The sequence below is a fragment of the Micromonospora parva genome, from assembly GCF_000718515.1.
In the GTDB taxonomy this organism is placed as follows: Bacteria; Actinomycetota; Actinomycetes; order Mycobacteriales; family Micromonosporaceae; genus Micromonospora; species Micromonospora parva.
In genome coordinates, this window is the sequence record NZ_JNZS01000002.1 from 111809 (window position 1) to 167467 (window position 55659).

Below are 55659 nucleotides of genomic sequence, written 5' to 3' on the forward strand. Positions count from 1 at the left end.
CTCCGCGATCAGTACGCCGTCCGCGCCCAACGCCAGGTCCGCCTCGACCCGGTCCTCGACGGCGGCCAACCGCAGCTCGTCCAACCGGGCGGCCTGCGCGGAAGCGCCGATGGCATCGGCCAGCGCAGGGCCTCGCCACAGCTCCAGCGCCTCGCGCAACAGGGCCGCCGCCCGGCTCCAGTCGCCGTCGACGAGCGCGCGGCGTCCCGCCTCGGCGAGCCCTTCGAACCGGTACGCGTCGACGTCGTCGGGATCCACGGCGAGGCGGTAACCGGCCGGGTGGAACTCGACCGGGTCGTGCCCGACGGGCAGGGCCTGGCGCAGCCGCGACACCTGGGACTGCAACGCGTTTGCCGCTCCCCGGGGCGGATGCTCCCCGTACAGGCCGTCGATCAGCCGTTCCGCGGAGACCACCCGGCCCGCGTCGAGCAGGAGCAGCGCCAGCAGGGTGCGCAGCCGCGGACCGCCGACGGGGACCTCGCGCCCGTCGGCAAGCACCACCTGGGTCGGCCCCAGGATGCGGAAACGCATGCCATGGATTGTCGCGCAGTGCCGGCCGGTTCCCACGGCCCGACCAGCCGACCTCACGGATCGGGAGGCTCAGCCCGCGTCGGGATGGCGTCAGCCCTCCTCGCGGGTGCCGTCATTCCGGAGGGGCAGCTCACGTCCGTCGGGTTGGTCGCCGTTGGTCGCCCAGGGCGCCTCCCCGGCGGCAGGAACGGGATGCGCCGCGCCGGGCGCCGAGGCGGCGACCTCGGAGTCGGTCGGGCCCGGCACCGAGGGGGGTGCCGCCGCCGTGGCGTGCACCCCGCCGTGGACCGCCCCGGCCGGTCGGGGGATCGGGCCCGGTCGGGCCGGCGGGGCGCACTGCCGGGTCAGCCAGTCCAGCCCGCGCCGCCGGGCGACAACGGTCAGCCGGTCACCCGCGAAGATCACCTGTCGGGGGTCGAGGTCCTTCCACCAGATCGTCTTGGCACCGCCCGCCGGGGTGCGTGCGATCAACCGGACCTGCCCGTCCCGGTTGACCACGTCCAGCGGCCGGCCGTCCAGTTCGGAGCCGGCGGCGACCGGCACCTCGGCGACCGGCAGCGCGTGCCTGTCGACCGGGATGGTGGTGATCACGGCGCGTTCGGTGAGGGCCCCGATGAAGGCCGGTGCGGCCAGGTAGGAGACCGACCGGGACACCCCGAGGGCGAAGGTCTCCTCCACCCGCTCGGCGAAGTCACCGTCGAAGAACCGCAGCACCACCCGCAGGTCGTTGCGGAGGTCGCGAGCGGCGAGCGCTGCCTCCAGGTTGGCCACGTCGTCGGTGGACGCCACCACCAGCGCCTGACAGTCCGCCACCGAGGCGGCCACCAGCGTCTCCGGCAACGCGGCGTCGCCGACGATGAGCGGCACCTCCAGTTGGCGGGCCAGTGCCGCACCGCGCGGCTCCGGGGCCTTGTCGATCGCCACCACCTCGACGTCGTACTCGCGCAGCTGCGCCATCACGCGGGTGCCGACGTTGCCCAAGCCGATCACCACCACGTGCCCGACCCGCGCCGGTTGCAGCCGGCCGGTGTGCAGGGCCAGCCGGGCGTTGACGATGCCGTCCACCACGACCGCGGTGATCAGCGGGATCAGCGCCAACCCGGCCAGGTTGAGCACCACCTGCATGATCTGCGCGTCCGGTGCCTTGGTGGTGTCCGGGTCGGCGCCGCTGAGGGTGGTGACCAGCGTCAGGTACAGCGCCTCCAACGGGGAGACGTCCTCGGCCCGGGAGATCAGCGCCCCCAGCACCGCCATCAGCGCGAGCACCGCCATCACCGCGACGCCGATCTTGCGGGTGGCGAAGCCGCGAACCGCTCCCATCACCACAGCGACCGGACGACGCCGCCGGCGCGCGCGGACCAGCCGACGGGCGGCGACCTCGGTGCCCGGGGGCTGCCCGGTCGCCTCGGCGAGCACCAGGTCCGCGCCGGCCTGCTCGGCGGGCAGCAACTCCACGCCCTGCGCCTCGGTGAGGTGGGCCAACGCGCAGACCACGTCCTGCGGTCGGACGTCGGCTCGCCGCGCCACCCGCAGCGTCTTGTCCCGATGCTGGAAGGAGCTGGGGTCGACCTCGTTGAGCGCGGCGGCCACGAAGGCCGGCGCGGCCATCTCGGCGTCGGAGAGCACCTCGACCGGCGCCTTCAGCAGTTTGCGTACGCCGTCGGCGAGGGTGCCGTTGAACATCCGCAGCACCTGGCGGACCCGCTGGTCGACGGCCTGCGCGCAGAGCGCCGCGTGCAGGTTGCCGACGTCGTCCTGGTTCAGCAGGGCCAACCCGGCAGCCCCGGCCAGACCCGCGGCCTCGAAGGTGTCCACGTCCAGCCGGTCCGAGCGGACCACCCGGACCCCACGCAGCCCGGCCACGTCCGGCCCGTTGCTGCGGTAGCGCTCCGGCACCACGACGGTGACCCGGGCCCCACCGGCCGGCAGGTCGGATTCGAGCATCGCCCGAGCCACGTAGTAGGCGAGGGCGTCCTTCCCGCAGATCACGTAGTGCGGGCGCGGATCACCGACGGATCGCAGCCGCCAGTTCCACTCGACCGCCCGTCGCGCCCGGTCCCGCCACGGCTCCGCCATGCCCGGATCGTAATCAGCACGGCCATGCTGGGCGACCCTGTCCGGATCATCCCCGGGCCAGGCATGCCCACTCCGACGGCGGGTAGAGCAGCGCCATGCAGACGTTCCTCCCGTACCCGGGCTTTCTGGCCAGCGCCCGCACGCTGGACCAGAAGCGGCTGGGCAAGCAGCGGGTGGAGGCCATCCAGGTGCTGCGCGGGCTCACCCGACCCGGGTACGGCTGGCGCAACCACCCGGCCGTGAAGATGTGGGCCGGGTACGAGGAGGCGCTCGTCCGCTACGGGTTGGACATGTGCGCGGTCTGGACCGAGCCGGGGCGGGCCGACACCTGTGCCACCACGATGACCGTCGACCTCACGGCCGCCTGCGGGCCGGGTGTCATCCGGACCCAGGACGAGCTGGCCGAGGCCGGTGAGCTGCCACCCTGGCTGGGCCGCGACGACCTGCACCTGAGTCACCGTTCGTCGCTGCTGCGCAAGGACCCGGCGCACTACCGCCCACTGTTCGGCGACGACGTGCCAGACGATCTGGAGTACGTCTGGCCCGCCTCCGACCGCCCCCGCCGATGCCTGCCGACCGACTAGGGCTCTGAACAGGCCGTTGGGCCGCAGGTGGGGCAGACTGGGCCCATGGCGCTGTCGCAAGTGGTAGGTCGGCTGATCGGCGTACGGCAGCACCTGGTGGACCCGGGCGGCGGTGGCGCCGACCGGGTGCCGCGACCGACCACGGCGCTGGTGGTGGGTGGCGGCATCGCCGGCATGTCGGCGGCGGTGGTGCTCGCCGAACGGGGTGTGGCGGTCACCGTGCTGGAGGCGGCGCCCACGCTGGGCGGTCGACTGGGTGCCTGGCCGGAGGCGCTCGCCGACGGCAGCCAGCAGAACGAGCACGGCTTCCACGCGTTCTTCCGGCAGTACTACAACTGGCGGTCCATCCTCCGCCGGGTCGACGGTGACCTGGGCTTCCTCAAGGCCATTCCGGGCTACCCGATTCTCAGCGAGCAGTGGCCCACCGAGGAGTTCGGCAAGCTGCCGCCCGCCCCACCGGCGAACCTGCTCGCGTTGCTGTTGCGCAGCCCCAGCCTGCGTCTGGCCGACCTGCGGGTGATGGATCGGGACGCCGCGCTGCCGCTGCTCAGCTACGACCCGGTGCGCACCTACGCCGACCTGGACGACACCACCGCCGACGAGCTGCTGGCGTCGTTGCGACTGCCGGACCGGGCGCGGGCGATGCTGTTCGAGGTCTTCTCGCACTCGTTCTTCAACCACGAGGCGGAGATGTCGGCGGCCGAGATGGTCGCCCAGTTCCACTTCTACCTGCTCGGCAACCCGGAGGGGTTGGCCTTCGACTGCCCTGACGAGGACTACGCCACGGCGATCTGGCAGCCGCTGACCCGGTACGTGGAGAAGCACGGCGGTCGGATCCTCACCGACTGCGCCGCCACCGGGGTGCACCACGACGGCGAGGGCTGGCGGGTGACCACCACCGACGGCGGCAGCCACCCGGCCGGCCACGTGGTGCTCGCCGTCGACCCACCGGCGCTCGCCGCACTGGTCGCGGCCTCGCCGGACCTGGCCGAGCGGGCACCCGAGCTGGCGGCACGGATGCCCGCCTTCGGCACCCCCGGTCCGCCGTACGCGGTGGCCCGGTACTGGTGTGACGGGGACGTCGCCGCCGAGCGCGCGGTGTTCAGCGGGGTGTCCCGGCAGCCCACCCTGGACTCGGTGACGCTCTACCACCGGTTGGAGAACGAGTCGCGCCGCTGGGCGAGGCAGACCGGCGGGTCGGTCATCGAGCTGCACGCGTACGCCTGCGAACCCGGCGTGCCGGCCGAGGAGTTGGCCGAGCGGATGCGCCGCGAGCTGGTCGCGCTCTGGCCGGAGGCCGGCGACCTGCGGGTCCGCGAGCTGCGCGCGCGGGTGGAGGCGCAGGCGCCGGCTTTCACGCCGGGCAGCCACTCCTGGCGGCCGGGGGTACGCACCGACGCGACCGGCGTCTACCTGGCCGGGGACGGCATCGCCACGGACTTCCCGAGCGCGTTGATGGAACGCTCTGCCGCGACCGGGATCATCGCCGCGAACCACATCCTGCGGGCCGAGGGCGCCGCCGCGGAGCCGGTGCGCTCGATCCGGCCGCGTGGGCTGCTGGCCGGCAGGCTGAATCGACAAAACACCACATAAGCCCCGGCACGCTGCCGTACGCTCGAATGATCAACCGTCGATCGGCCGGGCGGGAGGGCAGCGGGAGATGTCACCACTGCACCGCGCCGGCGCGGACCACGGCTCGTCGATCGACGAGATCGGCCGCGACGACACGTACCCGCTGATCCGCGACGAGCGCGCCTGCATCGTCACCGCGCTGCGGCTCGGTTGGTGGATGGCGGACGCCTACCACCACGGGCAGCAGGCGCAGCCCCGCGCCTTCGCGGAGACCCGCCCCGCCGTACCGCCGGCCAAGCTCTCCAACCTCACCGAGATGTCCGCGCACCGGCGGATGCGGATGTACCTCGACGGGGTGGACGTCGCGGTGGCCCAGATCGTCGAACTCACCCGGCACACCGGGCCGGTGCCCGACACCTCGGCCGCCCGGACCCTGCTACCCGACCCGGGCCAGCCGGACCCCGCCGACCCGGTGCCGCTGCTGCTCGCCCTCGACGACCTCAACGTGGAGGTGCTGCGCTGGGCGATGGCCGCCAACCACCGGGTCGGGCTGGCCTACCGGTTGGGCCGATCAGTGGCCGACACCGTCCGGGCCGGTGATGTCACGCAGCTGCTGCGGCAGTTCGGCGGCCGGCACGTCCAGATCAGCCGGTGGCTGGACGAGCTGGCCAGCGTGCTGCCGCCGTACTCGGCCGCGGTGGTGCGCCGGTCGCTGGCCGATTGGGCGAGCGCCGTCGACCGCGCCGGCCACGGCGACCCGACCGAGCCGACGCCGGCCGCGCTGAGCCGGGCCCTACGCGGCCAGGGTGACCTCTGGCGGGACGTGCTGACCGGCGGCCTGCACCCGCGCGACCTGCTCGACGAGGAGGACTACGCGGTGATCGCCAGAAACCTGATCATCCGGGACCGGCGGCTGGTGGCGCAGGCCGCCCGGGGCATCTTCTGGCCGGTGCTCGTACCCCTGCTGTTGGTGCTCTTCGCGGTCGTCGGGGTGAGCGCCGCCGCGGCCGCCGGCTCACCGACCACCCGGGCCACCGTCGCCCTGGTGGGCCTCGGCGCCGGGCTGGCCGCGATCTGGCGCTCGGTCTCCGGGCCCGCCCTGGCCGTCGCCGGTGAGGTCAACCGGCCGCTGCTGGACAGCGAACTCACCACCAGGATGGCCCTGCGGCTGAACCGGCCGCTGACCACCGCCCGGGTCGCTGTGAAAGCGGCACCCCGCACCCGCCGCCAGCGGCGACCCGAAGACACCGGCCGATCGAAATACGTTGCCCGGGTCTCCCGCGTCGACCTACCGTGAGCGCGCACTGTCAACCACCACCGCGGGAGCAGCACATGACGATGTCGCACGTCACCACCGTGCCGTCGACGCTGCCCGGTGACGGTTGCCGAGCGGAAGGTCCCCGGGCGGGCCGGCCCGACTGACGCGTACCCGTACGTGCCGAGCCGCCCCGTCCGACCACTGGACCGGGCGGCTTCTTGCTGTCCGCCACCAACCGGAAAGGAGTCCCGGTGGACGCCGTTCTCGTCATCAACGCCGACCTCGGCCCGCTGCACCGGGTCACCGTCCAACACGCCGTCCGAATGCTCTGCCGTCGGGTGGCCGAGATCCACGAGGCCGAGCCGGACCGGGTGATCGGGGTCTTCCCGATGCCCCGGGTGGTGCGGCTGGTCCGCTACGTGGTCACCCGGTGGAGGTTCAACTCCGGGCCGGCCTGGTCGCGCGCCGGTGTGCTGCGCCGCGACGACCGGTGCTGCGCGTACTGCGGTGGGCCGGCATCCACCGTCGACCACGTCCTGCCCCGCTCACGCGGCGGCCGGAACACCTGGCGGAACACCACGGCCGCCTGCTACGCCTGCAACCAGCGCAAGGGGGACCGGACGCCAGCGGAGGCGGGCATGCCGCTGCGCCGGGAGCCCGTGAACCCGGGCTGGGGGGTGCTGGCCGGGCGGTGATGGACCGGCCGGCGGGAACGGGGGGCCGCGGCCCGGGTACGTCCTGGGCGCGGCACCCGCCGGCCCCCCCATTCAGACGTCGCGTTCCTTGACCGTCGACCTCAGGTGACCACCGGGGCACTGCACCCGGATCTCGCTGCGGTGCTCGGTGGAGGTCAACCCGACAACGATCTGCTTCGCCGGCCCCGGGTCGTACGCCTCGGCCCGGAAGCCAGGCGCGAGCGTCACCGCGAGCACCTCGACCGTCTTCCCCACGCAGCGGACGGTGACCGTCCCGCCGCGTCCGGCGACGGGTACGCCAGCGCCGGGGGTGGGAGTCGGCGCGACCGTGGTCGGGGTCGGGGTCGGGACTCCAGTGGTGGCGGTCGGGCCGGGGGCCACTGTTCCGCCCGGACCGGTCGGGGGGCCGGTCCGGGCGGCGGTGGCGGTGCTCCTGGTCCGCGGTACGGCGGACGGCCCGACGTCGACCGGGTCGGTCGGCTCCTCGGTGCTGGGCATCCCCACCGTGGTGGTGCCCGGGCCGCTGCCGGCCGGCGCGGCGCCCTGTCCGGGCCGACGGTTGCTGGAGTCGCCGAGCGACCCGGCCAGCGCCACCGCGGCGATAACGGCCCCGCCGACGGTCAGGATGGCGCGGCCCCGACGCCACGGAGGACGCCGCACCGGCACCGCCGAGCCGCTGCTCGGCCTGGCGCTGCTCGGCTTGGCGCTGCCCGTCCCGGCGCTGGCCCTCCCGGCGCTGGCCCTCCCGGCGTTGCTCGACGTCGCGGTCGCCGGATCGGCGCTGGTCGGATCGGCGCTGGTCGGATCGGCGCTGGTCGGACTGGCGCTGGTCGCCGTTGGTTCGACGGCGGCCACTGCGGGTGCGGCCGCGCTGGCGGCGGCGAGCAGGATGCGGGCCGCGTCGGCTGCCGACGGCCGGTCGGCGGGGTCGCGAGCCAGGCACCAGCGGTAGAGCCGGTGCACCTCGGGCGGCACGCCGTCGATCGGGGGCAGCGGGTCCGGCTCGACGTGGGTGTGCGCGCGGAGCATCCCGGTCTGCGCGTCGGCGGGCCAGGGCAGTCGGCCGGTGAGCACCCGGTGCAGCAGCAGGCCGAGGGCGTACACGTCGCTGGCCGGCAGCACCTCGCCGGCCAGCAACCGCTCCGGTGCCAGGTACGCCGGTGTGCCCAGCAGCCGCCCCTCGAAGTCGATCTCCGGCGCGCCGGCGGCTGCCGCGATGCCGAAGTCGAGCACCTTCGCCCCGGTCGGCGTGAGCATCACGTTGCTCGGCTTGATGTCGCGGTGCACCAACCCCTGCTCGTGCGCGGCGGCGAGCGCCGAGCCCACCTCGGCGCACACCCGCAACCCGGCGCGCGGCGGCAACGGACCGACCACCAACCGGTGTTCGAGGGTGTGACCGCCGAGCAACTCCATCACCACGAACGGGACCGCGACACCCTCCAGCGTCGACTCGCCGTAGTCGTAGACGCTGGTGACATGCGGATGCGACAGCCGGGCCGCCGCCTTGGCCTCGCCCCGGATCCGCTGTCCGGCGTTGCTGTCCGAGGCGACCAGCACCTTCACCGCCACGTCCCGTTCGAGCACCTCGTCGTACGCCCGGTGCACCGCCGACATGCCGCCACTGCCGAGACGCTCCAGGAGCCGGTAGCGGCCCGCAAGCAACTGATCACGCTGCACGACGGACAGCCTGCCGTACCGGCCCGGCGTGGGGCCACCCGGGATCGAGGTATCGCGATGATTGGACGCGGGCTTCGGCTATCGCCCGCCGAGATCCGGGTGGGCCCGCAGGAACGCCTCCCCCTGGCGGGCAGCCCGAAGGACCAGCACGATCAGGACGGCCCAGATCACCACCAGCAGCCCACCGATCACCACGTGGAACGGCGCGAACCCCAGGAACGCCTGACCGGCACCCGTCATCGCCAACCCGGCGATGACCAGCACGAACCAACGTTGGGCGATGGCCTGACGGGCCGTCTCCACGAGGAGGGCCGGGTCCTCGCCGGGCTCGGGTGTGCCGCGCCGAACCTGCCGCCCCAACCGTCGGCGGCGCGACCAACTGAGCGTCGTCAGCGGTGACTGTCGACGGTTGGCGCGATACCGGCCGGTGCGTACGGCCCACACGATTGCCACGATCTCGACGCCCAGGCCGAGCAGACACAGGGCCGCGCCGAAGGTGCTCGCCCAGCGCGGCGGGTCGCCGTCGAAGATGCCGGTGTCCGCACCGCCCACCGCGCTGCCGATCACCAGCCCGCCGACCACCACGACCAGCAGCACGACGGCGAGAACCGGACCAGTTCGACGTCTTCCCCGTCCGGTGCGCTCCGGTGGCGTCGCCGGTGTGTCCATAGTGGCCCCCCGATCACCGTGTGGAGCGGGGACTACCCATCGACGCGGGAAGCTGAAACGCGGTCAGTCGCCGGTCGGTGGTCGCCAGGCGAAGCGGGGCATACGGCGTTCGGCGACGGCCGCGACACCCTCCCTGGCCTCGCCCGTGGTCGTCACCTTCCGGTGCCACCAGGCGATCCGCGCGGGTTCGGCCCGATCGTCGATGATCTCCTTGGCGGCGGCGATGCTCACCGGTGAACGCTGGGCGATGGTGGCGGTCAGCTCGTCCACCCGCGCGGCGAGTCGGTCGGCCGGCAGCACCTCGTCGACCAGGCCGATCCGCAGCGCCCGCTCGGCGTCGATCAGCTCGGCGGTGAACAGCAGATGCTTGGCGGCGGACGGACCGATCAGCCGGGCCAGCCGGCGCGTCGTCGGCGCCGGATAGACCAGCCCGAGCCGGGCCGGCGGTACGCCGAACCGGGCGTCGTCAGCGGCGATCCGCAGGTCGCAGGCGACCGCCAGCTGTGCCCCACCCCCGACGCAGGCGCCCCGGACGGCCGCGACCGTCGGCTTGGCGAATCGGGCCAGCCGTTCCTCGGCGGCCACCGCGATGCTGGTGTCACCGGCGTCCAACAGTTCGGCCAGATCACCGAGGTCGGCACCGGCGCAGAAGGCGTCACCGGCACCGGTGAGCACCAACGCCCGTACGTCGGGGTCGGGCTCCAGCCGGTCGAGCAGTTCGGGGAGCTGACGCCACATGGCCGCGGTCATCGCGTTGCGCCGAGCCGGGTTGTGGATCACCACTGTCGCGACCGGTCCGGTCACCTCGACTGTCAACTCCGCATCCGACACGCCCACCTCCTCATCCGCGCCACAGTGCGCGACGACGCCAACCGACCCGCGACGCCGACCTGGCCGCGACGCCGCAGGCCCGGTCGCCCCGACGCCGCACGCCCGGTCGCCCGGTCGCCGCGACGCCCGACGCCGCACGCCGAAGCACCCCGACGCCGCACACCAACCCCGGCGACCATAACCGCGCCGACCCGCGACCGATCGGCCAGGCTGGCCCGCCGCACGCGTGGTGCTGGGCAATCTTGGACAGTTTCCGTTGGCGCGTAACGGAAACTGTCCAAGATTGCCGGAAACCGAGCGAGGCACGGGCCGAGGACCACCGTGCGGCTCGGATATCGACGGCGCCCGTTCGGGGGAGGCCCGTGACATGGGAACCGACGCTGCGGGCCGCGCGTCCGACGGGGATGAGAGCCACCTCGACAACCGGCGCCACAGTCGCGCTACTGGTCACCCTGCTGGCCGGGTGCACCAGCACCGACCGGGCCGGCACCGCCGGAAATCCTCCTCCGAACACCCCCGCCCCGACGGCCACCGTCCCGACCGCCGGCACCTCAACGCCCGGCTCCACCCCCACGGCCGCCGGTGCCGCAGCCGCCCAGGTGACGCTGCGGAGTTCGGGCGGCTTCGCGGGCCGCGGCGACGTCGTGACCGTCGAGCCGGACGGTCGGTGGACCGCTGTGGACCGGGCCGGCAGCCGGCGCACCGGTCGGCTCAGCCCCGCCGACCTGGGCAGCCTGACGGCTCTGGCCGCCGACCCCCGGCTCGCCGCCGAGGCGGGGCAACCGACCACCGCTACCAACTGCGCGGACGTGATGCACTACCGCCTCACCGTGGGCAGCACCGAAACCGGGTACGCCGACTGCCCGGCCGAGGGGCCCCCGCCGCCGGCTACGCAGGCCCTGGTCAAGCTGCTGCTGCGGGCCACCGGCACCTAGACCAGGTAGTCCGGGGGCAGGCCGGTGCCCCGCAACTCCGCCGGAAGGTGGGCGACGTCGTTGACGGCGATCAGGTTCGGCGGGCCGGAGGGGCTGTACCGGATCACGGTCAAACCCGCGTTGTGCGAGTTCAAGCCCAGCCACCGCTGCTCCGGCGCGTCGAGGGCGTGCCGTACCAGCCAGCCGATCAGGAAGGTGTGCGTCACGACCAGCTCGCGGACCGGCTCGTCACCGGCTGTCGCCCCGGTGGCCGGACCGGCGAACCGCCGCACGGCCGCCGCCGTCACCTGCGGCCCGTCGACCCGCTGGGCCGCCGAGAACTGGGCCAGGAATGTCGCGTACGCGGGCGGCAGGTCGGTCGGGTCCGTGTCGTGTGGAAGGTGGTCACCGGCCAGCTCCGTCTCGTACACCGGAACATCGGGCAGTGACGTGGCGATCAGCGCGGCGGTCTGCGCGGCCCGGCGCAGCGGCCCGTGGTGGACGGCGGCGAACCGGCGGCCGCGCAGGCGTTCGCCGAGCAGGGTGGCCTGCTGCCGACCGCGCTCGGACAGGCCGGTGTCGGGCTCCTCGGCGGTTGAGCCGTTCAGCTCGGACAGGTCCTGCTCGGCGTGTCTGGTCAGGTACAGCAGTCGCGTCGCCATGGCTGACACCTCAACACACCGGGAGGCACGGTCGCGACCCCGTGCCTCCCGGCCCCGCACACGTCGGCTCAGTCGGTCCGACCGGATGCCGCTCGCGCGAAGGTGACCGACACCCACAGCCAACCGGCCGACACCGCCAAGCCGAACGCCACCATTACTGCCGGTGCCGGCCGGACGATCAGCGTCACCCAGGCCACCGCGAAGAACACCCCGGTCACCAGGCTGTACGCGGCCCGACCGCGCGCCCCGTGCCGTGCGGCCCGACGGGCCGCCAGCACCGTCGCCGCGATCAGCGACCCGAAGGCGACCGCCGCCACCAGGAAGTGCAGACCCCCGTGCCAACTGATCTCACCGGCACCCCGAGGCGTACCGACCGGGAACCCGTCGGCCGGATCGGCGCTGAAGATCGCCGCCCCGACCAGGCCCAGGCCGTACAGCGCGAGCAGTCGGGGCAGCCAGACCGACCGGTCACCGTCGCCGGCACGGCGGCGCAGCGCCCCGGCGGCCAGCACGCAGAGCACTCCGCTGACCAGGAACGTGACGATCTGGATCCAGCCCAGCTCGCCGGTGCTCAGCACGCTGACCGGGTGCCGGCGAAAGTCGAAGCCGTCCCGGGTCGACGCCTGCGCGATCGCCGAGCCGGCGAAGATCGGGCCGGCGAGCACCCCGCCGATCAGCAGTGCGCGGTCCCGACCGACAGCCGCCGGCCGGACCAGTGGAAGAGACGCGGCCTGACTCATCGTCCGCCCCCTACGCCCGCGGGAACATCTGGCCGATGCGGATCTTGTTTCCGAACGGGTCCCGGATGCCGAAGTCGATCCCGTACGGACGCTCGGTCGGCTCGTCGGTGATCTCGACGCCCTTCGCCACCAGATCCTCGTGCGTCTTGCGGGCGTCGTCGGTGGTCATGAAGAGGTACCCGCCGAGGGCACCCTTGGTGAGCAGCTCGCGGACCTGCTCGGCGGTGGCCGGGTCCAGCGCGGGCGGCCCCGGCTTCTCCAGCAGGATCTCCCGCTCCGGGTCGCCGGGCAGGTTGACGGTCAACCACCGCATGAAACCGAGGTCCTGGTCGGTGTTGACCTCCATGCCGAGTTTGTTGACGTAGAAGTCAAGCGCGGCGTCCTGGTCGAGGACGTAGATCTGGGAGCGGCTGATCGCGTTCATCGTCATGCCCATGACGCTAGAGGTTGGGCGTGACCTGCGGCTTATCCAAAACTGCTGGGTCGGGTCCAGGCTTTGGTGAAGCACGACGGCACGTTGGCCGGCGCGACGCGCTGACGCCGGAAATCCGTGGGCGACTCGCCGACGATCTGCCGGAACGTCCGGCTGAACGTGCCGAGGCTGCCGAAGCCGACGGCGTAACAAATATCCGTCACGTCCCGGTCGGTCTCCACCAACAACGCCATCGCCCGCTCCACCCGGCGGCGTTGCAGGTAGCGGTGCGGAGTCTCGCCGAAGGTGGCCCGGAAGGTACGGATGAAGTGCGCCTCGGATACGAGCGCGATCCGGGCCAACGCCGGGATGTCCAGGGGCTCGGCGTACGCCCGGTCCATCGCGTCCCGGGCGCGCAGCATCGCCCGGTTCGACTCCTCCACCGCGCGACTCATCGGCCCCCGCCTCGCTCGCCCGTTGCCGGGCCCAGGCTACCGCCGACCCGGTGAGCCGGCGTTCAAACCCGTCTCCGTTGTGACATCGGCCTATGGCCGGGACGGACCGGCCACGCCAGCATGGAGGGCATGACTCGTGCACTCATCGCCCTGACCAGTCACTCCGAGCTGGGCCGCACCGGCCGTTCGACCGGCTACTACGTCGGCGAGGCCGCCGAGCCGTGGGAAGTGTTCCGGGCCGCCGGCTACGACGTCGACCTGGTGTCCGTGGCCGGCGGCGAGCCGCCGGTAGACGGCCGGGACGAGAACGACAGCACCCAGAACGACTTCCTCGCCACCGCCGGCGTCGCGGACACCCCGAGGGCCGCCGACGTCGACCCGGCGGGGTACGACGTGATCCTCTTCGCCGGCGGTCACGGCACCATGTGGGACTTCCCCGACGACCCCGACCTGGCCCGCATCGCCCGCTCGGTCTACGAGCGCGGCGGCGTGGTGGCGGCCGTCTGCCACGGTCCGGCGGCGCTGGTGAACCTGACCCTCACCGACGGCTCCCGGCTGCTCGCCGGCAAGCGGGTGGCCGGCTTCACCAACAGCGAGGAGGCCTCCGTCGGCCTCACCGACGAGGTGCCTTTCCTTCTCGCCGACAAGCTCACCGAGGCTGGCGCGCAGCACGTACCGGCACCGGACTTCACCGAGCACGCGGTGGTCGACGGCCGCCTGGTGACCGGTCAGAACCCACAGTCCGCCCGCGCCGTGGCCGCGGCCGTGGTGAAGCTGCTCGCCTGAGCGCCGGTCGGATCCGGTAGTCGTCTGGCGGGCCAGTGGCACGCAGCTCGGGCGGCAGCGGGAAGGCCCGCGGCAAGCTCGACGGGAAACTGTCGTGAGTGCCGCTGCTGTCAACTGGTCGACTCGTGGCAGTGCCCATCGGGAAATGCCTGATGGAATTGGAGCCCCCGGCCGGGATCGAACCGGCGACATCTCGCTTACAAGGCGAGTGCTCTGGCCAGCTGAGCTACAGGGGCGCGTGCGTCGAGGTCAGCATAGCGACTGACGTCCGGATATCCCGATCGCGAGGCCTCCCGACCACGGGAATCGTCAACAACCCGACGCACACCGGTTCGCCGTGGCGTCGATTGATGTCTGACCGTGCCCGAGTGACCGGAATGCGTAGCCCGCCTGGTGGGCTCGGCGGCCCCCCGCCTTGGCAGCACGGGTAAACGCGTTTACGGTTCACTCACACGGACGACGACCGGGCGCCCCCGCGACCGGGCCGCCGTCCGTTGACCGGCACGGACACGTGCCGGTTGCTCCTTCACTCGGATCGTCCGGCACGTTCCTGCCGGTGAAAGGAAGCGCTTCACCATGGCTACGGTCACCTATTCCAAGGCGTCCCGGATCTACCCGGGCCAAGAGCGTCCCGCCGTCAACGAGCTGAACCTCGAGATCGGCGACGGGGAGTTCCTCGTCCTGGTCGGTCCCTCCGGTTGCGGTAAGTCCACCAGCCTGCGGATGCTCGCCGGCCTGGAGGACGTGGACGCCGGTTCGATCTACATCGACCAGCGTGACGTCACCCACCTCCCCCCGAAGGCCCGCGACATCGCGATGGTCTTCCAGAACTACGCCCTCTACCCGCACATGACGGTGTACGAGAACATGGCGTTCGCGCTGAAGCTGCGCAAGACCTCCAAGTCGGAGATCGACCGGCGGGTCAAGGAGGCGGCCGGGCTGCTCCAGTTGGAGGAGTACCTCAGCCGTAAGCCGAAGGCGCTCTCCGGTGGTCAGCGCCAGCGCGTCGCGATGGGCCGGGCGATCGTCCGCGAGCCGCAGGTCTTCCTCATGGACGAGCCGCTGTCGAACCTCGACGCCAAGCTCCGGGTGCAGACCCGTACCCAGATCGCGTCCCTGCAGGCCAAGCTGGGCGTCACCACCGTCTACGTCACGCACGACCAGGTCGAGGCCATGACCATGGGTCACCGGGTCGCGGTGCTGCTCGACGGTGTCCTGCAGCAGGTGGACACCCCGCGGGCGCTCTACGACACCCCGGCCAACGTGTTCGTCGCCGGCTTCATGGGCTCTCCCGCCATGAACATCAAGACCGTTCCGCTGAACGAGCGGGGCGCCGAGTTCGCCGAGCTGAACATCCCGCTGACCCGGGAGCAGGTTGAGGCGGCCCGCGCCGAGGGTGGCGACGGCAAGGTCACCGTGGGCTTCCGCCCGGAGGACTGCGAGCTGGTCAGCCCGACCGAGGGCGGCATGCCGGTCGTGGTCGAGCTGGTCGAGGACCTCGGTTCGGACGCCAACGTCTACGGCCACGCCGCGCTGGGTGGCAACTCGGAGCGCTTCGTCGTCCGCACCGACCGGCGCAACATGCCGAACATGGGTGACACCGTGTTCGTCAAGCCGGTCGCCGGTCGCAGCCACGTCTTCCACGCCGCCACCGGCAGCCGGATCTGACGTAACGCCGTACCGGAAGGGGCGGTCCGCTTCGGCGGGCCGCCCCTTTCGTCGTACCGGCGGTGGCGCCTCACCCCCGGGAGCCAGCGCGCAGGTGGCTCTTCGGGGTGACTCGGCACGGCTGGCCGTTCCCCTACCGTCACGGCAACCCCGAACCGGAGGACGTGCCGTGCCGACCGATCTCGCCCGACCCGCTGCCCACCAGCCGACCGCCCGCTGCCGGCCGTACCAGGTGGTTCGCCTGGCCGGCCGGAGCCTCGCCTACTGCGCGACGCTGATCCCGGTCGCCGTCCTCACGTTGGTGACCGCCCCGTTGGGCGGAGCCGACGCCGCCGTCACACGCTGGCGAGCCCTGCGTACCGGACTGCTCGGGATGCCACCGACGGCCGTGCCCGGCCGGCGGCCCGGCACCGTCGCGGTGCTCGGCCACGCGCTGCTCAGCCTGCTGGTGGGTGCCGTTGCCCTGCTGCCACTCGGCGTGCAGCTGCTGATGGTGCTGCGGGGTGTGCTGTACGGCCTGGTGGACCCGGGGCCGTACGACAACTCCTGGGGTGGTCCGACCCGGGCCGGCGCCTGGTTGGCGCACTTCCTGGTCGGCCTGCCGATGGCCGCCGCCGGGCTGGCCGCCCTGATCGGCATCGCCGCCGTGCACCAGCGGCTGACCCGACGCCTGGAGGGCGAGCGCGGCCCGCTCTGGTTGCTCCCGACAGTGCTGCTGATGGCGTTTGCCGGGGCGCTGCTCTTCGTCGCGTGGACCCGGCAGATCTGAGCACGAAGGCCCCTCCCGCGCGCGGCGGAAAGGGGCCTTCGTGGACGTGCGCTACATCTCGACGGAGCGCCGACGGGCGACCTCGGCCAGGGCGACCGCCGCCGCCACGCTGGCGTTGAGCGACTCGACCTCGGAGATCATCGGGATGCTGACGGTCAGGTCGCAGGTCTCCCCGACCAGGCGGGACAGGCCGCGCCCCTCGGAACCGACAACCACCACCAGCGGGCCGACAGCGGCCTCCAGGTTGTAGAGGTCGGTGTCGCCGTCGGCGTCCAGGCCGACAACCATGAAGCCGGCGTCGCGGCACGCCTTCAGCGACCGGGTCAGGTTGGTCACCTGCGCCACGGGAACCCGCGCGGCCGCGCCGGCACTGGTCCGCCAGGCGGTCGCGGTGATCCCGGCGGCACGACGCTCGGGTACGAAGACACCCTGCGCGCCGAACGCGGCAGCCGACCGGATCACGGCGCCCAGGTTGCGCGGGTCGGTGACACCGTCCAGCGCGACCAGCAGCGGAGCCTGCTGCTCAAGGGCGGCGGCGACCATGTCCTCGAACGGCTGGTACGCGAAGGGCGGCACCTGCAGACCGACGCCCTGGTGCAGCACCCCGCCGGTCATCCGGTCCAGCTCGGCGCGGCTGATCTCCAGGTTGGCGATGCCCCGGTCGGCGGCGGTCCGGATGATCTCGTTGACCCGGTCGTCCATGTCGATGCCCTGGGCGGTGTAGAGCGCCGTCGCCGGCACGTTGGCGCGCAGCGCCTCCAGCACCGGGTTACGCCCGACCAGCAGCTCAGGGGTGTCCTTGGACGGGTTGGACTTGCGCCCCGGCGTCACCCGGGGGCCGGACCGCCCGGTGGGCTTGCCGCCCCGCCCGCCGGTGGCACCCCGACCGGCCGGCACCCCCCGACCGCCGCCCCGGCCCCAGGTGGTGTCCTTGCTTCCGGGCTGCCCGATCTTGGGGGCTCGCCCCTCCTCGGCTGCCGCGCGGCGCTCCTTGTCCTGCTTCCAGGCGGTGCGCTGGGGCAGCTTCTCGGTGCCCGAGTAGCCCTTGTGCCACGGTCGCTCGTCAGCGGGCAGGGTGCGACCCCGGCCGGCCAACGAGTCCTTGTTCTTGCCACCAGAGCCCTTGGGGGCGGTCGCCTTCGACGTCAGTCGCCGGCCACGGCGCTGCGAGTTGCCGGCCATCAGTCCTGCTCTCCAATAGTCCAACGGGGGCCCTGGGGGGTGTCCTCGACCACCACGCCGGCCAGCTTGAGCTGGTCACGCACCGCGTCCGCGGCGGCCCAGTCCTTGCGGCCCCGCGCCTGCGCACGCTGCTCCAGGGCCAGCGCGATCAGGGAGTCCACCACCGCACGAAGATCGTCCGATGGGCCGCCGCCGGTCCAGGCCGGGTCGAGAGGGTCGATCCCGAGGATATCCAGCATTGCCCGCACCACGGCCAGCGTGGTGCGGACGGTCACATCGTCGCTGGCGCTCAGGGCGGTGTTGCCGTCCCGAATGTGCTGTTGCAGCACGGCCAGCGCGGCGGACGTGTTGAGGTCGTCGTTCATCGCCGCGACGAAGCCCGCCGGCAGCTCACCGAGCTGCCCGGCACCGACCCGCTCGGCGGCCCGCTGCACGAAACCCTCGATCCGTCGGTACGCGGTGGCCGCGTCCCGCAGCGAATCCTCCGAGTAGTCGATCACCGAGCGGTAGTGCGCGGCGGCGTAGTAGTAGCGCAGCTCCACCGGCCGCACCCCGAGCGAGTCCACGTACGCCAGGCCCAACGCGTTACCAGCGGACTTGCCCATCTTGGCCCCGCCGATGCTCAACAGCCCGTGGTGCACCCAGTACCGGGCGAACGGCAACCCGGCCGCCTTGGACTGGGCGATCTCGTTCTCGTGGTGCGGGAACGTCAGATCCAGGCCACCGCCGTGAATGTCGAACTCCGGGCCGAGATAGCGCCAGCACATCGCCGAGCACTCGATGTGCCAACCCGGACGGCCCAACCCCCACGGCGACGGCCAGTAGGCGTCCGCCGGCTCGTCCGGTTTGGCGCCCTTCCACAGCGCGAAGTCGCGCGGATCCCGCTTGCCCCGATCCGGGGCGTCCCCGGCGGACTGCATGGCGTCCGGAGACTGACCCGACAGCGACCCGTACGCCGGCCAGGACGCCACGTCGAAGTAGACGTCGCCCGAGCCGTCACTCGCCGGGTACGCATGCCCGTCGGCGATCAACTTCGTGATCAGCTCGTGCATCTCGGGGATGTGCCCGGTGGCGCGCGGCTCATAGGTGGGCGGCAGCACGTTCAACGACCGGTACGACTGGGCGAGCAGCAACTCGTTGGCGTACGCGATCGACCAGAACGGACGCCCCTGCTCGCCCGCCTTGACCAGAATCTTGTCGTCGATGTCGGTCAGATTGCGAATGAAGGTGACCTCGTAGCCGGCGGCCATCAACCAACGACGCAGCACGTCATAGTTGACCCCGGAACGAAGGTGACCGATGTGCGGCGGAGCCTGAAGGGTGAGACCACACAGGTAAACCCCCACCTTGCCGGCTTCCCGCGGGACGAAGTCCCGCACCGATCGGGTGGCAGTGTCATACAGGCGTAGCGTCACCGTACAAGGGTAGCTGTCCGCGCCTGTCCGAGTCGGCCGGTGCCGGGTCGTACGCTGCCAGGCGTGGATGCGACCGCACGCTCCGGTGGCTCCGGTGACCTGCCAGCCAACCCCACCGCCCCCGCCCCCGATTCGGCTGACGCCGACGCGAGGCGACCCGACGCGGCTGCGGGGCCGCCCCCCACCGGCGCAAGGCGGGCCGGCGCGGGCCCGGGGCGGGCCGACGCGGGCGCGGGGCCGCCTCCCACCGGCCCGGGGCGGGCCGATGCGGGCGCGGGGCGGGCCGACGCTGTTGCCCCGCCGTCCGGCGCGGGCCTGGGGCGGGCCGACGGGGTTGCCGGGCGGGGCGGGGAGACGTCGCAGACGCTGGACCGGGGGTTGCGGCTGCTGCACCTGGTCGCCGACGCTCCTGGCGGTCTGACCGTCACCGAGGCCGCGAATCGGCTCGGCATCGGCCGGGCAGCCGTCTACCGGCTGGTCAGTGCGTTGACCGGGCACGGCATGCTGCGCCGCGACGATGAGGGTCGGCTGCGCCTGGGGGCCGGGTTGTTGCACCTGGCCCGGCGGGCCCAGCCGCTGCTCGCCGAGGGTGCGCTGCCCGCGCTGCGTCGCCTCGCCGAGCAGGCCGGCGCCACCGCCCACCTGACCGTCGTCGAAGGTGGAGAGGGTGTCGCCCTGGCCGTGGTGGAGCCGAGCTGGACGTCGTTCCACGTCGCGTACCGGGCCGGGGCGCGGCATCCACTGGACCGGGGAGCGGCGGGCCGGGCGATCCTGGCCGGGCGAGCCGGGGTGGCAGAGGCGGTCAGCAGCAGCGGAGAGTTGCAGGCCGGGGCGTACGGGGTGGCCGCACCGGTGCTCGACGTACCCGGGCTGGAGGCCAGCGTCGGCGTGGTCGCGCTCGCCCCGCTGGACGTCGACACGATCGGCCCCCAGGTGCTGGCCGCCGCCCGAGCCATCACCACCGCCCTCAGCTGACCCCGGCTCGCCGGCCAGGATCGCCCGGCCTCGGGCGTGATCGACTCGGGTTCACGGAAGTCGCGGTATCCCATGGCCAACGACCGCCCGACTTTCAGGAACGCGAGTGGATCGTCGCCCATCAGCGGCCCCGGGTGCCTCATCGGTCGGTGGGATCCGGTCGGTGACTCCTCAGTCGATGGACATGGCCGGTGACTCCTCGGTCGGCGGACATGGCCGGTGACTCCTCGGTCGGCGGATATGGCCGGTTCTCATAGCACGATCGGCAGGCGGAGTCGCCGTTGTCCACAGGTCCGGCGGCAGGTGCAGGCCGGGTTGTCCACAGGGGTTTCGAGGGCCGCTCGGTGGTCGGCAGTCTGCTCGGTATGCCACCACGTCCGCATCGCCCCGATGCCCTGACCTGGCAGGTCTTCCGCGGCTCCGACGCTGTCCGGGAAGGCCTGCTCACCGAACATCAGCTGCGCAACTCCGCCTGGGTGCGGTTGCGCCACGACATCTACGCCGACGCACGGCTGGACCGCGACCACGCCCTGGCGTGTCGCGCCGCCCTCCTCCGCCTACCGCAGGCAGTGGTGGTCGGCGGTCCGTCGGCCGCCTACCTGCACGGCGTCCACCACGCCGCGAGCTTCACCGACGACGTGCACGTCCTCGTGCCCCGATCGCTGCGGGTCGGTCCACAGCGTGGTCTCAGCGTGCACGTCAACACCATCACCCCGCTCGTGGCACCGCCCGACCCGAGACGACCGTCAGGCGTGGGGCCAACGCCCGACCCGGGACGACCGTCAGGCGCGGGGCCAACGCCCGACCCGGGGCGACCGTCAGGCGCGGGGCAACCGCCAGATGCGGGGCGTCCGTCGGGCGCTGGACGTCCACGTGATGCGACGCGACCGACGGGAGCAGGGCGACCACCTGTCGGCCGAATGTCGCCACGGCCAGCACCGCTGCTGTCCCGCCAGGCCGCAGTGTCCGCCCGCGCAGGGGGTGTCATGACGGCGAGCGCGGGCGATGGGTGGTCGGCGGCCAGCCCGCTCAGGTCCAGCGAGCGCGATCTGCCGATCCGCCGGTCCGACCCCGGGCGGGCCGCCTGGGAGACGGCTGTCTGGCTCGACCCCGTCCGGGCGGTCGCCATCGTCGACTCGTTGCTCGGGCAGGGTCTGACCGGGCGCGACACCTTGGACGCCATCGCTGCCCGCAATGCCGATCGGCCCGGTGGACGACGGGCACGCTGGGTCTTCGACCTGGCCGACGGTGGAGCCGAGTCTCCGCCGGAGTCGCACCTTCGCGTGCGGCTGGTGCTGGGCGGGCTACCGCGTCCGGCGGTTCAACATCCGATACGTCTGCCCGTCGGGGTTGTCCTGCACCCCGATCTGGCCTGGCCGCAGTATCGGGTGGCGGTCGAGTACGACGGGACGTGGCATTCCGACGCGGAGCAGTTGCACCGCGACCGCCGCCGACTCAATCAGCTGGTCGCCGCGGGTTGGCTGGTCCTGCACGTGACCAGTCGACGGCTGTACGGCGATTTTCCGGCGGTCCTCCGAGAGGTGCGCGACGCGCTGGTCAGCCGCGGATGGCGACCGGCATCATCCAGATGACCAGGATCATCTCGGGTTTCCGGAAACCGCGCCCTCCCTCAGGCTCCGACACCGCGCCTTCAAGAATCCCGAGTCGATCATGACCGAGGCCAGGTAGGCGCGCCCCGGCAGGCGAGCCCGGGACGACGCCCCACGCCGAGACGACAGACCAGCCCCGGGACGACGGCCCGAGCCCGAGACGACAGACCAGCCCCGAGACGACAGACCAGGCCCGGGACGACAGACCAGCCCCGGGACGACAGACCAGCCCCGAGACGACAGACCAGGCCCGGGACGACGGACCAGGCCCGGACACCACAGGGCCCGGTCGACAGGCGTCGGCCGGGCCCCGGGGCGTGGTGGCGGTTGGGCCACCTGGCAGTGCGATGTGCGCTACGGGCGCGCGTTCGGCTTGAGCGGGGTCTTCACCGCCGCGTAGGCATCGACGATCCCGTAGCCGTAGAAGCCGTTGAAGTTGACCCCGCCGGCGCAGTACGCGTCGTAGGTCTCGTCCCGGCCTTCGTTGCGGTACTGCTGCAGGCGCGGCTCCGGGCAGGCGTGCTCGGCGGCCGTGCGGTAGAGGTGCTGTTCGACCTGGTCCGGCGACATCCCGAAGCCGGTCCGACCCTGCGCCTTGCCGTGCCGGCTGACGATCAGCGCGGCGACGCCGGCGGCGTGCGGGGACGCCATCGAGGTGCCCTGGAGGTACGTGTAGTAGCCGCACTCACCGTTGGCCTTGCACTGCTTGAAGACCGAGTTTTCGAATCCGGCGACGATGTTGCCGTCGGCGTCGACCGACCCCTCCTCCTGAAGCACGTGCTTCGGGTACGTCGACAGGATCATGTTGGCGTCGGTACGGAAGGTGTCGGTGCCGAAGCCGTCCCGGAACCAACCGCCCGGCGCGGCGACGGAGATCTGCTCGGTGCCGTAGTTGGAGAAGTCCGACTTCTTGCCGGACGGGCCAACCGACGACACACCGATCACGTGCGGGCCTTCGGTGGGCAGGTCCCAGCAGCTCTCGTTGTCGATCGGCCGGGGGTACGGGTCAGCGCCGTAGTCGGGGCTCGTGACGTCGGTACGCGGTGCGCCCAGGTCCTCGTTGTTGTTGCCGAGCGCGCCGACGAGGGTGACGCCCTTGTTGTGCGCGAAGATCAGCGCCCGCTTCATCGCCTTGATGATGGCCCGCTGCTCCGCCTGGTCCTCGGGCGAGTCGGCCGGGTTGGCGGTGCAGTTGTAGAGCCACGGGTCGACGTAGAACGACATGTTGACCACGTCGATCCCGGACCGGCCGGCGTGGATCAGCGCGTTGACCACCGGGTCGAGGAAGAAGTAGCCGGAGTCCTGGCCGCCCTTGAGCTCGACCAGCGAGACGTTCGGGGCGACGCCGGAGAGGCCGAAGCCGTTGGCGGCGGCGCCGATGGTGCCGGCCACGTGGGTGCCGTGCCCGCCGTCGTCGGTGCCGACCGGGTCGAGGCAGCTCGGCACCTCGCAGGGGCCGTCCACATCGGTCAGGTCGGGCGCGAAGTTGCGCGACAGCGACCAGTTGAAGTTCGGCGCGATGTCCGGGTTGCTGGCGTCGACGCCGGTGTCCAGTACGCCGACGGTCACCCGACGGTCGCCCGGCTCGATCTTGCGGGCCTTGTCGGCCCGGATCATCTCCAGGCCCCACAGCTTGTCGTCGAGCGGATCGAGCTTGGCGCCCTTCTTGGCACCAGCACCGGCGCGAGCACCGGCACCGGCCAGCAGGTGCTCCTGCTCGACGCGGTCCAGCTTCGGCTTGCGGCCGATGGCCTTCTGCTCAGCGGCACCGATCAGCGTCGGCGCGGCGGTCGCCCTGGCCGCGAAGTCGGCCCGGTCGCTGCTGACCTGGAACATGCCGACCTCGTCGGACCGCGACACCACAGTGCCGCCAGCCGCCTTGATAGCGGCGATGGCGGTGTCGGCGGCGACGCCATCCTCGGCGACGACGGTGAAGGCGCGGGAGTCGCTCGGCGCGGCGTTGGCCGGCACACCCAACCCCGTAGCCGTAAGTGCCAGTACTGCCGCTGTCGCGACCGTACGGGCGGTGAAGCGCTTGCTCACCACATCGGATCCTCTCGTTGAGGGACGTGGCAGCCATCACACAACACCGGGTCGGATTACGCCAGCTGAACGCCCGTTATGGTCGTGAATTTCTCCGCCTACGCACGCCCACCAAGAGCATCGACACCGGCCACGCCGACACGCGCAGCCGGGACAGTGTCGGCGCTGTCCGACTCGACGGCCAGGCCTGCGAGTGCGGCCGGCAGGTCGGCGATCGTCGACACCTCGGCGTCCGGCGGTCCACCGGGTGGGCGGGGCAGACCAAGCCGGTTCAGCCACACCGATCGCAGGCCGAACCGCCGGGGCCCCACCACGTCGTGCTCCCAGGAGTCACCGACGTACACGATCTGCCCGGCGGGCACACCGGCCGCCGCGACCACCGCTGCGTAGAACTCCGGGGCCGGCTTCTTGGGCAGGCCGTTCTCGTGCGCGTACAGCTCGAAGGCGAACTCGCCGGTGAGCCCACATCGTTCGGCGCGGCTGTTGCCGTTGGTGGCGAAGCCCAGTGTGTAGCGGCGGCGCAGCGTGGCCAGCGCCGGTGTCACGTCCGGGAACGGTCGGGTGAGGGCGAACCGGCGGGCGAAGAAGAGATCCGCGAACTCGTCCAGGTGGTCGGCCAGCGCGGCGCGGGTCAGCGACCGGGCCAGCGCGGCACGCCGGATCTCCATCACCGGGGCGGCCGTCAGCTCGCCGAAGACCGCACCCCAGTCGGACTCCAGTTCGGCGAGCGTCACGCCGGCCGCCGCCGGGGTGCGCCGCCGCATCTCGTCGAGGACGGCCACCAGCCCGCCGGTCACGGCGGGGCGCAAATCCAGCAGCGTCTCGTCAGCGTCGAACACCACAGTCGTCAGCACGACGCCACTCTCTCACCGACCGTCGAGCGCCAGCTCGGGTTCGCTCGTGACCGGTGCGGGTGCGGCAGTCGGGGGCGACCGCAGCTCGTCGAGGCGGACCAGGGCGACGCCGGCGACGATCAGCGCACCGCCGAACAGCTGCCACCCCGTGGGCAGCTCGTTCAGGAAGAGCCAGGCGATCAGCACCGCGAAGAGCACCTCGGTCAGCCCGACGAACGACGACAGTCGCGGGCCGAGGATCCGGGTGCCGGCGATGCCGGCGAGGTACGCGATGACGGCGGCGACCAGCGAGAGCCCGGCGATCGGCACCAACCAGCTGGTGGCTTGCCCGGCGAAGGTGACCTCGCCGAAGGTGGCGTGCAGCGGCAGCAGGCCGGTCAGCCCGATGAGGAGCAGCACGGCGGCGCCGACGGCCATTCCTCCGCTGGCCATGGCGACCGAGGGCAGTCGGGGGTCGACCCGGCCGGCGAGCACGAAGTAGCCCGCCAGGCCGAATGCCGCGCCGAGGCCCCAGAGCACGCCCACCGGGTGGAAGTCCGCGGTGCCGGCGAGGTCGAGCACGAATGCCAGCCCGGCCAGGGCGGCCATCGACCCGGCGATGGTGAGCCGGCGGGGTGGCTGCCCGTGTCGCAGCCACATCCAGACCACCACGAGGATGATGCCGAGGTATTCCAGCAGCAGCGCGACACCGACCGGGAGGTACCGCACGGCGTTGAAGAAGCACACCTGGGCCAGTGCCACCCCGAGGAGCCCGAACAACCCGATGGCCGCGGCGTTGCTCCGTAGCACGTGCCACCTGCCGCGCAGCGACAGCAGGGCGGGGATCGCCAGCACCAGGGCGGCCACGCCGACCCGGGCGATCACCGCGGACTCGGCTGACCAGCCGGCCTCGATGAGCGACCGCGCGAAGGTGCCGGAGGTGGCGAAGGTGACAGCGGAGAGCAGCGCCAACCCGACGCCGGCAGCAGGTCGTGAGTGCATGTCGCGCTCCTCGCAATCGGCGTGGTGTCATGAGCAAACTATCCTTGTGCTGATGACGCTAAGCGGAAGCCGTGACAGGAGTCAAGATGCTATTCGCTCATGACACCGAGTGTTCGTTGATCGCCGCCGCGGCGCTGGTCAACACCGCAGGTCGAGACGGTGAGTTGCTGCCGGACGTCGCGGCCCTGGACGCGTTCTTCGTCCGCTACTCCTACAGCGGCCGGCACGAACGCACCGACGCCGAGTTGCGGGCCGTCCGGGATCTGCGGCCCCAACTGCGCCGCATCTGGCACGCCGAGCCAGCCGAGATCGTCGCGGTGGTCAACGGCCTGCTGTTGGAACACAAGGCGCTACCGCAGCTCATCGAGCACGACGACGAGCCGTACCACCTGCACGCGGTGCCCCGCGACGCGCCGCTGGCCACCCGGATCGCGGTGGAGGCCGCCATGGCGATGGCCGACCTGGTCCGTAGCGGCGAGCTGAGCCGGCTGCGGATCTGCGAGTACCCGGACTGCGACAACGTGGTCGTCGACCTGTCCCGCAACCGGTCCCGGCGGTTCTGCGAGGCCGGCTGCGGCAACCGCGCCGCGGTGACCGCCTACCGAGCCCGACGGGCCGCCGGCCGTTCCTGACCGGCTGTCGCCCATTCCTCGGCCCGCACCTCGTACTCCACCTCGCCCTGCTCGGTGCCCGGAATCGGGTCGTCCCACTGGAGGTGGAAGGTCCGCACGTAGTGCAGCCCGGCCTTCACCATCACCCGCCGGGAGCGTTCGTTGACAGTCATCGTCTCGGCCCAGACCCGACGCACCCCGACAGTGTCGAAGGCGTGCCGCACCAGCGCCCGCGACCCTTCGGTGGCCAGCCCTCGCCCCCACGTCGCGCGGCGCAACCGGTAGCCCAACTCGGCCTCGGTGCCGTCCTCCGACGGGTCCAACGCGAACCAACCGAGAAACTCCCCGGACTCCCGATCGTGCGCCGCCCACCGACCCAGCCCAGGATGCCTGTCGTACTGGGCCAGCAACCTCGGCAACTGCTCGTCCCGCACGGTGGCCAGCGGAGTCGCGACGCCACCGGTGAGGAACCGCATCACCTCGGGGTCGCTGTCCAACTCGACCAGCAGGCCCACGTCATCCATGGTCAGCCGCCGCAACCGCAGCCGCTCGGTCCCCACCGGCGCGGCCACCTGATCGTCACCCATGGCCCGGATCATCCCGCCACCCTGTGGACACCGTCGAGCCGTTTACCCGGCCACCCCAGGTCCGCGCCCCCTCGCCCGCCGTCGCGGGCGAGCCGGTCGCGTCAGCGCGGGGGCGCGGCCACGAAGAGCCGCCAGGAGTACGCGTCGACAACGAGCACGGGTCCGCCCGAGTCCTTACTGTCCCGCACCCCGACCACGTCCCCCAGATTCGTAGCCACCTCGACGCACTGGTCGTTGGAACCACTCCGGCTGCTCTTACGCCACCGAGCCCGGCTCAACTCCACGACTCCGCCACTTCCCTCAGCAACTCGATCGACTCCTGCGGTGGCAACGCCTGCCCGAGGGTAGCTTCCCAGGTCCGTTGTAGACGCAACAGATCCGCAGGCCGGTCGAGTTCTTGGCCGCCGATCTGGCCGCCGAGATAGGCAAGATCGCTGTGGTCGGCCACGGTCGCGAGGATGAATGGCCCGTTCAGACCGGGATACTCCTCGGCCGAGCGGGGCACCACATGGAGTTGAACCCGTGGATGTTCGGTCGACAAGCGCGCCAGGTGCAGAGCTTGCTCGCACATCACCTTCCGACCGCCGACCCGTCGCCTCAGCACCGACTCGTCAAGCACCGCGACCACATGCGGCGGGCGATCCCCGTAGAGGACCCGCTGGCTGTCCATCCGGTCCGCCAGCCGACGCTCGACCTCGTCGGCGTCGAGCAGTCGGTCCGACTCGAAGATGGCGCGTGCATAGCCTTCGGTTTGCAGCAGCCCGGGGACGTGCAGCGGGTCGAACCATCGCAGGGCTCGCGCCTGCGCAAGGATCGCCTGCCAGCCCCGCAGCCAGGGCTGCGCCCGGTCCAGGCTCACCAGCTCGGTGGACATGCGGCCGAACAGGCCGCCGGTCTCCAGTGCCCGGTCGACGAGTTCCAGGTACTTGGCGGTGGGCACCTGCTGACCCAACTCGACGGCGCTGACCATCGACGCCGAGTAGTTGACCGCCTTCGCCAGCTCATCCTGACTCCAGCCGCGCCGCACCCGCGCCCGGCGCAGCTCCGCGACCAGGAACGCCGCCGCCGTCATCTGTCCATCGGCCATACCCAGCCACTCTCCAACCCGCCGACGATCAACTCCAGCCGACCAACAGAGCCGGCGCGGCCCGGGAACAGGGCAGCTACGACAGGCGGGCCGAACCCTTCCGACCGTAGTCGTCCGATCACCAGACTGTGAAGCGCGGCACCGCTCCCCGTCCCCCGGGCCCGGCGGCGCCGCACGGGACCGCCCGCTCCCCCGTGCCGGGCGGTCCCACCCCCACCCAAGACGACCAACCGCCCAAGATCGTGCTCGATCCTGGAAGTAGTGGGGTCCCAACGTGCGGAAACCACTACATCCAGGATCAAGCACGATCTTCACGCGCCGCCGCCCTCGGGAGCGCCGGGGGCGCGGGCGCAGGCGGCCCGCGAGCCCGGCGCACCGAGCGAGCAGCGAGCAGCGAGCCTGGGACGGAGCGCGGGCACGGGACGCGGGCACGGGACGCGGGCGCGGGACGCGGGCGCGGGACGCGGGCGCGGGCGCGGGGCGAAGCGCGGGCGCGGGCGCGGGGCGCGGGGCGCGGGCGCGGGGCACGGGGTGCGGAGGCCAGCGCGAGGGCGGGGGCGCCGGGTCGGGGGGTGATGCCACAAACGAGTCAGCTCGAAAGGACCGCAACACCATGCCCCGGACCAACCCGGACGACCGCGCGACCACGCCCCGACGACCGCACCTGCCGCTGCGCCCGCTCTGGCTCTGCCGGGTCTGCGCCGCGCCCTGGCCGTGCGCGGTCGCCCGGCTCACCCTCCGCCGGGAGTACGCGCACGACTGCGTCGGGTTGAGCGTCTACCTGTGCGCGGTCCTGCACGAGGCGGTCGCCGACCTGTACCGGCTCAACCCGCACGATGGGCCGGACCCCGCGGCGCTCTTCACCCGCTTCGTCGGCTGGGCGAGGCCACAAAACCTGCGCTGAGCGGGCCGGCTCAGGGGTGGGTCAGGGGTGGGTCATCCGAAGCAGGTCCAACGTCTCGTCGAGCTGGGTGACGGTGAGCTTGCCGGAGTCGACGTGCCCCCGGGAGATCACCACCTCGCGGATCGAGATCTGCTTCGCCAACGCCTCCTTGGCGATCGACGCGGCCTCGTCGTACCCCAGGTAGCGGTTGAGCGGGGTCACGATCGACGGTGAGCCCTCGGCGTACGCCAGGCAGACCTCGGCGTCCGCGACCAGGCCGGCCACCAACCGGTCGGCGAAGAGCCGGCTCACCGCGGAGAGCAGCCGGATCGACTCCAACAGGTTGCGGCCCATCACCGGGAGCATCACGTTCAGCTCGAAGTCGCCCTGCGAACCGGCGAACCCGACCGTCGCGTCGTTGCCGATCACCTGGGCGCAGACCTGCCGCATCGCCTCGGCGACCACCGGGTTGACCTTGCCCGGCATGATCGACGAACCGGGCTGGAGGTCGGGGATGCGCAGCTCACGCAGACCGGCGCGAGGGCCGGAACCCATCCAGCGGATGTCGTTGGCGATCTTGTAGAGGCCCACGGCGATGGTCCGCAGTTGCCCCGAGGTCTCCACCAGCGCGTCGCGCGCGCCCTGCGCCTCGAAGTGGTTACGCGCCTCGGACAGCGGCAACCCGGTCGACTCACGCAGTTTGTCGATCACGGCGGCGGCGAAGCCGAGCGGGGTGTTGATTCCGGTGCCCACGGCGGTGCCACCCAGCGGCAGCTCGGCGAGCCGGGGCAGGGCGCCCTCCAGCCGTTCCATTCCGTAGCGGACCTGAGCGGCATACCCGCCGAACTCCTGGCCGAGGGTCACCGGCGTGGCGTCCATCAGGTGCGTACGCCCCGCCTTGACCACCGTCTCGAACTCCGCCGCCTTGGTTTCCAAGGTGGCCGCCAGATGCCCCAGCGACGGCAGCAGGTCCTCCACGATGAACTGGGTGGCCGCCAGGTGGATGGAGGACGGGAAGACGTCGTTGCTCGACTGGGAGGCGTTGACGTGGTCGTTCGGGTGCACCGGCGAGCCCAGCTCACGACTCGCCAGGGTGGCGATCACCTCGTTGGTGTTCATGTTCGATGACGTGCCCGAGCCGGTCTGGAACACGTCCACCGGGAACTGGTCGTCGTAACCACCGTCGGCCACGTGCGCGGCGGCGGCGGCGATGGCGGCGGCCACGTTGGCGTCGATCACACCCAGCTCGCCGTTGACCTCGGCCGCCGCGCCCTTGATCTGGGCGAGGGCCTTGATCTGGGCCGGCTCGATTCCCCGGCCGGAGATCGGGAAGTTTTGCACCGCCCGCTGGGTCTGCGCACGCCACAGTGCCTCGGCGGGCACCTCCACCTCGCCCATCGAGTCACGTTCGATGCGGTAACCGGTCGCCTCTGGAGTCGTCACGCGTACCATCCTGCCGCGCCCGTGGCCGACTCGCAGATGATCCGTCAGCCCAACTCGGTGAGCAGCCGCTCCGCCTCGTGCCGGTCCGGCGACTCGACCTCCCGGAACAACACCAGCGCCTGCTCCAGGTGCGCGCGGGCCGCCGTCGGATCCGTGGTCAGCACGCACCGGGCGATGCCCTCCAACGCCCGGGCCTTCTCGTAGCGGGCAGCGAGCCGGCTGGCGTCGGCGAGCACCCGGCGGTGCAGGTCGAGCGCGCTGACCGCGTCACCCTGCTCCAACATCGCCCGGGCCAGCAGGTTCCGGGAAGCACACTGACCGATTCGGTCGCCGGCGTCCACCATCGCCACCAGCGCCTCCCGGTGCAGGGCTGCGGCACGCTCCGGATCGCCGGCGACACGTTCCATCACACCGATCTCGTTGAGCACCTCCCCCTCACCGAATCGGTTGCTGGCCCGGCGCTTGAGGTACAACGCCGTCCGCAGCAGGCGACGGGCGGGGCCCAGGTCACCCATCCGGTGCCGGATCATGGCGAGGTGCCCCAACGCGTTGTCGGTCTGCCGGCGGTCCTTCGCCTGCCGGGCCGCCAGGAGGTGCAGCCGGGCCAGGCGTAGCGACTCGTCGTACCGGCCCCAGGCGATAAACGCGTAGGACACGTTGTTCAACAGATTGGTCAGCGCATGGACGTCGACCAAGCCGCGGATCATGTCGAGCGCCTCGTCGAACTTCGCCTTACCCAGCCGGTGGTCACCGTTCGCGGCGTAGGAGACGCCGAGGTTCCACAGCGTGCTGAGCGTGTCGTCACGGAGCCCGAGCCGGCGGCGCACTGTCAGTGCCACCTCCATCGCGCTGATCGCCTCCGGGAAGCGGGCCAACCGGAAGTACGCCGACGAGAGGTAGTTCAGCATGGTGGCGTAGGCCGCCTCGTCGCCCAGCCGCTCGGTCACCCGAAGCCCGATAGTGTGGGTCTCGATCAGCTCGTCGAGGTGCCCGCCGTCGAAGTTGAGCCGCCAGCAGGCCCGGGCCAGCTGCCAGCACTGAACCGGGAAGTTCTCCTCCTCCGCCTTCCGGACCAGGGCGGTGAGCGCGACATGGTTCTCCTCGAACCACGCCCGCCCCTCGGCCACCGGGACAGCCAACAGGTCCGGCCGACCGGGCGTGCGCTCGGGAATGTTGCGACGACTGCCCGCCGCCTCGACCGTCCGGGCGATCGCCAAGGTGACCGACAGGTGATGATCCAACAGCCGCTCCACGGCGGCGCGGCGTTCGGTCTGCCGCTCCGGGCCGACGAGCAGCAGCCGAGCGTACTCGCGGAGCAGATCGTGCAACCGGTACCGACCCGGCTGCACCTCCTCCACCAGATGCGCGTCGACCAACTCGTCCAACTGCTCCTGGGTGTCGGCGAGGGGCAGGTCGACGAGGGCGGCGGCCACCCGACTGTCGAAGCGCCCCGTCGGGTACAGGCCGAGCAGCGGAAACAGCCGCTGCGCCGACGGTGAGACCTGCGCGTACGACAGTGCGAACGCCTGCCCCACCGAGCGCTGCCCGGCGGTCAGCTCGGCCAGCGGGCCCGCCCCGGCGACCAGCCGCTCGGCGAGGTCGGCGACCCGCCAGCGCGGCCGGTGCGCCAACCGCGCGCCAGCCAGCCGGATAGCGAGCGGCAGGTGGCCGCAGCGACGCGCCACCTCGGCCGCCGCCTCCGGCTCGGCGGCGATCCGCTCCATCCCGGCCACCCGACCGAGCAGCTCGATCGCCTCGTCGGCGTCAAGGACCGGCAACGACGACGGCCGGCCCTCGTCGACCCCGATGAGCCGGCGGCGACTGGTGATGAGGACCAGGCTCTGCGCGCCGTTGGGCAGCAACGGCGCCACCTGGTCGGCACTGGCCGCGTTGTCCAGGACCACCAACGCACGGCGGCCGGCCAGCTCGATCCGCCAGAGCGCCAACCGGTCGTCCAGGTTCTCCGGCACCCGCTCCACCGGCACACCGAGCTGCCGCAGGAGGGCCGCCACGGCCGTTGCCGTTGTCAACGGTCGGCGTTCGCTGTGCCCGTGCAGGTCGATGAAGAGCTGGGCGTCGGGATAGCGGTCCGCGAGCGCGGTGGCGACGTGTACGGCAAGCGTGGTCTTGCCGCTGCCCGGCATCCCGTCGACCACCTGGATCCGGATGCCGTCCTCCTCGATCTCCTTGACCAGGCGGGCCACCGTCTCCTGCCGACCGATGAAGTCCCCGATCGCCCGGGGCAGGGAACGAACCGGGCCGACGGGTGGGGCCGGCCGACCGGCCAGGGCCAGGTCGCCGGCGAGCACCCGTTGGTGCAGCTCCTGCAGCTCGGCACCCGGTTCGATGCCCAACTCCTCGGCGTACGTCCGCCGGCCCTCGCGGTAGACGGCGAGTGCGTCGGCCTGCCGCCCGACCGAGGACAACGCCAGCATCAGCTGACCTCGCAGCCGCTCCCGCAACGGATTCCGGTCGACGCTCTCCGCCAACTCCTCGATCAGCTCAGCTGCCTGACCGAGGCGCAGTTCGACGTCGACGCACTCCTCCAACGCGGTGAGGCGTTGCTCGTCGAGCGTCTGGGCGCGACGGCGGACGCTCCGGCTCGCGATGCCACCGAGTGTCGGCCCCCGCCACAGGGCCAGCGCGGCGCGGAACTCCATACGCGCCTCGACCAGCCGGCCGGCGACGACCTGGGCACGGGCCACCTCCACGCGCCGGTTGAAGATCTCGGCGTCCAGGTCGTTCGGTGCGGTACGCAGTCCGTACCCCGCCGGGTCGGTGACGATCAGCTCAGGCGCCAGCCCGAGTTCGGTGAACCGGCGGCGCAGCCGCGACACGCAGGTCTGCAACTGCGCGCGGGCGGTGGCCGGCGGGTGGTCCTCCCACACCGCGTCGACGAGTTCGTCGACCGGCACGAGCCGGCCGGCCCGCAACAGCAGCATGGCGAGGACGGTCCGGTCGCGTCCCGCGGTGACAGTGGCTTCGCCACCGCCCACCCGCAGAGGCCCCAGGATCCCGAACCGCATCTACTCTCCCGCGTCAGTGGTGCAACTTCCAGCAGAGTAGTCCGGTGGTGACAGATCGCCCCGGCCAGGCAAGAGTGATCTGAGAGCGGATCGACAGTGATGCGCAGCAAACTCACTTCGGGTTGTCGGTGACGGCATCCGACGGGGGCGGTGCGCCCGTCCCACCCCAGCGGGGCGGGCGTACCGATTGTCGGTAGAACACGGGCGACAGACGGGTGCCGGGCGGATTCGCCCGGCACCCGTTCGCGTTGCGGTCGGGTCAGCGGCGGCCGACGGTGAGCACCGGCTTGGTGACCTCGGCGAAGAAGTCGTTGCCCTTGTCGTCGACCACGATGAAGGCGGGGAAGTCCTCGACCTCGATCTTCCAGACCGCCTCCATGCCCAGCTCCGCGTACTCGAGCACCTCGACGTGCTTGATGCAGTCCTGGGCGAGGCGGGCCGCGGGGCCGCCGATCGAGCCGAGGTAGAAGCCGCCGTGCTGCTGGCAGGAACGGGTCACCTGACCCGACCGGTTGCCCTTGGCCAGCATCACCTGCGAGCCACCGGCCGCCTGGAACTTCTCCACGTAGGCGTCCATCCGCCCGGCGGTGGTCGGGCCGAACGAGCCGGACGCGTACCCCTCGGGGGTCTTCGCGGGGCCGGCGTAGTAGACCGCGTGGTCCCGCAGGTACTGCGGCATCGGCTCACCGGCGTCCAACCGCTCGGCGATCTTGGCGTGGGCGATGTCCCGGGCGACGACAAGCGGGCCGGACAGGGACAGCCGGGTCTTGACCGGGTACTTCGACAGCTCGGCGCGGATCTCGTCCATCGGCCGGTTCAGGTCGACCCGGACGACCATCTCACCGTCGAGGGAGTCGTCGGTGACGTCGGGCAGGAACCGCGCCGGGTCGGTTTCGAGGCGCTCCAGCCACACGCCCGACGGGGTGATCTTGGCGACGGCCTGGCGGTCCGCCGAGCAGGAAACGGCGATCGCCACCGGGCAGGACGCGCCGTGCCGGGGCAACCGGACCACCCGCACGTCGTGGCAGAAGTACCGCCCACCGAACTGCGCGCCGATGCCGAAGTTACGGGTCAGCTCCAGCACCTGCGCCTCCAGCTCCAGGTCGCGGAAGCCGTGCGCGCTCATCGAACCCGAGGTCGGCAGCGCGTCGAGGTACTTGGCGCTGGCGTACTTCGCGGTCTTCAGCGCGTACTCGGCGGAGGTGCCCCCAATGACGATGGCCAGGTGGTACGGCGGGCAGGCGGCGGTGCCGATCAGCCGCAGCTTCTCCTCCAGGAACTGCATCATCCGCACCGGGTTGAGCAGCGCCTTGGTCTCCTGGTAGAGGTACGACTTGTTGGCCGAGCCACCGCCCTTGGCCATGAACAGGAACTTGTACGCGTCGGGGTGCCCGTCCGGGTCCTCGGCGTACAGGTCCACCTGGGCGGGCAGGTTGCTGCCGGTGTTCCGCTCGTCCCACATGGTCAGCGGGGCGAGCTGCGAGTAGCGCAGGTTGAGCTTGGTGTACGCCTGGTAGACGCCCCGGGAGATGGCCTCGGCGTCGGCGCCGTCGGTCAGCACGTGCCGGCCGCGTTTGCCCATCACGATGGCGGTGCCGGTGTCCTGGCACATGGGCAGGACACCGCCGGCGGCGATGTTGGCGTTGCGCAGCAGATCCAGCGCGACGAACCGGTCGTTCGGCGAGGCGGCCGGATCGTCGATGATCGCCCGGAGTTGCGCCAGGTGCGCGGGGCGCAGGAAGTGCGCGATGTCGTGCATCGCCTCGGCGGTCAACGCGGTGAGCGCGGCCGGCTCCACAGTGAGGAACCGGCGGCCTCCCGGGCCGTGTACGACGTCCACGCCCTCGTCGGTGACCAGGCGATAGTCCGTCTGGTCCGGGCCGGTCGGCAGCAGAGGGGCGTACGAGAATGCGGCGGCACTGCTCATGAGCGGCAAGCCTAGGGCAGACCGGTCGATCACTCCCACCCGCCGGGCGGGTCCTGGGACGCCGCTCTCATCCAGCAGGCGCGCCGTGCCCGGCCGCCGTGCGGATCGTCGGGCGAACGGCCGGCTCAGCCGTCCTTACCGCCGCCCGGGTCGGGGCAGAGTTCCCCCTTCGGCCCGCAGTCGTCGTTGTCCGGCTCGCCGGGGTCGGTGCCGCCCGGCCGGGGATTCCCACCGTCGCCGGGCGGTCGGGTGGACGAGCCGCCGGCCGCGCCGACGAAGCGGACGTACCCGATCTCCCGCCCCTCGCCAATGATCATCCCCTGTGATCCGACGGCGAGAGCGTTCGCCGAGGTGCGCAGGGCGGCCAGCTCCCGGCCGGTGCGCGGGTCCAGGGCGGCCAGCCGGGACGGCTTCTCGTCGGTCACCACCACCGCGTACGGGGTGAGCGCCGCGCCGGCCTTGCCGCTGGCCTGCCGTGTCCAGAGCACCTTGTCGGTGCCCAGCTCACGGGCGATGACGGAGCGTTTGTCGGCGGCCCGGAACACCGCGGAGCGGTCGTCCACAGCGATCAACTTGGTGCCCGACTCACCGACCCAGAGCAGCCGTCCGTCGTACCCGTCGATGACCGCCTCACGGCCGTCGGGAGCGACACCGATCAGCACGTTCCGCGCGCCCTGCGGGTCCTCGCGTTGCACGCAGCCGGCCGAGTCAGCGGTGCGCAGGTTGACGCCGGCCCGCTGCCAGGCCTCCTGCCCCGTGGCCGAGTCGCGGGCGGAGATGGCGAAGTAACAGGTGCCGTCCTGGGAGCGGGCGGCGATCCGCAGCAGCCGACCGCCCACCACGGAGAGCCGCTCGTCCCGGGCCGGCTCGACGTTCTGCAACACCCGGCCGGTGGCGGTGTCGACCACGTGGACCCGACCGTCGACCGGGAAACCGAGCAGTGGCGGCGCGGCCTCGGCCCCGGCCACCCCGTCGTCGATCCGGTTGGCGGTGAGCCGGCGGGTGCCGCGCAGACCCGGGTTGTCGGCGAGCAGGCCGCTGTGCACCCCGGGCAGGAAAGCCGTCCACAGCGGCGCGGTGCCACGCGGGTCCCAGGCGCTCAGGGTGCAGTCGGTGGCGTCGGTGCAGCGGGCGTCGAGGAGCAGATTGCGGTACGTCCAGACGGCAACCGCGTCGTCGTCACGTCGCCGGGTCACCCCGGTCGTCGGGTCGAGCAGCTCGTACCCCTTGACCAGCAGCTTGCCCACGGCCACGACCGGGTCACGGTCACCGCCGGCGACCGCCGCCCAGTCGGCCTTGCGCTCCCAGAGCTGGGCGCCGGTGGCCAGGCTGCGGGCCTCGACCCGGGTGCGCTGCTCGACGACGACGGCGTCACCGGCGATGGTCACGCTGCGCGGGGTGCCGCCGACGCGTTGCTGCCAGACCACGTCGGGCTCGGAGATGGGTTCGCTGCGGTCCACCCAGTCCCACAGGCCGGGGAACGGGTTCCACACGCCGGTCGCGGCGAGCGCGACGACCACGGCGAGGCCGAGCAGCAGCCCACCGCGCACGCTCCCCTTCGCCACACCGCACACCGTAGCCACGATCACGGATCTTCCGTACGCCCGCGTCGCCGTGTCGCCGCGCTTTCTGGGCGGGGAGGTGTTACAGCACCCTTCCGTCGGCCCGAACGGCGCTGCGCACCAGTGGAAGCGTGCGGTAGGGAATCTGCTCGGCCAGCGCGATGATCGTGGAGGCCCGGGTGATGCCGGCGGACGAGACGATCTGGTCGATGACCCGTTGCAGATCCGTGTTGGAGCGGGCCACGATCCGGCAGAGCAGGTCGCTGGAGCCGGTGATGGTGTGCGCCTCCAGCACCTCGGGGATGGCGGCGAGGTGGGCGGTGACCGGGTCGTGGCCGTGCCGCTGACTGATCTCCAGGGTGACGAAGCTGGTCACCGCGAACCCGATCGCGGCCGGTGCGATCTCGGGGCCGAAGCCCTTGATGACCCGCCGCTCGATGAGCTTGTCCAGCCGGGCCTGCACGGTGCCCCGGGCCACCCCGAGCCGCCGGGAGCATTCCAGCACCCCGATCCGGGGTTCCTCGGCGAGCAGTTCGATCAAGCGCACGTCGAGCGCGTCGAGCTGTACATTCTGCTCACCATTCATGAGTGCAGACCATACCGAATGCGCAACCTGACCAGCATTTCTGCCAACAGTTGCCCACCCCACACCGGGCCAGCGATCCTCGCCAGAAGAACCGACCACGGCGGCCCACAAGGCCGGCCGGTACGCGAGGGAGCCCATCATGACCCAGGCGATCGACCGACCCCAGTCGACCGAGGACGTCGACACCGACCGGCTCGTGGGAGCTGTCGACCACGACATCAGCCACGACCCGTTCCCGGTCCGGGGCCTCGACCACGTGCACTTCCTGGTCGGCAACGCCAAGCAGGCCGCCCACTACTACTCCACCGCGTTCGGCATGACCTGCGTGGCGTACCGCGGTCCCGAGCAGGGCTACCGGGACCACGCCCAGTACGTGCTGACCAGCGGCTCGGCCCGGTTCGTGCTGACCGGTGCGGTACGCCCGGACGCCGACGGCTCCGAGCACGTGGCCCGGCACAGCGACGGGGTCAGCGACATCGCGCTGGAGGTGCCGGACGTGGACGCCGCGTACGCGCACGCCATCGCCCAGGGCGCCGCGAGCGTCGTCGAGCCGCACGAGGTGAGCGACGAGCACGGCACCGTGCGGATGGCCGCCATCGCCGCGTACGGCGACACCCGGCACACGCTTGTCGACCGGTCCCGCTACACCGGCCCGTTCCTGCCCGGCTTCGTGGCCCGCGGCCCGATCGTGGACCGGCAGCCGATGATCGACGCCGGCATCCAGCCGAAGCGCTTCTTCCAGGCCGTCGACCACGTGGTCGGCAACGTGGAGCTGGGCCGGATGGACGAGTGGGTCGAGTTCTACAAGCGGGTGATGGGCTTCTCCAACATGGCGGAGTTCATCGGCGACGACATCGCCACCGACTACTCGGCGCTGATGAGCAAGGTCGTGGCGAACGGCACCCGCAAGGTGAAGTTCCCGCTCAACGAGCCGGCGATCGCCCGCAAGAAGTCCCAGATCGACGAGTACCTGGAGTTCTACCAGGGCCCGGGCGCGCAGCACATCGCCGTCGCCACCAACGACATCCTGGCCAGCGTCGACGCGATGCGCGCCGCCGGTGTGGAGTTCCTGGACACCCCGGACTCGTACTACGACGACCCCGAGCTGCGCGAGCGGATCGGCAACGTGCGGGTGCCGATCGAGGAGCTGAAGGCCCGCAAGATCCTGGTCGACCGGGACGAGGACGGCTACCTGCTGCAGATCTTCACCAAGCCGGTGCAGGACCGTCCCACCGTCTTCTTCGAGCTGATCGAGCGGCACGGCTCGCTCGGCTTCGGCAAGGGCAACTTCAAGGCGCTGTTCCAGGCGATCGAGCGGGAGCAGGAAGCCCGCGGCAACCTGTAACACTTGCGAGCGTGACGCAACCTCCGTCGTACCCGACGCCGCCGGTCGGTGGGCCCCGACCCACCACCGGCGGCGTCGCGCCGCTGCCCGGACCACACCCTTCGGGGTACGCCCCGCGACACGTCCATGACGAGTTCGCCGGGACGGTCGTCGTTAAGGTGTCCTCGTGAGTGAGCGAAGCGGAACGGCCGCGTGAGCGTTCAACCTGGTTGGTACGTCGACCCCGCCGACACCGAGACCCGGCGTTACTGGGACGGCGAGGGTTGGCTCGGCGCGCCCATCCCCGTCGACGCGACCCCGCCGGACGGCCCGCCGCCACCCGAGCCACCACCCGCGCCGGTCGGCCCGGCCGAGCCCGCGACGTCGGCAACCCGCGACGCGGCGACCGCCGCGCCGGGCTGGCCGCCGCAGCAGGGCCCACCCCCCGGGTACGGCCCGCAGCAGGGCCCACCCCCGGGGTACGGCCCGCAGCCGGGGCACGGCCCGGGTTGGGGACCCCAGGCCGGCCCACCCGGATGGGGACCGCAGGCCGGGCCACCCGGATGGGGACCGCAGGCCGGCCCACCCGGATGGGGACCACAGGCCGGTCATCCTGGCTGGCCCGGACGGCCGCCCGAGCCACGACCGCACGGCCACCGGCTGGCCGGCTACGGCCGTCGGCTCGCCGCCCGGGTGATCGACTTCGGCCTCGTCTTCGCCCTGAACGTGGTCGTCAACGGCTGGTTCGTCTGGCGCTGGGCGCAGGAGTGGGCACCGTACTGGCAGGAGGTCTTCCGGCGCGCGGCGCGCGGCGACACCTCCGCCGAGGGCCTTCCGCTCCCCAGTGAGCAGTCCAACTCCCTCCTGGTGGCGATCCTGCTGATCGCCACCGCGCTCTGGCTGGCGTACGAGGTGCCCGCCATGGCCGCCGGTGGGCAGACCGTCGGCAAGCGGATGATGCGGATCCGGGCGGTGCCGATCGCCGCCGACCAGCCGCTGGGCTTCCGCCGGGCGTTGAGCCGGTGGAGCACGCTGGGCCTGCCGACGCTGCTCTGGTACTGCGCCGGGCTGGGCCTGGTGCTGCAACTGGTCGACGCCCTCTCCCCCCTCTTCGACCACCCGCTGCGCATGGCGCTGCACGACAAGCGCGCGCAGACGGTGGTCGTCGAAGTCCCCAACCGGCCCGATTCCGCCCCCTCGAACGACCGCAACCAGCCCCCGGGAGACACCCCATGACCGACTCCGGACGTCACCAGCCGGCACTGCGGCTGACCCGCGCCGACCTGGACGCGCTGCCCAACTACGTGCCGGGGCGCAGTCCTGCCGACCTGGCCCGCGAGTTGGGCCTGCCGGAGGCCATCAAGCTGGCCAGCAACGAGGTGCCGTACGGCCCGCTGCCCGGCGTGGTGGAGGCGGTCACCGAGGCGATCACCACGTCGCACCGCTACCCGGACATGGGCGTTGTCGCGCTGCGGGACGCATTGGCCGAGCGGTACGGCGTCGACGCCGACCGGATCGCCACCGGCTGCGGCTCGGTGGCGCTCGCCGAGCACCTGGTGCGGGCCACCTGCCTGCCGGGTGACGAGGTGCTCTACTCGTGGCGGTCCTTCGAGGCGTACCCGATCATCGTGGCGACCAGCGGCGCGACCAGCGTGCGGGTGCCCAACGACGCCGGGCACGGGCACGACCTGGCGGCGATGGCCGCGGCGGTGACCGACCGAACCAGGGTGATCTTCGTCTGCAACCCGAACAACCCCACGGGTACGGCGGTGCGCCGGGCCGAGTTGGACCGGTTCCTCAACGGGGTGCCGGACGACGTGCTGGTGGTGATCGACGAGGCGTACCGGGAGTTCGTCACCGACCCGGAGGTGCCGGACGGTCTCGACTACCTGGACCGGCCCAACGTGGCGGTGCTGCGCACCCTGTCGAAGGCGTGGGGGCTCGCCGGGCTGCGAATGGGCTGGCTGGTGGCCCAGCCGGTGGTGGCCGCCGCCATCCGCAAGGTGGCGACCCCGTTCTCCAGCAGCACGGCGGCCCAGGCCGGGGCGCTGGCCGCGCTGACCCAGGCGACGGAGATGGAGCGCCGCTGCGCCCTGGTCGTCGCCGAGCGGGACCGGGTCACCGAGGCGCTGCGCAAGTTCGTGCCCGAGGCGCCGACGAGCCAGGCCAACTTCGTCTGGCTGCCGTTGGGCGAGCGTGCCGTGGCGTTCGGCAAGGCGTGCGAGTCGCGCGGGGTGATCGTGCGGCCGTTCGCCGGGGACGGCGTCCGGGTCACCATCGGCACCCCGGCGGAGAACGACGCATTCCTGGCCGCTGCGGAGACGGCGCTGACCTGAGGACCGACCGGCCATCTGTGACCAATTAATGACGGATGGACGGTTTGTCCGGTTTGCTCCATTTTTTGCCCTATCTTCCGAAGTAGTCGACGCGCCGAGGATCGCGTCGACTCACTTCGAGAACGGGGTAAAACACGTGCGTACTGCCAAGATCTGTCTGGCCGGCGCGGCCGCCGCGGCGATGGTCGGCTTCCTCGCCGCTCCGGCCGCCGCCGCGCCCGACGACACCACCGCCACCACGTTCGAGGTGCTCGCCGGCACCCTCGACATCGTCGCGCCGACCACCGCCGACCTTGGTACTGGTGCCCCCGGTGGCACCATCACCGGGCAGCTCGGCACCGTGACCGTCGACGACTCCCGAGGCGCCGCCGACGCCTCCTGGGTCGCCTCGGTGACCTCGACGGTCTTCCAGACCGGCGGCGGCTCGCCGCCCGAGACGGTCCTGCCGGCCGAGATCGACTACTGGTCCGGCCCGGCGACGGCGACCACCGGTGACGGCACCTTCACCCCCGGGCAGACCACCGCCGGCGACGCCGCACCGCTGGACAGCGTCACCCTGCTCACCGCGTTCACCCACAGCGGCGGCACCGGCGGCAACACCGCCAGCTGGAACCCCACCCTGGTGGTCAACGTCCCGCTGGACAGCATCGCGGGCGTCTACACGGGCACGGTGACACATTCCGTGGCGTAGCCGCCGGGGGCGGTCGACCATCGCGGTCGCGCTCGCCCTGTTCTGCCTCGCCGGTCCGGGTCTGTCGACCCGGGCCGGCGCGGTCGAACCGGATGCGGGTTCGGACGACGGCACCATCGGGATCCGGTTGCTGGAAGCCCCGACCGAGCGCCGCGCCGACCCCCGGGCGCTGCGTTACATCGTCGACCACCTACCGCCGGGGACCACCATCAAGCGGCAACTGCTGATCGTCAACCGCACCGACCAGACCCGTCGGGTCGACGTGTACCCGGCGGCCGCGACAGTGGAGGGTGCGGCGTTCCGCTTCGGCGAGGGCCGCGCCGAGAACGAGCTGACCTCCTGGGTCACCCTCGACGAGCGCTCCGTCCAGCTGGGACCGCGGGGCGAGACCCGGGTCCGCGCGACTGTCACGGTGCCGCCGGCTGCCTCCCGGGGCGAGCGGTACGGGGTGATCTGGGCGTCCACCACCTCGCCTCCCCGAGCCGGCGGCGAGATCAGTCAGGTCCACCGGGTCGGCGTCCGGATGTACCTCGACGTCGGGCCCGGCGGCGAACCCGCCTCCGACTTCTCGATCGGCGAGGTGCGCCCGGCCCGCAGCCCCGCCGGCGAACCGTCGTTGACCGTCCAGGTCACCAACACCGGAGGCCGTGCCATCGACCTGACCGGCGCGGTCGCCCTGGCCGACGGCCCGGCGGGCAGCCGGGCCGGCCCGTTTCCGGTCGGGCAGGGCGTCACGCTGGCGCCGGGCGCATCCGGGCAGGTCATCGCCCGGTTCCCGGCCGCGCTGCCGAACGGCCCCTGGAAGGCGGAGGTGAACCTGGAGAGCGGTCTGGTGAAGCGCGGCGTCACCGCGCAGATCACCTTCCCCGACCCCGGTCAGGTCGGAAAGCAGGGCAGCGTCGTCTCCCGGATCGTTTCCGGGTGGACGGTGGCGGCGGCCGGCGCGGGGCTGCTGCTGGTTGTCGGCCTCGCAGTGCTGGTCCGCCGCTCGCGCCGGTCCGATCGGCCAGCCAGCAGCGAGCCGAGGGAGCGCGTCCCGGCCGGTCGTTGACCCCGCACCACAACCCGCCCTTCGCCGAAACCCGCCCCTCGCCGAGGCCGTCAGCCCGGCCGCCGCCGGCCAGGCCCGTCAGCCCGGCCGATCAACTCGGTCGGCGGCGGCGGGCGGCGAACCAACCGATGACGATCAGGGCCGCGCCCAGCATGGCGAGCGGCAGCGCCGACCCGCCTGATCCGGTGACCGGCAACTCGCCGTGACTGGGCGAGGGTTGCGGTGGTGCCGTCGGCGTGGACGTGGGTGGCGGCTGCGGGGTCGGCGACGCCGGCAGGATCTCGAAGGTGACGCCGGTACCTCCGGACGGCTCGGGCCGCGCGACACTGAACCCGGGTACCGAGGCGGGTTCCGCAGCCAGCACCGGCGACACCGCCAGCGTCAGGCTCGCGGCGGCGGCGAGCGCGCCGCCCACGAGGTAGTTGGCTGCTGTCCTGGCCATGCGCCGACCCCTTCCACCGGAAACCCGAACCGTGAAAAACATACCCTTTTCGGACAAAGAGGTAGAACGGTTCACGATTCCGCGGTCGAAGACGCCACCATCAGGTGGCGGCCAGGATCACCGCCTCGCCGGTGTAGTAGTAACGCCGGTCGTCGCCGGCGGGGTCGACCGGCTTACGGAGCCGCTCGACCGCGACGAACCCGTCCTCGGCCGTCACCGCACCGGGCGCCCAGCCGGTGCCGTCCGAGCCGACGTTGAGCACGAAGCGCGACAACTGCCTACCGGTCACCGGGTCCACAGTCACCAACTCGTTCGCCTCGGTCAGCAGGTGCACCCGGCCCGGCTGCGCGGCCAACACCCGGGCCACCCCCAGGCCCGCGGACCGCCACAGCTCGCTGCCCGTACGCGCCGATCGACCCACCACCACCCCGTCGAGTACGGCGACCGACTGCTCACCGACCAGCACCGCACCGGCCGGGTCCAGCGCGGGGGCGGCGACCGGCCGGCCGGCGTCCACCAGCCAACCCCGACCACCCTCGTCACCCGGCCCGGCGGTCCGCAGCCCCAGACAGTCCGACCAGCCGGTACGGCAACCGAGCGGCGTCACCACCAACGCGTCCGGGCCGTTCGGCGGTCGCCAACGCTCCCGTACCGCGCCCGTCGCCGCGTCCCGGAACTCGACAGTCGCCGCCCCGGCGCAGGTGTCCAGACCGATCAGCTGCCCGGCGGCGGTGGTGCCGACGTCGCTGCGGCAACTGCCGGGCAGCTCGACCCGCCACAGCTCCCGACCGCTGCTCAGCTCGACCCCGCGCGCCTGGGCATCCCCGGTCACCACCAGCACGGTCCGCCCGTCGGGGAGGTCGGTGAGCTGGAGCCCTGGCGCATCCCAGACGGTCGCCGCCCCGGTACGCCGCACCAGCGCCGCGCTCTCGGCGGGCTCCGGGCCGTCGGCTCGCCAGAGCACCCCGCCGGTGCGGGCGTCGAGTGCGACGAGTTGCCCATCGGACCAGCGGCTGACCACCGTGCTGCCGCTGGCCACCACCCCGCTCAGCTCTGCCGGCCACCGCCGGTACGACCAGTAGGGGCTGGTCCGGTACCGTCCGTCGACCGGTCGGTCGGCGTAGACCTGGCGGTGTGCGGCGTACACCCGCAGCCTCCCGTCGACGATCAACGGGGCGACCGGCAACCGACCGATCACTCCGGCAGCCGGTCGGGCCGGGGCCGGATAGTCGGCCCGCGCCACGGTGCTCACCTCTGCCGGCGCGAGGACCCGGTGGACGATGACCGCGACCGCCGCCGTCGCGAGCAGCGCCGCGACCGCGATCACGAGCCGTCGCCGGCCTCTCGGGAACCTCATGCCGCACCTCCGCCCGGCACCCTACCCAGCGGAGGCGGCCGGACCCCGGTCAGGTCGTGGCGGGGCTGCTGGTTGGCGTTCAGGCGGCTTCGACAGTGCCGGTGGCACCGGCCGCGACGGCCAGATCGGCGAGATCACGCCAGAGTGCCGCCTCCACCGCCCGGGCGGCCAGGCCGCCGAGCAGCAGCGCCACCACCCGACCGTATGGAGCGGTCGGCACCGCCTCCTGGGTGACGGTGATCGCTGTGCAGCCCCGGCTGCGGCGACGGACCGGCCGCAGGCCCCAGGTGATGCGATAGTCGGCGCCGGCGCCGGAGGAGCAGAGCACCAGTCGCTGCGGGGCGAGCGCCTCCACCACCAGGAACTCCTCGGTGAGCGTGCCGCCGCCCGGCTGGACGCGCTCCTCACGCCAGGAGGTGCCCGGACCGAACGGGCCGGGGGTGAGCACCTCGATCGGGCCGGCGGCGGTCAGCCGCGCGGCGCGGCCGGACAGGTCGGTCAGCAGACGCCAGACGTCGACAGTGTCGGCCTCGATGATCCCGGTAATCGCCACCGTCGACATGCCACCCTCCCGTGTCCCCGACGGTACGCGGAGTGAGGGCCGGACGGGGCCCCCGGGACGGAATTTCCACCTCCCGGGGGCGATGCTGTCCGATTGGGCGGTCGCTTCGGCACCGGTCGTCGTCGACCGGTGCCGAAGAGCCGGTCAGCGCTCGAAGCGACCGGCCCGAATCGCGCCGATGAACGCTGTCCACCCCGGCGGGCTGACCGCGAGTGTGGGGCCGGCCTGATCCTTGGAGTCGCGGACCCCGACCAGACCATGGACATCGACCAGGTTGTCCGCCACTTCCACGCAGAGCCCCTGGTCGTTTGAGCGGCTACTGGTACGCCAGACCGCGCCCGCAAGATCGTGCATCGTCGTTACCTCCGTGTGCGTCGGGATGCCCACCGCTGGCGGCCGGGTGGAGCCCGGCTCGGATTGCGCGGTGTGGCAACGGAATCCGGACGATCAACGGGTCAACAAGGGCCGGTGATCGCACAGCCGGTGCGATCACGGGTCCCGTGCACGAGACGGATGGCGGGTGCCCGCTCAGCGGGCCGGACGAACCGTGCCGGATACCTCACCGAGGGCGATGGTGGTGCCGTCCGGGCCGGGGGCGGTGGCCGTGATGGTCACCGTGTCACCGTCGTCGAGGAAGGTGCGGCTCTCGCCGCCCACAGTGACCGGCTCGGCCCCACCCCAGGTCAGTTCCAGGAAGGACCCGACCTGTCCCCGCTCGGGCCCGGAGACGGTGCCGGAGGCGTACAGGTCACCGGTGCGCAGCGAAGCCCCGTTGACGGTGAGGTGCGCCAACTGCTGTGCGGGGGTCCAGTACATGGTGGCGAACGGTGGCTCGCTGACCCGCTCGCCGTTCCACTCGACAGCCAGTCGGAGGTCCAGGCCCAGGTGCGGCACGTCCCGCAGGTAGTCGACGACCGGCGGGTCCTGGTCGGGAGCGGGCACGAAGGCGTCGCCGAGCGCGTCCAACGGCGTCACCCAGGCCGAGACCGAGGTGGCGAACGACTTGCCGAGGAACGGGCCGAGGGGTTGGTACTCCCAGGCCTGGATGTCCCGGGCGGACCAGTCGTTGACCAGCACCACCCCGAAGATGTGCTCGGCGAAGTCGTCCACGGAAACCCGATCGCCCAACGCGCTGGGTACGCCCACCACGAAGCCGACCTCGGCCTCGATGTCGAGGCGTACCGACGGGCCGGTGACCGGGCCGTCGGCGGAGGCCCGCTGCCCGGTCGGCCGGGTCACCGGCGTGCCGGAGACGACAACGGTGCCGGCCCGACCGTGGTAGCCGATCGGCAGGTGCTTCCAGTTCGGCAGCAGCGGCGGCTGGCCGGGGCGGAAGATCTGCCCGACGTTCGCGGCGTGGTGCTCGGAGGAGTAGAAGTCGACGTAGTCGGCCACCTCGATGGGGAGCAGCAGCTCCACGTCGTCGAGGGGCACCAGCAGCGGCTCCACGGCGGCCCGGTGCGCCGGGTCGGTCAGCAGCTCGGTGATCCGCTGGCGTACCGCCGTCCACTGCGGACGTCCGAGCGCCATGAAGTCGTTGAGCACGGGCCGGCACAGCGCGCCGGCGGCCAGCACCAGCTCGGCGGCCTCCGCAGCGGCGAGGTCGAGGACCCAGGACCCGATCCGTACGCCGATCCGCGCCGGACCGCCGTTCTGTCGGAACACCCCGTACGGCAGGTTCGTCACCCCGTACGGCGAACCGTCGGCGCCGGTCACCCAGGTCATGCGTCGTAGCCCCCGTTCACCAGCCCCAGCCGGATCAGATCGGTCAGTGGTTCCAGGATGCTGCACGAGCCGAAGCCCACCCACAGCGGGCGGGGCGCGTCCAGCCATGCCGTCGCGCGCTCCACCAGGGGCCGCGGGTCGACAACGGTCAGCAGCTCGGCGACCGAGCGCACCCCGTCGCCGTCGGCGGCGGCCAGTGTCGCGGCCAGCACGTTGGCGTAGCCGTGGTGGGTGAACCCGGTCTCCGGGTCCAGGTGCCGGATCGCCTGGTGCAGGCCGGCGGTGAGCTTGAACGGCAGGTCCCGGTCCCGGCAGGCGCAGATCACCGCGGCCAGGTCGGCCGGGGTGGGGAAGAGCTCAGCGGCCAGGCCGCCGGTGCGGAACTTGGCCGCGACAGGCACCCCGTCGGCCCGCGCGGCGACGAGCGCGTCCAGCGCACCCATCAGACCGAAGGTCAGCGGCAGTTCGGCGTAGATGGCTTCCACACCGGCCAGCTCGCCGGTCAGCCGCAGCAGCTCGGCGATGCCGGGCAGCGGGTCCTCGCCGCGCTTGGCGACCGCCACCTCGACCTGACGCGCGGTGACGCCGTCCGGGGCGAGGAACGACAGCGCGAACGGCAGGTTCCCGATCCCGGTGTCACCGATGACGCCGACCACCAGGCCCTCGTCCGGGTCGACGAGCCCGCTCAGCTCGCCGGCCGCCACCGTCGAGGCGGGGACCAGCAGCGGTCCGACCAGGTCGGCGTACCAGGCGGCGCGGTGCTGGCGGTGGGCGGCCAGGGCGTCGGGCAGCGTGGCGCTGCCCGGAGGGAAGACGGCGGCGTCGTCCACCAGGCCGGTCAGGAGTGCGGGCACCTGCGTTGACACGGAACAAGAATGTACGGGACGCTACGAGGAACGGACAACAGCGTCCGATTATCGGACGCCTTCGGCCGGTGGACGGAACCCCTCGGGAGGCGAGATGCCGTATTACCGCAGCGTCGGCGAGGTGCCGCGCAAGCGCCACACCCAGTTCCGGCAGCCCGACGGCAGCCTCTACGCCGAGGAGCTGATGGGCCAGGAGGGCTTCTCCTCCGACTCGTCGCTGCTCTACCACCGGCACGCGCCCACCGCGATCCTGGCCGCCGACGAGTTCACCCCGCCCACGTTCACCCGGGCACCGAACCTGCCGCTCAAGCCCCGCCACCTGCGCACCCACAAACTGGACACCGGCGGCTCCGACCCCATCCTCGGCCGGCAGTACCTGCTCGCCAACGACGACGTCCGGATCGGGTACGTCCTCGCCGACCGGCCCTCGCCGCTGTTCCGCGACGCCACCGGCGACCACTGCCTCTACGTCGAGGCCGGCACGCTGCGCGTCGAGTCTCCGTTCGGGGTGCTGGACGCGGTCGCCGGCGACTACGTCGTCATCCCCACCTCGACCATCCACCGGCTGGTGCCCACCGGCGACCAGCCCGTCCGGCTGCTCGCCGTCGAGGCGTCCGGGCACATCGGCCCGCCCAAGCGTTACCTCTCCGTACGCGGCCAGTTCCTGGAGCACTCGCCGTACTGCGAGCGGGACGTCCGGGGCCCCGACGCCCCGCTGCTCGTCGACGACGAAGAGGTCGAGGTGCTCGTCCGGCACCGGCGCGGTTGGACCCGCTACGTCTACGCCAACCACCCGTTCGACGTGGTCGGCTGGGACGGGCACCTCTACCCGTGGGCGTTCTCCATCCACGACTTCGAGCCGATCACCGGCCGCATCCACCAGCCCCCACCGGTGCACCAGACCTTCCAGGGGCCCAACTTCGTCATCTGCTCGTTCGTGCCCCGCAAGGTCGACTACCACCCACAGTCGATCCCGGTGCCGTACAACCACCACAACGTCGACTCCGACGAGATGCTCTTCTACACCGGGGGCAACTACGAGGCACGGCGCGGCTCCGGCATCGAGCAGGGCTCGATCTCGCTGCACCCGTCCGGTTTCACCCACGGCCCCCAGCCGGGTGCCGCCGAGCGTTCCATCGGCGCGGACTACTTCGACGAGTTGGCCGTCATGGTCGACACCTTCCGCCCGCTGGATCTCTGCGACGCCGCCAGCGCCTGTGAGGACGAGGGGTACGCCTGGACGTGGGCGCGTCGCGCCTAGCGGACGGCGGTTCGGGTGAAGACGGCGAACTCGGCAACCGCTGTGACGGCGATGGCCAGCACCAGGGGCCACGGTGAGCCGACCATGGCGTACACCAGCAGCAGCAGCGGCGCGGCGGCCACGGCGTAGATCGCCAGGGCCATCGTGCGGTCCGCGCGCAGCAGAGCGGGCAGGACGCTCCGGGTCAGCCCCGGCAGCCGGGCACCGAGCTGCCAGACGACGATGCCCCCGGTCAGCGCGGCGAGCACCGCCAGGATGCGGGAGAACCCGTCGCCCGCCGACGCCGCGAACGCGACGAGCACCGCCGCGATCAGCGACCAGCCCGCGCCGTAGAGCACCAGGCGGTGCAGCCCGTACGTGAGGGTCCGTGGCGAGTCGATCCGGCTCGGGCTGACCGTCACCGCCTCGGCGATGTGCGCCAACGCCTCCGACCAGCGGCGCTGCTCCAGTCGCATGACCCCCACGTCGTGGCCGGCCTCGGCGATCCGCGGGTCGAGCCGCAGCGCCTCCCGGTAGGCCCGCTCCGCCAGGTCGAACAGGTCCAACCGGGCGGCGACCAGGCTGAGCACCAGGTGCGCCTGCGGCTCCTGTGGGGCCAACTCGACACCACGCCAGGCCGCGTTCAGCGCCGGCTGACCGTTGCGGGCGCCAGCCAGGATCGCCGCCGCGCTCCGCTGGGCGTACGCGTCTGCCGGGCCGAGGGCGAGGATCCGGTCGGCGGTGGCCGCCGCCTCCGCGTAGCGCTCCAGATCGGAAAGCGCCATCCCCCTGGCGACCAGCGGTGGCACCGCCTCCGCCGCGACGGCCACTGCCGTGTCGGCGGCGGTGAGCGCCTCAGCCGGGCGGTCGGCGGCCAGGTGCACCCGGGCCAGCACGGTGAGCGCGTCCACGTCATCCGGCTGGAGGGCCAACCCGTAGGCCAACTCCCCCGCCGCCTCGTCGTAGCGGCCGAGCTCGGCGAGGAGTTGGGCCCGCTGGACGTAGCCGTCGGCGGCGGACTGGTCGGGGGCGGGGTCGCTGGACATCGCGGCGAGCCTAGGCGGCCGGAGCGTCGTACACCAGGGCCACCGCGATCCCGGCCAGCCCTTCCTCACGACCGGCGAAGCCGAGCCCGTCGGTGGTCGCCGCCGAGACGGTGACCGGGGCGCCGACCGCGGCGGAGAGGACCTCCTGCGCCTCCGCGCGACGCCGGCCGATCTTGGGACGGTTGCCGATGACCTGCACCGACACGTTGCCGATCTCCAGGCCGACGGCCCGCACCCGGCGGGCCGTCTCGGTCAGCAGCGCCACCCCGGACGCGCCGGCCCACTCCGGCTGGTCAACCCCGAAGGCGGAACCGAGATCACCGAGACCGGCGGCGGAGAGCAGCGCGTTGCAGGCGGCGTGCGCGACCACGTCGGCGTCCGAGTGCCCGGCGAGGCCGTCCTGGTCGGGCCAGAGCAGCCCGGCCACCCAGCACGGCCGGCCCGGCTCGAACGCGTGCACGTCGGTCCCGATGGCCACCCGAGGAACGATCATGATCAGAGGGTACGCGTCAACCGGTCGTGGCAAGCAGATGCTCCGCCAGGGCCAGGTCGAACGGTCGGGTGATTTTCACTGCGTACTCCGAGCCGGGCACGCAGCTCACCTCGACACCCTGCTTCTCGACCAGCCCGGCGTCGTCGGTGAGGGAGTCACCGGCAGTGGCGTGCGCGGCGCTGAGCACGGCCCGGCGGAAACCCTGCGGGGTCTGCACCGCGCGCAGGGCGGATCTGTCGACGGTGCCGAGCACCACCTCGCCGGCGCCGACCTCCTTGATGGTGTCGACGACCGGCAGGACCGGGATCACCGCGTCACGCCCGCTCCGGACCGCCGCCGCGACGGATTCGACAAGCTCGGGCGGGGTGAGCGCCCTGGCGGCATCGTGCACCAGGACGATCGTCGGGCCGGCCGGCACGGCGGCCAGCGCGGCGGCGACCGATGCCTGCCGTTCCGCCCCTCCGGGCACCACGATCACCGGCGCGACCGGGGCCAACAGCTCGCGGACGGCCTGCACCTCGGCGGTCGGCGCGGCCACCACGATGGTGTGCACGGAGGGCGCGGCAGCCAGTCGACGTACGGTGTGCACCAACAGCGGCTCACCGGCGAGCAGGCGCAGCGCCTTGGGTCGGCCGGGGCCGAGCCGTACGCCGGCACCCGCCGCGGGCACGAGGACCGCGACGTCACCGCGCGGATTGAGCTGCGCGGTCACGTCGCGGTCCTCGGTGGTTTCTTCACTACGAAGTGGGTACGACGATGCTGTGCGGACTAGGCCTCGGTGAGAACCTTGTCGAGCAGCGTCTCCGCCTCATCCTTGGTGCTCTTCTCAGCCAGCGCGACCTCGCCGACGAGAATGTCGCGGGCCTTGGCGAGCATCCGCTTCTCGCCCGCAGAGAGGCCCCGCTCCCGCTCCCGGCGCCACAGGTCACGCACGACCTCGGCGACCTTCAGCGGGTTGCCGGAAGCCAGCTTTTCCAGATTGGCCTTGTAACGCCGCGACCAGTTGGTCGGCTCCTCGGTGTGCGGAGCCCGCAGAACGTCGAAGACCTTCCCGAGGCCCTCTTCGCCGACCACCTCACGGACGCCCACGATCTCGGCGTTCTCGGCCGGCACCCGGACCGTCAGGTCACCCTGCGCGACCCTCAGGACGAGGTATTGCTTAGGCTCGCCCTTGATGACCCGAGTCTCGATTGCCTCGATGAGTGCGGCCCCGTGGTGGGGGTAAACAACGGTCTCGCCGACACTGAAAACCATAGGTTCGAAACCCCTTTCGCTGTGTCTAGGGTAACACGCTCAGGCACCGATGTCTCACCGATGTCCTGACCGTTGGCGCAGCTCAGGGGCCCTGTGAGAGGTCTTGCTTCAGCTTGACAGGCGGTCAAACCGATGGTTCGAACACGCTCCGTAACGCGCAAATGACTGCCCGGTACGGGTGAACAGAACGTCGAGATCAAGGGCTATGCGCTCCTCCCATGGTAGCCCGGCCAGCCGGACCGCGCCCAGATGTAGCGGGAGGAGCCCCCGGTGCGCGACCCTGGAGACCGAGCCGCACTCAGCTCTCGAGACGCTTCCAGGAGGTCCGATGGGCAAGCCGGACGCAGAAGGTAACGGGCCAGCCGACGGCCTGCCCGGCCTGCCTCCCGAATGGGGCCGGGTGGTGGTCCCCGACGACGCCTCCGCGCTGGCCGCCGAGGCGGCCCAGGTCCGCCGTGAGCTCCGTCGGGCCAGCGGCCTCCCCGGCGGTCACCGGGCTCTGGGGCTGCCGCTGCTGGTCCTGCTGGTGGCGGTCGTCACCACACTGGCCGGCCTGCTGGTGGTCACCTGGCCCCGGGCCAACCGCGGCACCGAGCGCCCGAGCCCGACCCCCTACTCACCACCGGCCAGCCTGACCGGGCAGGCGCTGCCCGCACTGGACCTGGTCGACGCCCAGGACGCACCAGTGCCACTGCGCGGCCTGCTACCCGCCATGATCATCCTGTTGGACGGCTGCCCCTGCCCGGACCGGGTCAGCGAGGCCCTGGCAGCAGCACCCGCCGACGTCTCCGTGGTCACCGTCACCGCAGGGCGCAGTGCCCCGGCCGGGCCGACCACCCAGCGGCAGGCGCACGTCCTGGCCGACCCGGCCGGCGGGCTGCGCTCGTTCCTGGGTCAACCGGCCCGCCCCGGCGTCGCGACCGCCGTGCTTGTCGACAGGGCCGGCACAGTGACCCGGGTCCTGCCCGACCTGGGCACCGTCGAGTCCTACCGGAGCGACCTGAGCGCCCTCGCCGCCTGAGCGCCGGATCTAGCGGGGCAGCGCGACGAGCTGCACCTCGATGTCTATGGGCCGGTCGACGGTCGACAGCGACACCAGGAACGACCCGTTTTCGGGCAGCACCTCGGCAGTGGCGATCGTGCCGTCGCAGTCGATGCGCGACTCGCCGGCGATCCTGGCCCCGGCGCTCGTCACGACCATCGTGCCGAGCCGGGTGCACCGGTACTGGAGCAGGTAGCGGTCGGCGCCGTTGCCGGCCTGCCGGGTCACTTCCTGACCAGGAGCCAGCTCCCGCTCCTCCCGCCAGATCGTCTCGTGGAACTGTGGCAGTTCACCAGCAGGGGAGAGCACTGCGGGGCCGCCCTCGGTCTCGGTGGGCGAGCCCGTTGCCGGGTCGAGCACCGCCCACGCGCCGTTCCGCCCCCGGGTAATCTCGCCGCTGTCCGGGTCCAGCCGCACCGTCACCCGCTCGTCGGGCTCCGCCCCCGCCATGGCCCGCTCCAACGGGGTGCTGACGCTCTGCTCGGCCCTCGGCGCCGCCGAGGGAGTGGCAGCCGCCCCGGCCGTCGACGACGGTTCGGCAGCGTGCCACCACCAGCCACCGACGACCAGGACGGCCGCCGCGGCGCCGAACAGCACCACCGAGCGCAGCCGATCGTCCGCTGTCGCATCCACGGCACGAGCGTACCGGTCGGAGGTTCAGTCCTGTCGATCGAGAAGGGCGGCGTACAGGGTGAGGCCGGGGCCGAAGGCCAGCATGACGATGCGCCGGGCCGCCGGTGTCGCCCGGCCCAACCGGTCCAGGATCAGCAGCACCGTCGGCGACGAGCAGTTGCCGTGCTCGTCGAGCGTCGCCCGGGACGCCGCCAGCCCCAGCGGGGGCAGCGCCAGCTCCCGCTCGACCACGTTGAGGATCCGCGGCCCGCCCGGGTGCACCGCCCAACCGTCCACCTCGGAGCTGGTGACGCCGTGCCGGGCCAACAGCTCGTCGACGAGCCCACGGACGTGCCTGGACAGCACCTGCGGCACCTTCGGCGACAGCCCCATCCGGAACCCCGCGTCGGTGACGTCCCAGGTCATGTGATCGGCGGTCGAGGTGTCGGTGACGGCGGTGACCTCGCGCACCGCGTACCCCGGGCCGCCCGGCACGACCACGGCGGCGACCGCGGCGTCCGAGAAGAGCGCGTGGGAGACGATCTGCTGGGTGTCCACCCGGGCGCTGGACGGCTGGATGTGCAGGCTGGTCAGCTCCGCGCAGAGCAGCAGCGCCGGACGCCCCCGGGCGGTGACGAAGTCACTCGCCGCGCCGAGACCCGGCAGTGCCGCGTAACAACCCATGTGGCCGATGACCATCCGCTGGGTGTCCGCGGCCATGCCCAGGTCCCGGGCGAGCAGGATGTCCAGCCCCGGAGTGGCGTACCCGGTGCAGGAGCAGACGATGAACAGCCCGATGTCGCCGGCGCTCAACCCGGCGGCTGTCAACGCGCGGCCCACCGCCTCCTTGCCCAACGGCAGCGCCTCCACCTGGTAGCGGCGCATCCGGCGCTCGGTCGGCCAGTCCGAAACGTCCTCCAGCAGCGGGTTCACCGCAGCCTGCCGCCGGGTCACCCCGGAGTTGGCGAAAATTCGCTGCGCCAACGACCGGGTGGTGCCGGAGAAGTGCCGGGAGAAGAAGCCCTCCCACAACTCGTCCTGCGAAGCGGACGGCGGCTGCGCTGTCCCGAGCCCCGCGATCACTGGTACGGACACGATCCCCACCTCTCGTCAGATGCTGTCCTCCCCCTGGCCGTCCCACCAGCCACCCCGGCTGGTCGTTCTCCCGTACGAGCCCGGTGGCGCGGGCTCACCAACGTGGTGCCGATCCGTCACGATCCGGGTCGCCACCCAGTGCGGCGATGCCGAGCCAGTCGGCGCAGACATCCGACGTGGCCGGGTGCAGTGACCCGCAGCGGGCATCGCGGTAGAGCCGCTCCAGCGGATGACCACGGCGGGTCGCCGAGGTGCCCGCCGCCTCCAACACCGACGCCGCCACCTCGGCGGCTGTGGTGCCGGCCAGCAGCTTCGCCCGCCACACCCACCGGTTGGTCTCCTCGTCACCGGGCGCCTCGTCCACCCGGCGGGCCGCCTCCGCCACCACCAGCTGCGCGGCGGCCGTCGCCGCGTCCGCCCGACCCAGCCGGGCCCGCACCGCCGGCAGACCGGCCAGATTGCGGGCGTTGAGGTGCTCGGCCGCCGCGTCGATCGCCGCGCGGGCCACCCCCACGTAGACCGCCGCGTAGCTGGCCACCAGCCAGTGCGGCATCAGTTGGGCGACCACCAGCGCCAGCCCTTCCACCCCACCGAGCAGCCGGTCGGCGGGCACGCTGACGTCCAGGTGCAGGTCGTGGGAGGAGGTGGCGCGCATGCCGAGCGAATCCCAGGTCGGCTCCACTGTCAGCCCGTCACCGGCCGGCACCAGGAACTGGGACACCACCGACTGGTCGGCAGCGCTGCGTGCCGCCACCAGGTAGCCGTCCGCGTGCCCGGCACCGGAGCAGAAGGTCTTGCTGCCCTTGAGCTGCCAGCCCCCGTCGACCGGCGTGTACGAGGTGCTCAGCTGGGACAACCGCGCGCCCGCGCCCCGCTCGCTCATCGCGACCGCGTACCAGGAGCCCTGCGCCGCCGCGCTGAGCAGCCGGTCGCGGGCGGCCAGCGCCTCGTCCGGTACGCCCAGCGCCTCGGCCAACTCCTCGGTGACCGCACCGAGCGCACCGGTCACCGAGGCGTGCATGTTGAACACCAGGGCGGTCGCACCGTTGCCCCGGGCAAGCTCAGTGGCCACCGCGGCGTACTCGGCGAAGGTGGCGCCCAGGCCGCCGAGCGCCCGGGGCACCATCAGCCCGAACAGGCCAGCCTCGCGCAGGTCGGCGAAGTCGTCCACAGGGAAGGAACCGTCCCGGTCGTGCTCGGCCGCGCGCGCGGCGAACCGTGGTGCCAACCGGCGAGCTGCCTCAAGCGCGTGCACCGTCATCTCGTCCCCTCCTTGGCGTTCCATACCCCCGCCACGGCCTGACTATCCTTTGCGGACCCCCCGGCCCTGGTAGAGCACGGCGGTGGAGCGGGTCGGCACGATGCGCGGCGCCCGACCGGCGGGCACCGTACCGGGCGTTCCGGCCGCGCGGGCGCGGCGCAACAGCCAGGCGAGCACCCCGCCGACCTGCG

At 72.3% G+C, this 55659-nt stretch carries 56 protein-coding genes and 1 tRNA gene (2 of these 57 only partly in view); 19 read left to right on the top strand and 38 right to left on the bottom strand.

The annotated features are described in order from the left end of the window. Together IF22_RS0102190 and IF22_RS0102195 are read right to left on the bottom strand one after the other, a co-directional pair. Positions 1–531 carry the 5' end (the start) of an AfsR/SARP family transcriptional regulator gene (locus IF22_RS0102190; protein ID WP_051708114.1) on the bottom strand. 2319 nt of this gene lie to the left of the window's left edge, so 531 of the gene's 2850 nt are visible here — the first part of the coding sequence; it begins with the start codon at positions 529–531; its stop codon lies beyond the left edge, outside the window. A 90-nt stretch (positions 532–621) separates the two neighbouring features. Next, positions 622–2607, bottom strand: a complete 1986-nt coding sequence (locus IF22_RS0102195; protein ID WP_051708115.1) for a potassium channel family protein — start codon at positions 2605–2607, stop codon at positions 622–624. A gap of 95 nt (positions 2608–2702) precedes the next feature. On the opposite strand from IF22_RS0102195, the gene IF22_RS0102200 reads away from it, so the two are divergent. The 4 genes from IF22_RS0102200 to IF22_RS0102215 all read left to right on the top strand — a co-directional run bounded on the left by IF22_RS0102200 (position 2703) and on the right by IF22_RS0102215 (position 6716). Then, positions 2703–3191 (top strand): MSMEG_6728 family protein, encoded by a 489-nt coding sequence (locus tag IF22_RS0102200; RefSeq protein ID WP_030327842.1) that lies wholly within the window; start codon positions 2703–2705, stop codon positions 3189–3191. A gap of 45 nt (positions 3192–3236) precedes the next feature. Next, positions 3237–4784 (top strand): FAD-dependent oxidoreductase, encoded by a 1548-nt coding sequence (locus IF22_RS0102205; protein ID WP_030327843.1) that lies wholly within the window; start codon positions 3237–3239, stop codon positions 4782–4784. Positions 4785–4851: 67 nt separating this feature from the next. Continuing rightward, a complete protein-coding gene (locus IF22_RS0102210; protein WP_051708116.1) occupies positions 4852–6060 on the top strand; it encodes a hypothetical protein in 1209 nt (402 codons plus the stop codon). A gap of 212 nt (positions 6061–6272) precedes the next feature. Continuing rightward, complete coding sequence (locus IF22_RS0102215; RefSeq protein WP_030327845.1) at positions 6273–6716, top strand: HNH endonuclease; 444 nt, start codon at positions 6273–6275, stop codon at positions 6714–6716. A 72-nt stretch (positions 6717–6788) separates the two neighbouring features. On the opposite strand, the gene IF22_RS35565 is transcribed toward IF22_RS0102215, so the two are convergent. The 3 genes from IF22_RS35565 to IF22_RS0102230 form a co-directional block, all read right to left on the bottom strand. Continuing rightward, positions 6789–8393 (bottom strand): serine/threonine protein kinase, encoded by a 1605-nt coding sequence (locus IF22_RS35565; RefSeq protein WP_051708117.1) that lies wholly within the window; start codon positions 8391–8393, stop codon positions 6789–6791. Positions 8394–8471: 78 nt separating this feature from the next. After that, positions 8472–9062, bottom strand: coding sequence for a hypothetical protein (locus IF22_RS0102225; RefSeq protein ID WP_156057237.1), 591 nt, complete (start codon positions 9060–9062; stop codon positions 8472–8474). A gap of 63 nt (positions 9063–9125) precedes the next feature. After that, the gene (locus IF22_RS0102230) at positions 9126–9899 is read right to left on the bottom strand and encodes an enoyl-CoA hydratase/isomerase family protein (RefSeq protein ID WP_030327848.1); all 774 of its coding nucleotides are present in this window, start codon (positions 9897–9899) and stop codon (positions 9126–9128) included. A gap of 356 nt (positions 9900–10255) precedes the next feature. Here IF22_RS0102230 and IF22_RS33550 point away from each other — a divergent pair, with 356 nt between their 5' ends. Further along, a complete protein-coding gene (locus tag IF22_RS33550) occupies positions 10256–10828 on the top strand; it encodes a hypothetical protein (protein WP_156057239.1) in 573 nt (190 codons plus the stop codon). On the opposite strand, the gene IF22_RS0102240 is transcribed toward IF22_RS33550, so the two are convergent. The 4 genes from IF22_RS0102240 to IF22_RS0102255 all read right to left on the bottom strand — a co-directional run bounded on the left by IF22_RS0102240 (position 10825) and on the right by IF22_RS0102255 (position 13076). Then, positions 10825–11469: a histidine phosphatase family protein gene (locus IF22_RS0102240; protein ID WP_030327850.1), complete on the bottom strand. Its 645-nt coding sequence runs from the start codon at positions 11467–11469 to the stop codon at positions 10825–10827. The two genes, IF22_RS33550 and IF22_RS0102240, sit on opposite strands and share 4 nt — an antisense overlap. 68 nt (positions 11470–11537) lie before the next feature. Continuing rightward, positions 11538–12209, bottom strand: coding sequence for a DUF998 domain-containing protein (locus tag IF22_RS0102245; RefSeq protein ID WP_051708119.1), 672 nt, complete (start codon positions 12207–12209; stop codon positions 11538–11540). A gap of 10 nt (positions 12210–12219) precedes the next feature. Further along, positions 12220–12639, bottom strand: coding sequence for a VOC family protein (locus IF22_RS0102250; protein ID WP_030327852.1), 420 nt, complete (start codon positions 12637–12639; stop codon positions 12220–12222). 35 nt (positions 12640–12674) lie between these two features. Beyond that, entirely contained in the window at positions 12675–13076 is a 402-nt protein-coding gene (locus tag IF22_RS0102255; RefSeq protein WP_030327853.1) for a helix-turn-helix domain-containing protein, read from the bottom strand. 129 nt (positions 13077–13205) lie between these two features. On the opposite strand from IF22_RS0102255, the gene IF22_RS0102260 reads away from it, so the two are divergent. Continuing rightward, complete coding sequence (locus tag IF22_RS0102260; RefSeq protein WP_245233487.1) at positions 13206–13862, top strand: type 1 glutamine amidotransferase domain-containing protein; 657 nt, start codon at positions 13206–13208, stop codon at positions 13860–13862. Between the two features lie 159 nt (positions 13863–14021). Here the strand turns inward: IF22_RS0102260 and IF22_RS0102265 are convergent. Beyond that, a tRNA-Thr gene (locus IF22_RS0102265) sits at positions 14022–14098 on the bottom strand. A 340-nt stretch (positions 14099–14438) separates the two neighbouring features. Here IF22_RS0102265 and IF22_RS0102270 point away from each other — a divergent pair. Continuing rightward, entirely contained in the window at positions 14439–15530 is a 1092-nt protein-coding gene (locus IF22_RS0102270) for an ABC transporter ATP-binding protein (protein WP_030327855.1), read from the top strand. Positions 15531–15699: 169 nt separating this feature from the next. Continuing rightward, on the top strand, positions 15700–16299 hold the full coding sequence (locus tag IF22_RS33555) for a hypothetical protein (RefSeq protein ID WP_051708120.1): 600 nt from the start codon (positions 15700–15702) through the stop codon (positions 16297–16299). A 51-nt stretch (positions 16300–16350) separates the two neighbouring features. On the opposite strand, the gene rlmB is transcribed toward IF22_RS33555, so the two are convergent. Together rlmB and cysS are read right to left on the bottom strand one after the other, a co-directional pair. Further along, the gene (gene rlmB / locus IF22_RS0102280) at positions 16351–17481 is read right to left on the bottom strand and encodes a 23S rRNA (guanosine(2251)-2'-O)-methyltransferase RlmB (protein ID WP_030327857.1); all 1131 of its coding nucleotides are present in this window, start codon (positions 17479–17481) and stop codon (positions 16351–16353) included. Then, on the bottom strand, positions 17481–18896 hold the full coding sequence (gene cysS / locus IF22_RS0102285; RefSeq protein ID WP_030327858.1) for a cysteine--tRNA ligase: 1416 nt from the start codon (positions 18894–18896) through the stop codon (positions 17481–17483). The genes rlmB and cysS overlap by 1 nt, the downstream gene beginning before the upstream one ends. A 315-nt stretch (positions 18897–19211) precedes the next feature. On the opposite strand from cysS, the gene IF22_RS0102290 reads away from it, so the two are divergent. After that, positions 19212–19871: an IclR family transcriptional regulator gene (locus IF22_RS0102290; protein WP_030327859.1), complete on the top strand. Its 660-nt coding sequence runs from the start codon at positions 19212–19214 to the stop codon at positions 19869–19871. A gap of 557 nt (positions 19872–20428) precedes the next feature. Here the strand turns inward: IF22_RS0102290 and IF22_RS35715 are convergent. Further along, positions 20429–20569, bottom strand: coding sequence for a hypothetical protein (locus tag IF22_RS35715; protein ID WP_245233488.1), 141 nt, complete (start codon positions 20567–20569; stop codon positions 20429–20431). Between the two features lie 288 nt (positions 20570–20857). Between IF22_RS35715 and IF22_RS35720 the strand changes: the two genes are divergently transcribed. Continuing rightward, positions 20858–21463, top strand: coding sequence for an endonuclease domain-containing protein (locus IF22_RS35720; protein WP_245233489.1), 606 nt, complete (start codon positions 20858–20860; stop codon positions 21461–21463). A gap of 372 nt (positions 21464–21835) precedes the next feature. On the opposite strand, the gene IF22_RS0102300 is transcribed toward IF22_RS35720, so the two are convergent. The 3 genes from IF22_RS0102300 to IF22_RS0102310 form a co-directional block, all read right to left on the bottom strand. Further along, the gene (locus IF22_RS0102300; RefSeq protein WP_030327861.1) at positions 21836–23524 is read right to left on the bottom strand and encodes a S8 family serine peptidase; all 1689 of its coding nucleotides are present in this window, start codon (positions 23522–23524) and stop codon (positions 21836–21838) included. A 98-nt stretch (positions 23525–23622) separates the two neighbouring features. Then, the gene (locus IF22_RS0102305; RefSeq protein ID WP_030327862.1) at positions 23623–24378 is read right to left on the bottom strand and encodes an HAD family hydrolase; all 756 of its coding nucleotides are present in this window, start codon (positions 24376–24378) and stop codon (positions 23623–23625) included. Positions 24379–24390: 12 nt separating this feature from the next. Continuing rightward, positions 24391–25359, bottom strand: a complete 969-nt coding sequence (locus IF22_RS0102310) for an EamA family transporter (RefSeq protein WP_030327863.1) — start codon at positions 25357–25359, stop codon at positions 24391–24393. 86 nt (positions 25360–25445) lie between these two features. Here IF22_RS0102310 and IF22_RS0102315 point away from each other — a divergent pair, with 86 nt between their 5' ends. After that, positions 25446–25991 carry a CGNR zinc finger domain-containing protein gene (locus tag IF22_RS0102315; RefSeq protein ID WP_030327864.1) on the top strand — a complete coding sequence of 182 codons (546 nt, stop codon included), beginning with the start codon at positions 25446–25448 and terminating at the stop codon, positions 25989–25991. Here the strand turns inward: IF22_RS0102315 and IF22_RS0102320 are convergent. The 3 genes from IF22_RS0102320 to IF22_RS0102330 form a co-directional block, all read right to left on the bottom strand. Further along, a complete protein-coding gene (locus IF22_RS0102320; protein WP_030327865.1) occupies positions 25958–26557 on the bottom strand; it encodes a GNAT family N-acetyltransferase in 600 nt (199 codons plus the stop codon). The genes IF22_RS0102315 and IF22_RS0102320 overlap by 34 nt on opposite strands. Before the next feature lie 101 nt (positions 26558–26658). Further along, a complete protein-coding gene (locus IF22_RS34130; protein ID WP_030327866.1) occupies positions 26659–26841 on the bottom strand; it encodes a DUF397 domain-containing protein in 183 nt (60 codons plus the stop codon). After that, positions 26832–27644 (bottom strand): helix-turn-helix domain-containing protein, encoded by an 813-nt coding sequence (locus IF22_RS0102330; RefSeq protein ID WP_030327867.1) that lies wholly within the window; start codon positions 27642–27644, stop codon positions 26832–26834. Before IF22_RS0102330 ends, IF22_RS34130 begins: the two co-directional genes overlap by 10 nt. 613 nt (positions 27645–28257) lie before the next feature. Here IF22_RS0102330 and IF22_RS0102335 point away from each other — a divergent pair. Next, complete coding sequence (locus IF22_RS0102335; RefSeq protein ID WP_030327868.1) at positions 28258–28548, top strand: hypothetical protein; 291 nt, start codon at positions 28258–28260, stop codon at positions 28546–28548. A gap of 21 nt (positions 28549–28569) precedes the next feature. Here the strand turns inward: IF22_RS0102335 and IF22_RS0102340 are convergent, their stop codons facing one another. The 5 genes from IF22_RS0102340 to IF22_RS0102360 all read right to left on the bottom strand — a co-directional run bounded on the left by IF22_RS0102340 (position 28570) and on the right by IF22_RS0102360 (position 37071). Further along, complete coding sequence (locus tag IF22_RS0102340) at positions 28570–29979, bottom strand: class II fumarate hydratase (RefSeq protein WP_030327869.1); 1410 nt, start codon at positions 29977–29979, stop codon at positions 28570–28572. A 35-nt stretch (positions 29980–30014) separates the two neighbouring features. Further along, positions 30015–32996 carry an AfsR/SARP family transcriptional regulator gene (locus tag IF22_RS0102345; protein ID WP_030327870.1) on the bottom strand — a complete coding sequence of 994 codons (2982 nt, stop codon included), beginning with the start codon at positions 32994–32996 and terminating at the stop codon, positions 30015–30017. Between the two features lie 259 nt (positions 32997–33255). Next, positions 33256–34923, bottom strand: coding sequence for a fumarate hydratase (locus IF22_RS0102350; RefSeq protein ID WP_030327871.1), 1668 nt, complete (start codon positions 34921–34923; stop codon positions 33256–33258). 125 nt (positions 34924–35048) lie between these two features. Beyond that, positions 35049–36497, bottom strand: a complete 1449-nt coding sequence (locus tag IF22_RS0102355; protein WP_081883667.1) for an outer membrane protein assembly factor BamB family protein — start codon at positions 36495–36497, stop codon at positions 35049–35051. Between the two features lie 70 nt (positions 36498–36567). Continuing rightward, a complete protein-coding gene (locus IF22_RS0102360) occupies positions 36568–37071 on the bottom strand; it encodes an Lrp/AsnC family transcriptional regulator (RefSeq protein WP_030327873.1) in 504 nt (167 codons plus the stop codon). 139 nt (positions 37072–37210) lie between these two features. On the opposite strand from IF22_RS0102360, the gene hppD reads away from it, so the two are divergent. The 5 genes from hppD (at position 37211) to IF22_RS0102385 (ending at position 42473) form a co-directional block, all read left to right on the top strand. Beyond that, positions 37211–38416, top strand: coding sequence for a 4-hydroxyphenylpyruvate dioxygenase (gene hppD / locus IF22_RS0102365; protein WP_030327874.1), 1206 nt, complete (start codon positions 37211–37213; stop codon positions 38414–38416). A 192-nt stretch (positions 38417–38608) separates the two neighbouring features. After that, entirely contained in the window at positions 38609–39631 is a 1023-nt protein-coding gene (locus tag IF22_RS0102370; protein WP_030327875.1) for an RDD family protein, read from the top strand. Continuing rightward, complete coding sequence (gene hisC, locus IF22_RS0102375; RefSeq protein ID WP_030327877.1) at positions 39628–40731, top strand: histidinol-phosphate transaminase; 1104 nt, start codon at positions 39628–39630, stop codon at positions 40729–40731. The genes IF22_RS0102370 and hisC overlap by 4 nt, the downstream gene beginning before the upstream one ends. A 136-nt stretch (positions 40732–40867) precedes the next feature. After that, the gene (locus tag IF22_RS0102380) at positions 40868–41422 is read left to right on the top strand and encodes a hypothetical protein (RefSeq protein WP_245233491.1); all 555 of its coding nucleotides are present in this window, start codon (positions 40868–40870) and stop codon (positions 41420–41422) included. Between the two features lie 127 nt (positions 41423–41549). Then, positions 41550–42473, top strand: coding sequence for a hypothetical protein (locus IF22_RS0102385; protein ID WP_209444460.1), 924 nt, complete (start codon positions 41550–41552; stop codon positions 42471–42473). A 91-nt stretch (positions 42474–42564) separates the two neighbouring features. Here IF22_RS0102385 and IF22_RS0102390 read toward each other — a convergent pair whose 3' ends face one another. The 6 genes from IF22_RS0102390 to IF22_RS0102415 form a co-directional block, all read right to left on the bottom strand. Beyond that, positions 42565–42915, bottom strand: a complete 351-nt coding sequence (locus IF22_RS0102390) for an LPXTG cell wall anchor domain-containing protein (RefSeq protein WP_245233492.1) — start codon at positions 42913–42915, stop codon at positions 42565–42567. Positions 42916–43015: 100 nt separating this feature from the next. Continuing rightward, a complete protein-coding gene (locus IF22_RS0102395) occupies positions 43016–44272 on the bottom strand; it encodes an outer membrane protein assembly factor BamB family protein (protein WP_030327885.1) in 1257 nt (418 codons plus the stop codon). 79 nt (positions 44273–44351) lie between these two features. Then, entirely contained in the window at positions 44352–44834 is a 483-nt protein-coding gene (locus IF22_RS0102400; protein WP_030327887.1) for an SRPBCC family protein, read from the bottom strand. Positions 44835–44978: 144 nt separating this feature from the next. Further along, positions 44979–45188 (bottom strand): DUF397 domain-containing protein, encoded by a 210-nt coding sequence (locus IF22_RS0102405; protein WP_030327888.1) that lies wholly within the window; start codon positions 45186–45188, stop codon positions 44979–44981. Between the two features lie 174 nt (positions 45189–45362). Next, complete coding sequence (gene fahA / locus IF22_RS0102410; RefSeq protein ID WP_030327890.1) at positions 45363–46559, bottom strand: fumarylacetoacetase; 1197 nt, start codon at positions 46557–46559, stop codon at positions 45363–45365. Further along, positions 46556–47425: a hypothetical protein gene (locus tag IF22_RS0102415; protein ID WP_030327892.1), complete on the bottom strand. Its 870-nt coding sequence runs from the start codon at positions 47423–47425 to the stop codon at positions 46556–46558. Before IF22_RS0102415 ends, fahA begins: the two co-directional genes overlap by 4 nt. A gap of 94 nt (positions 47426–47519) precedes the next feature. On the opposite strand from IF22_RS0102415, the gene IF22_RS0102420 reads away from it, so the two are divergent. Next, positions 47520–48686 (top strand): homogentisate 1,2-dioxygenase, encoded by a 1167-nt coding sequence (locus IF22_RS0102420; protein ID WP_030327894.1) that lies wholly within the window; start codon positions 47520–47522, stop codon positions 48684–48686. On the opposite strand, the gene IF22_RS0102425 is transcribed toward IF22_RS0102420, so the two are convergent. Genes IF22_RS0102425 through IF22_RS0102440 form a run of 4 tightly spaced genes read right to left on the bottom strand, consistent with a single transcriptional unit; the run spans position 48683 to position 51458 of the window. Beyond that, on the bottom strand, positions 48683–49711 hold the full coding sequence (locus IF22_RS0102425; RefSeq protein WP_030327896.1) for a tetratricopeptide repeat protein: 1029 nt from the start codon (positions 49709–49711) through the stop codon (positions 48683–48685). The two genes, IF22_RS0102420 and IF22_RS0102425, sit on opposite strands and share 4 nt — an antisense overlap. 10 nt (positions 49712–49721) lie before the next feature. After that, a complete protein-coding gene (gene ispF, locus IF22_RS0102430) occupies positions 49722–50207 on the bottom strand; it encodes a 2-C-methyl-D-erythritol 2,4-cyclodiphosphate synthase (RefSeq protein WP_030327898.1) in 486 nt (161 codons plus the stop codon). A gap of 13 nt (positions 50208–50220) precedes the next feature. Further along, entirely contained in the window at positions 50221–50916 is a 696-nt protein-coding gene (gene ispD, locus IF22_RS0102435) for a 2-C-methyl-D-erythritol 4-phosphate cytidylyltransferase (RefSeq protein WP_030327900.1), read from the bottom strand. A gap of 56 nt (positions 50917–50972) precedes the next feature. Next, complete coding sequence (locus tag IF22_RS0102440; protein WP_007073334.1) at positions 50973–51458, bottom strand: CarD family transcriptional regulator; 486 nt, start codon at positions 51456–51458, stop codon at positions 50973–50975. Between the two features lie 328 nt (positions 51459–51786). Here IF22_RS0102440 and IF22_RS0102445 point away from each other — a divergent pair, with 328 nt between their 5' ends. Beyond that, positions 51787–52479 carry a hypothetical protein gene (locus IF22_RS0102445; RefSeq protein WP_030327903.1) on the top strand — a complete coding sequence of 231 codons (693 nt, stop codon included), beginning with the start codon at positions 51787–51789 and terminating at the stop codon, positions 52477–52479. 9 nt (positions 52480–52488) lie between these two features. Here the strand turns inward: IF22_RS0102445 and IF22_RS33560 are convergent, their stop codons facing one another. The 4 genes from IF22_RS33560 to IF22_RS0102470 form a co-directional block, all read right to left on the bottom strand. Continuing rightward, the gene (locus IF22_RS33560) at positions 52489–53133 is read right to left on the bottom strand and encodes a hypothetical protein (protein WP_051708122.1); all 645 of its coding nucleotides are present in this window, start codon (positions 53131–53133) and stop codon (positions 52489–52491) included. A 24-nt stretch (positions 53134–53157) separates the two neighbouring features. Then, positions 53158–54207 carry a type III polyketide synthase gene (locus IF22_RS0102460; protein WP_030327908.1) on the bottom strand — a complete coding sequence of 350 codons (1050 nt, stop codon included), beginning with the start codon at positions 54205–54207 and terminating at the stop codon, positions 53158–53160. Positions 54208–54301: 94 nt separating this feature from the next. Then, complete coding sequence (locus tag IF22_RS0102465) at positions 54302–55468, bottom strand: acyl-CoA dehydrogenase family protein (protein WP_030327910.1); 1167 nt, start codon at positions 55466–55468, stop codon at positions 54302–54304. 42 nt (positions 55469–55510) lie between these two features. Next, positions 55511–55659, bottom strand: the end of a protein-coding gene (locus IF22_RS0102470) for a methyltransferase domain-containing protein (RefSeq protein ID WP_036410625.1). Its footprint extends 625 nt past the window's final position; 149 of the gene's 774 nt are visible here — the last part of the coding sequence; its start codon lies off the right edge, out of view; its stop codon occupies positions 55511–55513.

Coding starts and splice junctions, on each gene's coding strand:
- IF22_RS0102400 (WP_030327887.1), bottom strand. CDS start 44,834: ATGTCGACGGTGGCGATTACCGGGATCATCGAGGCCGACACTGTCGAC.
- fahA (WP_030327890.1), bottom strand. CDS start 46,559: ATGACCTGGGTGACCGGCGCCGACGGTTCGCCGTACGGGGTGACGAAC.
- hisC (WP_030327877.1), top strand. CDS start 39,628: ATGACCGACTCCGGACGTCACCAGCCGGCACTGCGGCTGACCCGCGCC.
- IF22_RS0102205 (WP_030327843.1), top strand. CDS start 3,237: ATGGCGCTGTCGCAAGTGGTAGGTCGGCTGATCGGCGTACGGCAGCAC.
- IF22_RS0102330 (WP_030327867.1), bottom strand. CDS start 27,644: ATGGCCGATGGACAGATGACGGCGGCGGCGTTCCTGGTCGCGGAGCTG.
- rlmB (WP_030327857.1), bottom strand. CDS start 17,481: ATGGCCGGCAACTCGCAGCGCCGTGGCCGGCGACTGACGTCGAAGGCG.
- IF22_RS0102445 (WP_030327903.1), top strand. CDS start 51,787: ATGGGCAAGCCGGACGCAGAAGGTAACGGGCCAGCCGACGGCCTGCCC.
- IF22_RS0102390 (WP_245233492.1), bottom strand. CDS start 42,915: ATGGCCAGGACAGCAGCCAACTACCTCGTGGGCGGCGCGCTCGCCGCC.
- IF22_RS0102195 (WP_051708115.1), bottom strand. CDS start 2,607: ATGGCGGAGCCGTGGCGGGACCGGGCGCGACGGGCGGTCGAGTGGAAC.
- IF22_RS0102225 (WP_156057237.1), bottom strand. CDS start 9,062: ATGGACACACCGGCGACGCCACCGGAGCGCACCGGACGGGGAAGACGT.
- IF22_RS0102345 (WP_030327870.1), bottom strand. CDS start 32,996: ATGCGGTTCGGGATCCTGGGGCCTCTGCGGGTGGGCGGTGGCGAAGCC.
- IF22_RS0102420 (WP_030327894.1), top strand. CDS start 47,520: ATGCCGTATTACCGCAGCGTCGGCGAGGTGCCGCGCAAGCGCCACACC.
- hppD (WP_030327874.1), top strand. CDS start 37,211: ATGACCCAGGCGATCGACCGACCCCAGTCGACCGAGGACGTCGACACC.
- IF22_RS0102245 (WP_051708119.1), bottom strand. CDS start 12,209: ATGAGTCAGGCCGCGTCTCTTCCACTGGTCCGGCCGGCGGCTGTCGGT.
- IF22_RS0102350 (WP_030327871.1), bottom strand. CDS start 34,923: ATGAGCAGTGCCGCCGCATTCTCGTACGCCCCTCTGCTGCCGACCGGC.
- IF22_RS0102440 (WP_007073334.1), bottom strand. CDS start 51,458: ATGGTTTTCAGTGTCGGCGAGACCGTTGTTTACCCCCACCACGGGGCC.
- IF22_RS0102335 (WP_030327868.1), top strand. CDS start 28,258: ATGCCCCGGACCAACCCGGACGACCGCGCGACCACGCCCCGACGACCG.
- IF22_RS0102310 (WP_030327863.1), bottom strand. CDS start 25,359: ATGCACTCACGACCTGCTGCCGGCGTCGGGTTGGCGCTGCTCTCCGCT.
- IF22_RS0102270 (WP_030327855.1), top strand. CDS start 14,439: ATGGCTACGGTCACCTATTCCAAGGCGTCCCGGATCTACCCGGGCCAA.
- IF22_RS0102200 (WP_030327842.1), top strand. CDS start 2,703: ATGCAGACGTTCCTCCCGTACCCGGGCTTTCTGGCCAGCGCCCGCACG.
- IF22_RS35720 (WP_245233489.1), top strand. CDS start 20,858: ATGACGGCGAGCGCGGGCGATGGGTGGTCGGCGGCCAGCCCGCTCAGG.
- IF22_RS0102360 (WP_030327873.1), bottom strand. CDS start 37,071: ATGAATGGTGAGCAGAATGTACAGCTCGACGCGCTCGACGTGCGCTTG.
- IF22_RS0102250 (WP_030327852.1), bottom strand. CDS start 12,639: ATGACGATGAACGCGATCAGCCGCTCCCAGATCTACGTCCTCGACCAG.
- IF22_RS0102405 (WP_030327888.1), bottom strand. CDS start 45,188: ATGCACGATCTTGCGGGCGCGGTCTGGCGTACCAGTAGCCGCTCAAAC.
- IF22_RS0102315 (WP_030327864.1), top strand. CDS start 25,446: ATGCTATTCGCTCATGACACCGAGTGTTCGTTGATCGCCGCCGCGGCG.
- IF22_RS0102340 (WP_030327869.1), bottom strand. CDS start 29,979: ATGGTACGCGTGACGACTCCAGAGGCGACCGGTTACCGCATCGAACGT.
- IF22_RS0102465 (WP_030327910.1), bottom strand. CDS start 55,468: ATGACGGTGCACGCGCTTGAGGCAGCTCGCCGGTTGGCACCACGGTTC.
- IF22_RS0102240 (WP_030327850.1), bottom strand. CDS start 11,469: ATGGCGACGCGACTGCTGTACCTGACCAGACACGCCGAGCAGGACCTG.
- IF22_RS0102320 (WP_030327865.1), bottom strand. CDS start 26,557: ATGGGTGACGATCAGGTGGCCGCGCCGGTGGGGACCGAGCGGCTGCGG.
- IF22_RS0102210 (WP_051708116.1), top strand. CDS start 4,852: ATGTCACCACTGCACCGCGCCGGCGCGGACCACGGCTCGTCGATCGAC.
- IF22_RS0102425 (WP_030327896.1), bottom strand. CDS start 49,711: ATGTCCAGCGACCCCGCCCCCGACCAGTCCGCCGCCGACGGCTACGTC.
- IF22_RS0102395 (WP_030327885.1), bottom strand. CDS start 44,272: ATGAGGTTCCCGAGAGGCCGGCGACGGCTCGTGATCGCGGTCGCGGCG.
- IF22_RS0102255 (WP_030327853.1), bottom strand. CDS start 13,076: ATGAGTCGCGCGGTGGAGGAGTCGAACCGGGCGATGCTGCGCGCCCGG.
- IF22_RS0102260 (WP_245233487.1), top strand. CDS start 13,206: ATGACTCGTGCACTCATCGCCCTGACCAGTCACTCCGAGCTGGGCCGC.